At 32.5% G+C, this 57671-nt stretch carries 59 protein-coding genes (2 of these 59 cut by a window edge); 30 read left to right on the top strand and 29 right to left on the bottom strand.

Features of this window, described 5'->3' with window-relative positions:
* A protein-coding gene (locus B0A75_RS00810; RefSeq protein ID WP_317044183.1) for a DUF2752 domain-containing protein crosses the window boundary here: on the bottom strand, positions 1-54 show its 5' end (the start). It extends 201 nt beyond the left edge of the window; the window shows 54 of its 255 coding nt (coding positions 1-54); it begins with the start codon at positions 52-54; the stop codon falls past the left edge of the window.
* A 136-nt stretch (positions 55-190) separates the two neighbouring features.
* Between B0A75_RS00810 and B0A75_RS00805 the strand changes: the two genes are divergently transcribed.
* Together B0A75_RS00805 and B0A75_RS00800 are read left to right on the top strand one after the other, a co-directional pair.
* Positions 191-376 (top strand): hypothetical protein, encoded by a 186-nt coding sequence (locus B0A75_RS00805; RefSeq protein ID WP_089052391.1) that lies wholly within the window; start codon positions 191-193, stop codon positions 374-376.
* Positions 366-917, top strand: coding sequence for a Smr/MutS family protein (locus B0A75_RS00800; protein WP_089052390.1), 552 nt, complete (start codon positions 366-368; stop codon positions 915-917). The genes B0A75_RS00805 and B0A75_RS00800 overlap by 11 nt, the downstream gene beginning before the upstream one ends.
* Positions 918-1097: 180 nt before the next feature.
* On the opposite strand, the gene B0A75_RS00795 is transcribed toward B0A75_RS00800, so the two are convergent.
* A complete protein-coding gene (locus tag B0A75_RS00795; RefSeq protein ID WP_089052389.1) occupies positions 1098-2072 on the bottom strand; it encodes a hypothetical protein in 975 nt (324 codons plus the stop codon).
* A gap of 87 nt (positions 2073-2159) precedes the next feature.
* Here B0A75_RS00795 and B0A75_RS00790 point away from each other — a divergent pair, with 87 nt between their 5' ends.
* A complete protein-coding gene (locus B0A75_RS00790) occupies positions 2160-3284 on the top strand; it encodes a cysteine desulfurase family protein (protein ID WP_089052388.1) in 1125 nt (374 codons plus the stop codon).
* Positions 3285-3398: 114 nt separating this feature from the next.
* Here the strand turns inward: B0A75_RS00790 and B0A75_RS00785 are convergent, their stop codons facing one another.
* The 3 genes from B0A75_RS00785 to B0A75_RS00775 all read right to left on the bottom strand — a co-directional run bounded on the left by B0A75_RS00785 (position 3399) and on the right by B0A75_RS00775 (position 6409).
* On the bottom strand, positions 3399-3959 hold the full coding sequence (locus B0A75_RS00785) for an L-threonylcarbamoyladenylate synthase (protein WP_089052387.1): 561 nt from the start codon (positions 3957-3959) through the stop codon (positions 3399-3401).
* A gap of 100 nt (positions 3960-4059) precedes the next feature.
* Positions 4060-5211 (bottom strand): acyltransferase family protein, encoded by a 1152-nt coding sequence (locus tag B0A75_RS00780; RefSeq protein ID WP_089052386.1) that lies wholly within the window; start codon positions 5209-5211, stop codon positions 4060-4062.
* 235 nt (positions 5212-5446) lie between these two features.
* A complete protein-coding gene (locus B0A75_RS00775; RefSeq protein WP_089052385.1) occupies positions 5447-6409 on the bottom strand; it encodes a CgeB family protein in 963 nt (320 codons plus the stop codon).
* A gap of 59 nt (positions 6410-6468) precedes the next feature.
* Between B0A75_RS00775 and B0A75_RS00770 the strand changes: the two genes are divergently transcribed.
* Entirely contained in the window at positions 6469-7233 is a 765-nt protein-coding gene (locus tag B0A75_RS00770) for a lipopolysaccharide kinase InaA family protein (protein WP_089052450.1), read from the top strand.
* Here the strand turns inward: B0A75_RS00770 and B0A75_RS00765 are convergent.
* Entirely contained in the window at positions 7214-7987 is a 774-nt protein-coding gene (locus B0A75_RS00765) for a glycosyltransferase family 2 protein (RefSeq protein ID WP_089052384.1), read from the bottom strand. The two genes, B0A75_RS00770 and B0A75_RS00765, sit on opposite strands and share 20 nt — an antisense overlap.
* A gap of 19 nt (positions 7988-8006) precedes the next feature.
* The gene (locus tag B0A75_RS00760) at positions 8007-9071 is read right to left on the bottom strand and encodes a glycosyltransferase family 9 protein (RefSeq protein ID WP_089052383.1); all 1065 of its coding nucleotides are present in this window, start codon (positions 9069-9071) and stop codon (positions 8007-8009) included.
* Positions 9072-9197: 126 nt separating this feature from the next.
* On the opposite strand from B0A75_RS00760, the gene B0A75_RS00755 reads away from it, so the two are divergent.
* The 3 genes from B0A75_RS00755 (at position 9198) to B0A75_RS00745 (ending at position 11696) form a co-directional block, all read left to right on the top strand.
* Entirely contained in the window at positions 9198-9944 is a 747-nt protein-coding gene (locus B0A75_RS00755; protein WP_089052382.1) for a glycosyltransferase family 2 protein, read from the top strand.
* 274 nt (positions 9945-10218) lie between these two features.
* A complete protein-coding gene (locus tag B0A75_RS00750; RefSeq protein ID WP_089052381.1) occupies positions 10219-10932 on the top strand; it encodes a polysaccharide deacetylase family protein in 714 nt (237 codons plus the stop codon).
* A 5-nt stretch (positions 10933-10937) separates the two neighbouring features.
* The gene (locus B0A75_RS00745; protein WP_089052380.1) at positions 10938-11696 is read left to right on the top strand and encodes a glycosyltransferase family 2 protein; all 759 of its coding nucleotides are present in this window, start codon (positions 10938-10940) and stop codon (positions 11694-11696) included.
* Between the two features lie 60 nt (positions 11697-11756).
* Here B0A75_RS00745 and B0A75_RS00740 read toward each other — a convergent pair whose 3' ends face one another.
* Positions 11757-12572, bottom strand: a complete 816-nt coding sequence (locus B0A75_RS00740; protein WP_089052379.1) for a 2,3,4,5-tetrahydropyridine-2,6-dicarboxylate N-succinyltransferase — start codon at positions 12570-12572, stop codon at positions 11757-11759.
* Between the two features lie 287 nt (positions 12573-12859).
* Here B0A75_RS00740 and B0A75_RS00735 point away from each other — a divergent pair, with 287 nt between their 5' ends.
* From B0A75_RS00735 to B0A75_RS00725, 3 genes are all read left to right on the top strand, one after another.
* The gene (locus B0A75_RS00735) at positions 12860-13498 is read left to right on the top strand and encodes a PAS domain-containing protein (RefSeq protein WP_089052449.1); all 639 of its coding nucleotides are present in this window, start codon (positions 12860-12862) and stop codon (positions 13496-13498) included.
* 178 nt (positions 13499-13676) lie between these two features.
* Positions 13677-14093, top strand: coding sequence for a Holliday junction resolvase RuvX (gene ruvX / locus B0A75_RS00730; protein ID WP_089052378.1), 417 nt, complete (start codon positions 13677-13679; stop codon positions 14091-14093).
* Between the two features lie 125 nt (positions 14094-14218).
* On the top strand, positions 14219-15715 hold the full coding sequence (locus B0A75_RS00725) for a malate:quinone oxidoreductase (protein ID WP_089052377.1): 1497 nt from the start codon (positions 14219-14221) through the stop codon (positions 15713-15715).
* Between the two features lie 37 nt (positions 15716-15752).
* Here the strand turns inward: B0A75_RS00725 and B0A75_RS00720 are convergent, their stop codons facing one another.
* Positions 15753-17975, bottom strand: coding sequence for an FUSC family protein (locus B0A75_RS00720; protein WP_089052376.1), 2223 nt, complete (start codon positions 17973-17975; stop codon positions 15753-15755).
* Between the two features lie 198 nt (positions 17976-18173).
* Here B0A75_RS00720 and def point away from each other — a divergent pair, with 198 nt between their 5' ends.
* The 3 genes from def to mazG all read left to right on the top strand — a co-directional run bounded on the left by def (position 18174) and on the right by mazG (position 20186).
* Positions 18174-18764, top strand: coding sequence for a peptide deformylase (gene def / locus B0A75_RS00715; RefSeq protein WP_089052375.1), 591 nt, complete (start codon positions 18174-18176; stop codon positions 18762-18764).
* Positions 18765-18828: 64 nt separating this feature from the next.
* Entirely contained in the window at positions 18829-19314 is a 486-nt protein-coding gene (locus tag B0A75_RS00710) for a DUF5606 family protein (RefSeq protein WP_089052374.1), read from the top strand.
* A 101-nt stretch (positions 19315-19415) separates the two neighbouring features.
* Entirely contained in the window at positions 19416-20186 is a 771-nt protein-coding gene (gene mazG / locus B0A75_RS00705; protein ID WP_089052373.1) for a nucleoside triphosphate pyrophosphohydrolase, read from the top strand.
* Position 20187: 1 nt separating this feature from the next.
* On the opposite strand, the gene B0A75_RS00700 is transcribed toward mazG, so the two are convergent.
* On the bottom strand, positions 20188-20868 hold the full coding sequence (locus B0A75_RS00700) for a Crp/Fnr family transcriptional regulator (RefSeq protein WP_089052372.1): 681 nt from the start codon (positions 20866-20868) through the stop codon (positions 20188-20190).
* 203 nt (positions 20869-21071) lie between these two features.
* On the opposite strand from B0A75_RS00700, the gene B0A75_RS00695 reads away from it, so the two are divergent.
* The 8 genes from B0A75_RS00695 (at position 21072) to B0A75_RS00660 (ending at position 29694) form a co-directional block, all read left to right on the top strand.
* Complete coding sequence (locus B0A75_RS00695) at positions 21072-23459, top strand: heavy metal translocating P-type ATPase (protein ID WP_089052371.1); 2388 nt, start codon at positions 21072-21074, stop codon at positions 23457-23459.
* Between the two features lie 114 nt (positions 23460-23573).
* On the top strand, positions 23574-23765 hold the full coding sequence (ccoS, locus tag B0A75_RS00690; RefSeq protein ID WP_089052370.1) for a cbb3-type cytochrome oxidase assembly protein CcoS: 192 nt from the start codon (positions 23574-23576) through the stop codon (positions 23763-23765).
* Between the two features lie 2 nt (positions 23766-23767).
* Entirely contained in the window at positions 23768-25954 is a 2187-nt protein-coding gene (gene ccoN / locus B0A75_RS00685; RefSeq protein WP_089052369.1) for a cytochrome-c oxidase, cbb3-type subunit I, read from the top strand.
* A gap of 7 nt (positions 25955-25961) precedes the next feature.
* Entirely contained in the window at positions 25962-26150 is a 189-nt protein-coding gene (locus B0A75_RS00680) for a CcoQ/FixQ family Cbb3-type cytochrome c oxidase assembly chaperone (protein ID WP_089052368.1), read from the top strand.
* Between the two features lies 1 nt (position 26151).
* Positions 26152-27090, top strand: a complete 939-nt coding sequence (locus B0A75_RS00675; RefSeq protein WP_089052367.1) for a cbb3-type cytochrome c oxidase N-terminal domain-containing protein — start codon at positions 26152-26154, stop codon at positions 27088-27090.
* 11 nt (positions 27091-27101) lie between these two features.
* Positions 27102-28520 (top strand): cytochrome c oxidase accessory protein CcoG, encoded by a 1419-nt coding sequence (gene ccoG / locus B0A75_RS00670; RefSeq protein WP_089052366.1) that lies wholly within the window; start codon positions 27102-27104, stop codon positions 28518-28520.
* A 15-nt stretch (positions 28521-28535) separates the two neighbouring features.
* Positions 28536-28985 (top strand): FixH family protein, encoded by a 450-nt coding sequence (locus tag B0A75_RS00665; RefSeq protein WP_089052365.1) that lies wholly within the window; start codon positions 28536-28538, stop codon positions 28983-28985.
* A 7-nt stretch (positions 28986-28992) separates the two neighbouring features.
* Positions 28993-29694 (top strand): sulfite exporter TauE/SafE family protein, encoded by a 702-nt coding sequence (locus tag B0A75_RS00660; RefSeq protein WP_089052364.1) that lies wholly within the window; start codon positions 28993-28995, stop codon positions 29692-29694.
* A 39-nt stretch (positions 29695-29733) separates the two neighbouring features.
* On the opposite strand, the gene hemN is transcribed toward B0A75_RS00660, so the two are convergent.
* The 8 genes from hemN to prfB all read right to left on the bottom strand — a co-directional run bounded on the left by hemN (position 29734) and on the right by prfB (position 37567).
* On the bottom strand, positions 29734-31098 hold the full coding sequence (hemN, locus tag B0A75_RS00655; protein ID WP_089052363.1) for an oxygen-independent coproporphyrinogen III oxidase: 1365 nt from the start codon (positions 31096-31098) through the stop codon (positions 29734-29736).
* A gap of 126 nt (positions 31099-31224) precedes the next feature.
* Positions 31225-31695, bottom strand: coding sequence for a hypothetical protein (locus B0A75_RS00650; RefSeq protein ID WP_089052362.1), 471 nt, complete (start codon positions 31693-31695; stop codon positions 31225-31227).
* Between the two features lie 107 nt (positions 31696-31802).
* Positions 31803-32150: a hypothetical protein gene (locus tag B0A75_RS00645; protein WP_089052361.1), complete on the bottom strand. Its 348-nt coding sequence runs from the start codon at positions 32148-32150 to the stop codon at positions 31803-31805.
* 119 nt (positions 32151-32269) lie between these two features.
* Positions 32270-32692 (bottom strand): DoxX family protein, encoded by a 423-nt coding sequence (locus tag B0A75_RS00640; protein WP_089052360.1) that lies wholly within the window; start codon positions 32690-32692, stop codon positions 32270-32272.
* Between the two features lie 120 nt (positions 32693-32812).
* Positions 32813-34441 (bottom strand): acyl-CoA carboxylase subunit beta, encoded by a 1629-nt coding sequence (locus B0A75_RS00635; protein WP_089052359.1) that lies wholly within the window; start codon positions 34439-34441, stop codon positions 32813-32815.
* A 167-nt stretch (positions 34442-34608) separates the two neighbouring features.
* Positions 34609-35607: a UDP-3-O-(3-hydroxymyristoyl)glucosamine N-acyltransferase gene (gene lpxD / locus B0A75_RS00630; protein WP_089052358.1), complete on the bottom strand. Its 999-nt coding sequence runs from the start codon at positions 35605-35607 to the stop codon at positions 34609-34611.
* A gap of 345 nt (positions 35608-35952) precedes the next feature.
* Positions 35953-36399, bottom strand: coding sequence for a peptide-methionine (R)-S-oxide reductase MsrB (msrB, locus tag B0A75_RS00625; RefSeq protein WP_089052357.1), 447 nt, complete (start codon positions 36397-36399; stop codon positions 35953-35955).
* Between the two features lie 69 nt (positions 36400-36468).
* Positions 36469-37567 (bottom strand): peptide chain release factor 2 gene (gene prfB / locus B0A75_RS00620; RefSeq protein WP_123872295.1). Its coding sequence is split into 2 segments (ribosomal slippage): positions 36469-37503 and positions 37505-37567, totalling 1098 coding nucleotides; the frame shifts between segments, so codons are not numbered across the junction.
* 383 nt (positions 37568-37950) lie between these two features.
* Between prfB and B0A75_RS00615 the strand changes: the two genes are divergently transcribed.
* A complete protein-coding gene (locus tag B0A75_RS00615; RefSeq protein ID WP_089052355.1) occupies positions 37951-38970 on the top strand; it encodes a threonine aldolase family protein in 1020 nt (339 codons plus the stop codon).
* 176 nt (positions 38971-39146) lie between these two features.
* Here the strand turns inward: B0A75_RS00615 and B0A75_RS00610 are convergent, their stop codons facing one another.
* Positions 39147-39467 (bottom strand): YbaB/EbfC family nucleoid-associated protein, encoded by a 321-nt coding sequence (locus B0A75_RS00610; protein WP_089052354.1) that lies wholly within the window; start codon positions 39465-39467, stop codon positions 39147-39149.
* Positions 39468-39616: 149 nt separating this feature from the next.
* On the opposite strand from B0A75_RS00610, the gene B0A75_RS00605 reads away from it, so the two are divergent.
* The 3 genes from B0A75_RS00605 (at position 39617) to B0A75_RS00595 (ending at position 44080) form a co-directional block, all read left to right on the top strand.
* Complete coding sequence (locus B0A75_RS00605) at positions 39617-41677, top strand: S9 family peptidase (RefSeq protein ID WP_089052353.1); 2061 nt, start codon at positions 39617-39619, stop codon at positions 41675-41677.
* Positions 41678-41749: 72 nt separating this feature from the next.
* Positions 41750-42790: a PLP-dependent cysteine synthase family protein gene (locus B0A75_RS00600; RefSeq protein ID WP_089052352.1), complete on the top strand. Its 1041-nt coding sequence runs from the start codon at positions 41750-41752 to the stop codon at positions 42788-42790.
* Positions 42791-43165: 375 nt separating this feature from the next.
* The gene (locus tag B0A75_RS00595) at positions 43166-44080 is read left to right on the top strand and encodes a LamG-like jellyroll fold domain-containing protein (protein WP_089052351.1); all 915 of its coding nucleotides are present in this window, start codon (positions 43166-43168) and stop codon (positions 44078-44080) included.
* Positions 44081-44197: 117 nt separating this feature from the next.
* Here the strand turns inward: B0A75_RS00595 and B0A75_RS00590 are convergent, their stop codons facing one another.
* The 6 genes from B0A75_RS00590 to gcvT all read right to left on the bottom strand — a co-directional run bounded on the left by B0A75_RS00590 (position 44198) and on the right by gcvT (position 50197).
* Complete coding sequence (locus B0A75_RS00590) at positions 44198-44401, bottom strand: hypothetical protein (protein ID WP_089052350.1); 204 nt, start codon at positions 44399-44401, stop codon at positions 44198-44200.
* Between the two features lie 352 nt (positions 44402-44753).
* On the bottom strand, positions 44754-45230 hold the full coding sequence (locus tag B0A75_RS00585) for a hypothetical protein (RefSeq protein ID WP_123872293.1): 477 nt from the start codon (positions 45228-45230) through the stop codon (positions 44754-44756).
* Positions 45231-45330: 100 nt separating this feature from the next.
* Positions 45331-45777 (bottom strand): hypothetical protein, encoded by a 447-nt coding sequence (locus B0A75_RS00580; protein ID WP_123872291.1) that lies wholly within the window; start codon positions 45775-45777, stop codon positions 45331-45333.
* A 168-nt stretch (positions 45778-45945) separates the two neighbouring features.
* The gene (locus B0A75_RS00575) at positions 45946-46659 is read right to left on the bottom strand and encodes a YebC/PmpR family DNA-binding transcriptional regulator (RefSeq protein ID WP_026729302.1); all 714 of its coding nucleotides are present in this window, start codon (positions 46657-46659) and stop codon (positions 45946-45948) included.
* A 205-nt stretch (positions 46660-46864) separates the two neighbouring features.
* Positions 46865-48895 (bottom strand): S41 family peptidase, encoded by a 2031-nt coding sequence (locus tag B0A75_RS00570; protein ID WP_089052347.1) that lies wholly within the window; start codon positions 48893-48895, stop codon positions 46865-46867.
* 219 nt (positions 48896-49114) lie between these two features.
* Positions 49115-50197 (bottom strand): glycine cleavage system aminomethyltransferase GcvT, encoded by a 1083-nt coding sequence (gcvT, locus tag B0A75_RS00565; protein WP_089052346.1) that lies wholly within the window; start codon positions 50195-50197, stop codon positions 49115-49117.
* A gap of 391 nt (positions 50198-50588) precedes the next feature.
* Here gcvT and B0A75_RS00560 point away from each other — a divergent pair, with 391 nt between their 5' ends.
* The 3 genes from B0A75_RS00560 (at position 50589) to B0A75_RS00550 (ending at position 52795) form a co-directional block, all read left to right on the top strand.
* Positions 50589-51434 carry an NAD(P)H-hydrate dehydratase gene (locus B0A75_RS00560; protein ID WP_089052345.1) on the top strand — a complete coding sequence of 282 codons (846 nt, stop codon included), beginning with the start codon at positions 50589-50591 and terminating at the stop codon, positions 51432-51434.
* A 205-nt stretch (positions 51435-51639) separates the two neighbouring features.
* Entirely contained in the window at positions 51640-52422 is a 783-nt protein-coding gene (locus tag B0A75_RS00555; RefSeq protein WP_089052344.1) for a HipA family kinase, read from the top strand.
* Complete coding sequence (locus B0A75_RS00550; RefSeq protein WP_089052343.1) at positions 52412-52795, top strand: DUF3037 domain-containing protein; 384 nt, start codon at positions 52412-52414, stop codon at positions 52793-52795. Before B0A75_RS00555 ends, B0A75_RS00550 begins: the two co-directional genes overlap by 11 nt.
* Positions 52796-53110: 315 nt before the next feature.
* Here B0A75_RS00550 and B0A75_RS00545 read toward each other — a convergent pair whose 3' ends face one another.
* Together B0A75_RS00545 and B0A75_RS00540 are read right to left on the bottom strand one after the other, a co-directional pair.
* Complete coding sequence (locus tag B0A75_RS00545; protein WP_089052342.1) at positions 53111-53659, bottom strand: HutD family protein; 549 nt, start codon at positions 53657-53659, stop codon at positions 53111-53113.
* A gap of 284 nt (positions 53660-53943) precedes the next feature.
* Positions 53944-54465, bottom strand: a complete 522-nt coding sequence (locus B0A75_RS00540) for a GNAT family N-acetyltransferase (protein WP_244284320.1) — start codon at positions 54463-54465, stop codon at positions 53944-53946.
* Positions 54466-54685: 220 nt separating this feature from the next.
* Between B0A75_RS00540 and B0A75_RS00535 the strand changes: the two genes are divergently transcribed.
* Both B0A75_RS00535 and B0A75_RS00530 read left to right on the top strand, forming a co-directional pair.
* Positions 54686-55750: an endonuclease/exonuclease/phosphatase family protein gene (locus B0A75_RS00535; protein WP_089052341.1), complete on the top strand. Its 1065-nt coding sequence runs from the start codon at positions 54686-54688 to the stop codon at positions 55748-55750.
* A 267-nt stretch (positions 55751-56017) separates the two neighbouring features.
* Positions 56018-56419 carry a hypothetical protein gene (locus B0A75_RS00530; protein WP_244284319.1) on the top strand — a complete coding sequence of 134 codons (402 nt, stop codon included), beginning with the start codon at positions 56018-56020 and terminating at the stop codon, positions 56417-56419.
* 114 nt (positions 56420-56533) lie between these two features.
* Here B0A75_RS00530 and B0A75_RS20440 read toward each other — a convergent pair whose 3' ends face one another.
* Both B0A75_RS20440 and B0A75_RS00520 read right to left on the bottom strand, forming a co-directional pair.
* The gene (locus tag B0A75_RS20440) at positions 56534-56959 is read right to left on the bottom strand and encodes a hypothetical protein (protein ID WP_089052340.1); all 426 of its coding nucleotides are present in this window, start codon (positions 56957-56959) and stop codon (positions 56534-56536) included.
* Position 56960: 1 nt separating this feature from the next.
* Positions 56961-57671, bottom strand: the 3' portion of a protein-coding gene (locus tag B0A75_RS00520) for a DUF6731 family protein (protein ID WP_089052339.1). It continues 201 nt past the right edge of the window; only the last 711 of its 912 coding nucleotides appear in the window; the start codon falls outside the window, past its right edge; its stop codon occupies positions 56961-56963.

The raw sequence follows: 57671 nt of genomic DNA, 5'->3' as shown, positions 1-57671 counted from the left end.
TGATCGCTGAAAACCGCAGCCTAAACACTCAATTCCAAAGAGCGTTTTGAACATGCAGGGGATCATATATTTTTCTAAAGACACGGTGACTTTTTTTTACAATTTTACGAAAAAAATATAAGATAACATTTCAAGAGGAGGGAACTGTTACTTTAAAGTTTGCTACTTTTGAATTCTTAAACTTTAAAATATGAAAACGTTTAAAATTTTAATTATGATTCTTGCCATTTCGGTTGCGTTATATGAGCAGGTTTCGGCAGAAAAAAATATCTATATAACGGTAATTGCAATTGCAGTTTTCATGTATGGAATGATGCAGCTGAGTGCAAAAACACCAAGTAAAAACCAAGATAAAGAAGAGAAGGATGTTGACTAAAGGAGATAAGGTTTCTGTCTTAGACGAAGCCATAAACGGAACGGTAGTTTCAGTGAAAAACAATGAGGTTTTGATTGAAACTGAGGATGGATTTATGATGACATTTTTTGTCAATGAATTGCTTAAAATTCAAGAAACCAGTAATTTAATGAATTCTATTAAAAGAATAGATTTAAATGAGATTTCAAAAGAAAAAACAGAGCCAAAACCACGTAGTTTTGTCAAAGAACGCAAAGATAAACGCGAAATTTCGGCTCCAGAATTTGATTTGCATATTGAAAAGCTGGTTCCAAATAAACGCGGAATGTCGAATTATGACATCTTAACTTTGCAGACTGAAACGGCAAAAAGACACATTGAATTTGCGATCAAAAACCGCATTCCAAAAATTGTTTTTATTCACGGTGTCGGCGAAGGAATTTTAAAAGCGGAACTGGATTTTTTATTGGGTCGTTATGATGGTATAGATTTTCAAGACGCCAATTATCAAAAATATGGACTGGGTGCGACCGAAGTTTATTTTAGACAAAACAATAAATAAACAGGTTTTTAAATCTTAAATAAGCTGTTTTAAAAGCATAAAAAAACGTCCGTTTTTCATTCTGAATTTTGATTAAAATCAGTCTTGAAAAACGGACGTTTTTTGTAGGAATAAAAAAAAGAAGCAAGGACCGTTTTTGAACGTTGTCCTTGCTTCTTTTTTATTTTGTTTTTTGCTTTTTTACTTGGTGATTTTTCCTAGAAGAAAACTAGTTCCAAGTCTAAATTTACTATTTCCTTTTACTAGCGAAACGTTTGCAAGAACAATGGTATGAATAAAGTTTGGACCTGATTGTTCTGTCGTAACTTGTATTTCTGCTTTTAGATCTGCGTTTGTATTTTCACCTACCCAAGTTTCATTTACAGCAGGTAACGAAGGAGTAGTTTTTTGACAAAAATAGCCAGCAGAAATACTTCCAGTCCCGCTTAAAAAAGTTCTGTAAAAAAGCTTGTTTGTAGTTGCTCCAATTGCTCCTGTTCTTGGCTTTCCTGGAGGGGTAACTACATTATCAAGTAAACTTTGATCAAAGTTTTCGATTGTTAAAGTAAAGGACGTATTGTAATTGTAAACCGTTAAGTTGTCAGGACAAATAAATGCTTCGCCGCTGGCAGCATTTTGAAACGTTAAATTAGCTGGAGTAACTGTAGTTTTATAATCTCCAAACGGAAATTCGGCTTCAACTTGATCTCCTGCAGGTTTTGCAAAAGTGATGTTTTGAAATACAATATTGTGGTTGTAGCCATTAATTCTTGTTGCTCCGTTTACATCAGGATCAGTTGCTATTTGTGTCGTTGTAATTACAATTTTACCGGTTTTTCCTAACCATTCTTCAGTAACATTTGGAGTTCTTGGCGGTATAGCGCCGCAAATATTAGTAGTTTCTACTTTACCGTCGTAAGCTCTATATACCACACGGTATTGATTGTTGTCGATGTCGTAGATGTAAACGTTAGGATCGTTTACAATTCCATTTGCCTGCGGTAATTGAAGCAATAATGATTCTTGCGTTTTAAGTTTGTAAATTAAAGTATTAGTTGTAGGGTCACAACTTGCCGCTGTTACATTATCAAAATCGATTGTATCTACTGTAAGGTCGCCATCGTCACAGCCGTTTAACAAAAACGCCAATAATACAAGGCTTGCATATTTTTTCATCGTAAATTTTATTTGGGTCAAAAATAGTGAAAAATTTGGCAAATGATATTTAAGATTAGACAATTGATATTTCATAACTTTGCAACAATGAAAAAAGTATACCTCGATAACGCCTCAACAACTGCAATGCGTCCTGAAGTTATTCAGGAAATGACTAAAGTAATGACTGAAGATTTTGGTAATCCATCATCTACACATAGTTTTGGGCGAAATGCAAAAACAGTTTTAGAACTTTCTAGAAAAAGTATTGCTAAACATTTAAATTGTTCAGCTCAGGAAATTATTTTTACTTCGGGAGGAACTGAGGCTGATAACTGGATTTTGAGATCGGCAGTAGAAGATCTTAAGATAGAACGAATTATTACTTCAAAAATAGAACATCATGCCGTTTTGCACGCTGTTATGGCATTAGAGGAAGAATATGGTGTTCAGGTTGATTATGTGAAGATAAATGCTGATGGAAGTCTTGATTTGACGCATTTGTCTAATTTGTTAAGCGACGAGAAAAAAACAATCGTTAGTTTAATGCATGTAAACAACGAAACAGGCGCTATTTTAGACTTGGATAGAGTTGGGGTTATTTGCAAGCAATATAACGCCTTATTTCATTCAGATACGGTTCAATCAATTGGGAAAACCGAAATTGATCTGCAAAAAACTCCGGTTGATTTTATTTTAGCCAGTGCACACAAATTTCACGGGCCTAAAGGCGTTGGTTTTGCTTTTGTTCGAAAAAATTCTGGATTACAGCCTTTGTTTTTTGGGGGCGAGCAAGAAAAAGGACTTCGCGCAGGTACAGAAGCGGTACATCAAATTGCTGGAATGGCAAAAGCCTTGTCCGTTTCTTATGAGAATTTAACTGAGGAACGCGAATACATTTCTGAGCTTAAGAAATATCTTATTGAGCAGTTAGAAGCTCATTTTTCTGGTTTTAAAATTAATGGGAGAAAAGATGATTTTTATAATATCATCAATATCACGCTTCCGTTTTCTTCAGATAAAACGTCGATGCTTTTGTTTAGTTTAGATATGAAAGGAATTGCAGTTTCCAGAGGAAGCGCCTGCCAATCTGGAAGCATAAAGCCATCGCATGTTTTAAAGGAAATGCTTTCAGAAGATGATTTACAACTGCCAAATCTTAGAATTTCATTCAGTCATTACAACACAAAAGAAGATATTGATTGGCTGATTGAATCCTTGAAAGTTGTATAGAGGTACAAAGGGGCAGAGTAGCAAAGGTTCAAAGGTCTCTTTAATGTGAAAAGTCCTTCGACTTCGCTCAGGATGACATAAAAGATCTGTCTGACTGAGCGAAGTCGAAGCTTTTTATTTTCTAATCACTTTTACCTGTGAATCGTTTGTCAGTTTTATAATTGTTGAAGGTTTTCCAGCAACTTTATCGTGATATAAATTAACCACATAATCAACTCCATTGATGATTGCAGGGTTAATATCTTTAAAAGCAATTGGAGTAGGCTGCCCCGAAATATTTGCTGATGTTGAAACCAGTGGTTTTTTCATTCGCTCTAGTAATTTAAAACAAAAAGGTTCTTTTACTAATCTTACTCCAAGCGAATTATCTGCGGCAATGATATTGGCAGCAACATTTCTAGGTTCATCTAAAATTAAAGTTGTTGGTTTTTCAGATAAATCTAAAATTTGCCAAGCTACCTCTGGAATGTTTTTAAAAACATTGTACATCATTTTTTCACCATTCATTAAAACAATCATGCTTTGTGTTTCGGCACGTTGTTTCAGCTTGTATATTTTAGCAACAGCTTCAGGATTTGTAGCATCGCAGCCAATTCCCCAAACAGTATCAGTTGGGTAAAGTATAATGCCGCCTTCTTTGATTACTTCGTATGCTTTTAGTATTTCTTCGTTCATTTTGTAAAATGTAATGGGCTATTGAGATTGCAAAGGTAGCAATAAAAAAAAATAATAAATTACGCTTTTATTTCCTTGCTTTGCTCAAATATTTGATAGATTACGCTTTGTTTTTTCTTTTTGCTAAAGACATCAAAGGCAGTTCGATGTATTTAAAAGTCAGCTGACAAATCAGTATTAAAGGAAAAACAGATACAGTAATAATCGACCAAAATTCAACGTCGGTTAATGTTTTTGCTTTTTCAAAACCAACGATGTAATGAAATATAACAAACAGTAAAATACCATGAAGTAAATATAGACTGTAGGTAATTTGACCAAATTTACGCGAAAAAGCACTCGATAAAACTCCGAAAAAATTGTTTCCAGATGCGATAATCAAAAATACAATAGACGCTGCTATCAGCGGATAAGGTTTTCTGCCGCTGTTGAAAAAATAGACTGAAACAGCTAATAATAACAGTGCTAATAAGGTGTACTTTTTCTGTTTTAAAATCGTATTAAACTTTTTTGTGTTTAATATTAATGCAACACAAATTCCGCCAATAAAAGGCATAAAATGTCTTAATGACGATTTGTTTATAACCATAATTATTGCGGCGGTAATTGTAAAACCGATTAAGGCTTTGTAGTTGATTTTTATTTTAAAGAACAATGCAATAAGAGGCAATAAAAAGTAAAAAATCCATTCGTAAGGCAATGTCCAAGTAATTCCGGCATTTAGAATAAAAGTATCTTCTAAACCATTTAAGTTTGAATTTTGCTTGCTGACGTTAAAAAATATCCAGGAAAGAATGCTTTTTAAGTTTTCTAAAAATGGAACTCTAACAGTAAAATTAGTCAAGCAGGCAGCCAGAATAAAAATAATAATTACAGAGAAGAAATACATTGGAAAAAGCCTGAAAAATCTTGATTTAAGATAGTTTGACCAGTCGATTTCTCCCGTTCTATTATTTAGTAATTTGGTTGTAAATAAAAAAGCAGTAATTATAAAAAAGAAAACAACAGTGGTTTCTCCAAATTGATTGAATAAATTAGATTCTGGATCTTCCCAATTTTCAGTTTTTAAATATACCTGCCATATATAACTATGGTGTAAGAAAACAAAAAAGGCTAAATAACCTCGCAGTCCGTCAATTTCGGGATAACTAACGTCAGTTAACTTTATTTTTACTAATCGATTAATTGTTACAACAGATAATACTAAAGCAATTAAGGCGGCAATTATAATCAGAGAAAAGGTGAAATTCATTTTGTTTTACATATTGAATAACACCAAAGTTTGACAATGAAAGTGAGGTGATATTTTTATTTTTGTGCAAACATACAGAATGATTAATTAAAATTGAACGAATTACAGCCTGTTTTTTTATGTATTTAAGAGGTATAAATTGGTTAATAAAAGCATAAAATAAATGAACAGCACGGTATGAGATCGTCAAATACGTTCAGTTTTTAATAATGAAAGGCTTTAAAATGTAAAAGATTTACTTGAGATTTTTAAAAATTACATTCTCGCACCATCCTTCGATAGTATATTGATGCAAGATAGAATCTGGGATTTTTTCGTATTCGTTTTTAAAAAAATCAGCAGAAATTACAGGATTCCTTTCATCAATAATAAGGATGTTGTTAGGATTATAAAAATCGTAATTTTTGATGTCAGAGTTCGTAGTAATTAATTTTTTATCTAAACCTAAACTTTCAAAAACTCTAAAAGTTAACCCAATTTGACCAATTCTGTTAATGTCTAAAAGTACTTTTGAGCGGTTGATATAGTCGTTTACTTCAGACAATGGCATATGTTTGTTGATATAAGTAATGGTATTATCAACAGGTTTACGTTTTTTATCGTAAACAATAAATTTGAATTTTATTGTTTTAGATTTTAACTCATCAGCGATTCGAATTAAAATTGGAAGTCTTTTATCGATTGAACTAATATTGAAAACATCATACTCAAAAGGAGCATTGCTGCTTACAGAAACGTTGTTATTGTAAATCCAATTTGGAGCGAATTTTAGATTGAATTTCGCACAGTCTTCTTTTTCGAACGAAAAAACATCATCAAAACAATGTAAAACTCGTTTAATTTTTGGGCAGCGATAAATATTGTCGTTAAAAAAGCCAATAGATTTTTTAGTATATTTTTTAAATTCAAGAATACTTTTAGGATCTATAAAATCACCTTTTATTGTTAAAATAACATCTTGAATTTCCTTGTTTTCCTCTAAACGGTTTAAAATTTCTTTACCAAAATGCTGGTGTTTTAGGTTTGGTTTGTTTAAAGCCTTTAAAATAAAATTGTATGCCTTGTGTAATACAGTGGGGTATTTGTATTTGAAGGTATTAAAATCGATATGCTTAACTATATGTCCTTGTTTTTCTAGTGTTGAAGCAATATGTTTATTGAGTCCCCAATTGTCAAGACTTATTAGTGTAATACGCATTATCGATATTTTTTTTTTATTAGATGGTAAAACTAACTAAATTTGCTGAAACATTTTTTATGATCTTAAGATTAAATCGAGGGTATGAAAAATTCGAAAATGAGATTGTCGAGTTTATTCAGTTTTTTGACACCAAAGGAGAAGACTTCGTTATTGGTCAGCGTAATCAGATAAAACTTTTTGATTTTAACAATCAAAAAATAAATATCAAATCGTTTAAGGTTCCACATCTTATTAATAAAATAGCCTATAAATATTTTCGAAAATCAAAAGCAAAACGTTCATACGAATTTGCCAATAAATTATTAGAATTAGGCGTAGGAACACCAAAACCAATTGCATATGCTGAGTTTTCGTCGATTATAGGTTTAGAGAAAAGTTTTTATATCAGCGAACAGCTTCAATGCGACCTGACTTATAGAGAGCTGGTTGAAATTCCAAATTTTCCTGATCGCGAGAATATTTTAAGACAATTTACCAGATTTAGTTTTGATCTTCATGAAAAAGGAATTGAGTTTTTAGATCATTCGCCAGGAAATACTTTGATTAAAAAGAATGCTGAAGGGAATTATGATTTCTTTTTAGTGGATTTAAACAGAATGGAATTTCATAAGACAATGAGTTTTGAAATGCGCATGAAAAATTTATGCCGTTTAACTCCTCTTAAGGAAATGGTTGCGGTAATGAGTAATGAATATGCTAAATTATATTCGGAATCTGAAGAAAGGATTTTTGAGTTGTTGTGGAAAGATACTTCTGATTTTCAGGAGAAGTTTTACAGAAAAAAGCGCTTAAAGAAGAAACTTAAATTTTGGAAGAAGTAAGTTCTTGCAGTTTTTTGTAACGAATAAAAACGCTATAAGCATTTAGGTAGCAAATGGTAATGCCATTGATACCGTCGAGAAAGCCAAGACGAATTAAAAATTGGTATAAAAAAGTATAAAAAGGGTGAAAAATCATTAAAAAATAAGATGATTTTTGCCCTTTTTTTATTTTTTCATTCGCTTTCAAAATTCCATAATGATACATTTTTGACTTATAATCTTGATATGAAGTGTAAGAAAAGTGAATGATTTTGTTTTTTAAAACCGAAGTTGTGCCATTTACGATTAGTTTTTCATGAACCATTCTTTCAGAATTGTATCTGCAATCTGATTTTTTAAAAAGCCTGAAAATCTTGTCAGTCTGCCAGCCGCTGAAGTTTAACGGCTTATTCTTGAACATAAAAGTTCGATATATTAAATAAGCACTTGCAGTATTATTGCTGTTTATTGTCGAGATAATTTCAGTTTTTAATTCTGAAGTCAATCGTTCATCGGCATCAATAAATAAAACCCATGAATTTTTAGCTTGATCTAAAGCAAAATTACGTTGAGCAGTATAGTTTATAAAATGATTTTGAATCAATTTTACATTCTGAAAAGATTGGACTATAGCAATAGTTTGATCAGTGCTGTAGGAATCGATTACGATAATTTCATCAGCAAAATCAATATCTTCGAGCAGAGATTTTATATGTCGTTCCTCGTTGAGTGTAATTATTAGAACCGATAATTTTTGCTCGTTATTAATTTGCATAATGATATCCTGAGTATTCTCAGTTTTTGTACTCTTGAAAATAAGTTTCTAATTTTTCAAGCATTAAAGGCAAAGGATATTCAGCATAATATTCAAAAGTATGCTCTTTTATGTATTGTTCTGTGTGCTGCTCGTAAATTTCAGGTTTTAAATCTTTTAAATGAATAGAAGCATTTTTTGCCTCATTTTCAAATATCTGCCAAGTTTCTTTTCTAACAGAAGGTGTAAATATAGAAAACGTTGGAATTTCAAGTGCTTTTGCCATGTTTACCGCACCACCTTCATTGCCTATAAGCATTTCGCACTGAGATAGAAGCGCTAAAAAAGAACGTAGTTCAGTACAGTACAAATCAAAAGCAATGTGTTTTTTTGTTTCCTCGCTGCAATAATTATAGACTTCCTGAGCAAGATCTTTTTGATCTGGAACATAATTAAAGATGATAGAAGCATTGGTTTTGGCTACCGTAAAATCAATAATTTTTGCCATTCCTTCCAGCGGATAAGTTTTGTAAACCTCGCTTCCTAGAATTCCAAACATAATTAAGGGTTTGATGGTATCAATGTTATGACTTTTTAAAAGACTTTTGGCATCATTAATTTCAGATTCTTTTAAAAAGATTTTAGGCTTTACGTCTGTGATTTTTTCAGATATAAATGGCTTTAAAAGTAACAATCTATTCTCGATTGCAAGACCGTGTTCTGATTTTACAGCATCAAAACGCTCATAACTGTGATTGTAAAAAACGCTTGAATACCATTTATGATAGGAAACTTTATATTTTGCTCCAGAGAAAAGCGTAATTAAATTTGTTTCTAATTTGCTGTATACATCAATTACAGCATTGTATTTTTTTCTTCGAATTTGAAAAATAAATTTAAATAAGGAAGGAATTGACTTTCTAACCTTATTTGTTAATACAATAACATTGTCAATATTGGGATTTTCTTTTAGAACATCAACAGAATTAGGGTAGCACATATAATCTATAGTGGAGTCTGGATATTTTGTTTTTAGATTATTACAAATTATTGTACTCGTTAATACGTCTCCAATTCTTTTTTGCTGAATGACTAATATTTTCATTTATTTCTTTAATTCAATTTGAGGCTAAATTACAAACTATTTTATAATGTGTGCAAGCTGATCGTTAAGAATAGGATAAAACTAATGTAAAAGTTATCTTTGCATTTAAACAAATTTAATCTTAGAATGGAAATAAGTGGTTTAGTTATTACTTTCAATGAAGAGAAAAACATAGGGAAATGCATTGATGCTTTATTAAAAGTTTGTAATGAAGTAATTATTGTAGATTCTTTTAGTAAAGATCGTACAGTAGAAATTGCCAAAGAAAAAGGAGCAATAGTTATTGAGCAGGCTTTTTTGGGTGATGGCCCACAACGTACTCATGGTTTGCCATACTGTAAAAATGACTGGATTTTAAATCTTGATGCGGATGAATTTTTAGATAAAGACGCTGAAGAGTTTATTCTGAATAAAAAATATCTTGAAGGAAATTACGATGCATTTAGTTTTAGGGTAAAAAATTTCTTAGCTGATAAATTGATCAATTTTTCGGGATGGTATCCAGATCATAAAGTTCGTTTTTTCAATAAACAAACGGCGCATCCTTCTGATTCAAAAGTGCATCAAAAAATAATTACTCAAAATGAGAAAAAAGTTGCAGTTCATATCTTGCATTATGGCTGGGATTCTTTAGATCAGATAATTGCCAAAAAAAATCAATATTCTGGCTGGCATGCACAGCAATTATTTGATCAAGGAAAAAGGATAAATACATTTAAGCCAGTTCTTAATGGCGCTGTAGCGTTTATTCGATGCTACTTCTTTAAAAAAGGTATTTTTAATGGTATCGACGGGCTTACAATTGCAATGATTCAAAGCTTTTTCTCTTATATAAAATATGCAAAGCTTTTAAAACTTCAAAAAAAACAATAATTATGGGGCATCAAGATTAAAATTATTAAGAAAGAGGCCCTATAAATATTTTAACTATAATTTATTGCAGACAATTTCAATGTCTGCTTTTTTTGTTTATAAAAATCAGGTTTACAGTTATTATAAATGTACGGAATCTTCTGTAAATCAACTTAGTTTATTATTTGATTTTGTATTGTTTTACTAGTTGGTTTCTTATTTTTTGGTTAAGAAATATTTTTTTTGTGAATAATAATACTATTAATGTTAGCTTTGCGAAAAAAATCAAAAGTAAATGTCGAAGCTGCCCATTTTAATGTACCATAATGTTGATCAAGATGATGCGAAATCTTTGGATTTATGTATTTCTGTGTCAAAGTTGGAGGAGCAGTTTAAGTTTCTTTCCGATAATAATTACACAACATATCATTTTAAAGATTTAGACAATTTAAAAGAACTTCCTCCAAAAAGCATTATTATTACTTTTGATGATGTTACCGAATGCCAGCTCTTATATGCTGTGCCTTTGCTTGAAAAATACCAATTAAAAGCTTCTTTTTTTATACCTTTTACTTACGTTGGAAATTTTGATTATTGGATAGAAGGAAAAGAAAAGATAATGAGTGCCGAACAATTAAGAGGATTAGACCGTAATCTTATTGAGTTGGGGTATCATTCTTTTGAGCATAAAAAATACAGTTCGTTATCTAAAGAGGAACTGGAAGCTGATTTTATTAAATCGAATAATTTTATACTTGAAAATCAATTAGATATAAAGCCTGTTTTAGCATATCCTTTTGGGAATTATGCTAAGAAAGACGCGCAATTTGCTGTTTTTGAAAGAATAATGCGCGATAATGGTATCAAATATGGTTTGCGAATAGGGAACAGGGTGAATAAATTTCCTTTTAAAAACAACTATTTGGTAAAAAGAATAGATATAAAAGGAGAAGATAGTTTGTTGAAATTTAGATTAAAACTGAAAATAGGAAAGCTTAAGATTTTTTAGGAAATATGGAAATTAGTGGGTTAGTAATTACCTATAATGAAGAAAAGAGTATAGGTAAATGTATTGATGCTTTGTTTAGAATTTGTGATGAAGTAATTGTTATAGATTCATTAAGTGTTGATAATACGGTTAAAATTGCAGAAGAAAAAGGGGCTAAAGTTATCTCGCAAGCTTTTTTAGGCGATGGGCCTCAAAGAATTCATGGACTGCCTTATTGTAAAAACGACTGGATTTTAAATCTGGATGCTGATGAAATTTTGGCAGAAGATGCTGAGAAATTTATACTATCTAGAAAATATGAAGATCAGCATTTTGATGTTTATGCCTTTAGTCTTTATAACTATTTGGGAAATAAGTTAATAAATTTTTCTGGCTGGTATCCTGATAAAACGTCGCGTTTTTTTAATAAAAAAACTGCATCTCCATCAAAAGACAGTGTTCATCAAAAGGTTTCAGGAAACAATAAAATCCATTTAAAAGTTCACGTTCACCATTATGCATGGGAGGATTTTGATCAGCTTATCAGGAAGAAAAATTTATATTCGACTTGGCACGCGCAGCAGCTTTTTGAACAGAATAAAAAAGTTAATAGTTTTAAACCAATATTAAACGGTTTGGTAGCTTTTATAAGATGCTACTTTTTTAAAAAAGGCTTTTTGAATGGCTTGGATGGTCTTACATTTGCAATGATTCAGAGCTTTTTTTCCTATATGAAATATGCTAAGCTTTTGAAGCTTCAGGAAGCAAATAAGAAACAGAAATAGGTATAAAAAAAGGAATGAATTTTTAAAACTCATTCCTTTTTTTATTTGTAAAACTGTAAATTAAACAGCAACATCGTATTCACGAAGTGCATTGTTTAGTGAAGTTTTTAAATCTGTAGAAGGTTTACGAATACCAATGATTAAGGCACATGGAACTTGAAATTCTCCGGCAGCAAACTTTTTAGTATAACTTCCAGGAATTACTACTGAACGTGCAGGAACAAAACCTTTCATTTCAACAGGCTCATCACCAGTAACGTCGATAATTTTTGTTGAAGCAGTTAAACACACATTAGCGCCAAGAACCGCTTCTTTACCTACGTGAACTCCTTCGACAACAATACAACGAGAACCAATAAAAGCACCGTCTTCAATAATAACCGGAGCAGCTTGCAATGGTTCAAGAACACCACCAATACCAACACCACCGCTTAAGTGAACGTTTTTACCAATTTGAGCACAGCTTCCAACAGTTGCCCAAGTATCTACCATAGTTCCTTCATCTACATAAGCACCAATATTTACATAACTTGGCATTAAGATTACACCGCTCGAAATGTAAGCTCCGTAACGTGCAACAGCATTTGGTACTACACGAATTCCTTTTTCAGCATAATTTCTCTTTAGTAACATTTTGTCGTGGTATTCAAAAATACCAGACTCCCATGTTTCCATTTTTTGAATTGGGAAATACATTACAACAGCTTTTTTTACCCATTCGTTTACCTGCCATTTATCGCCAACTGGTTCAGCAACACGTAATTTTCCAGCGTCAACTAATTCGATAACTTCTCTAATAGCATCAGTTGTTGTAGTTTCTTGTAATAAAGCTCTGTTTTCCCAAGCTTGTTCAATTATAGTCTGTAAAGAATTCATAGTGTTTAATTTTTGGCAAAGATAAGGTATTTGGGCAAATGCAAAAAAGAGAAAGCCTTTTGAAGATGTTATATATTTAACTTTTTGTTTGTATTTTGATAAATAATAAAAAAGTAATAAGATAAAAATTGAAATTAAGAGCCGCTAAAAGTTTTTTTAATATCAAAATATGACAAAAATCAGATTTTGCTTTTTTTCTTCTGTCTAATTTCGCGACATAATTCCAGAGCAATTTTGTAAGGAAATTAAGCGTACAATCCAAAACAAATAATATAAGCAGAAAAATGATGAATCAAGAAAATCAACTTCAAAATCGAATTCCAGTTATAGATAAAGAGGTTACGTGGGACAAAACACAAGTAATTATGAGTAAAACAAATGCGTTTGGTATTATCGAATATGCCAATGAAGTTTTTGTTGATGTTTCTGGTTATGAAGATTACGAATTAATGGGACAGCCGCATAATATCATTCGTCACCCAGATATGCCAAAAGTCATTTTTAAAGTTTTATGGGAAAATCTTAAAGCTGGAAAAAACTTTCATGCAATTGTAAAGAATTTAGCGAGATCTGGACGTTATTACTGGGTTATTACCGATTTTGAGATTGCAAAAGATGAAAACGGAGTCATTATGAACTATTTTGGAAGAAGACAAGCCGTTCCGCAAGAAGTTATTTCACTGCATATTGAACCATTGTACAAAAAACTGCTGCAAATAGAAGCTGCAAGTGGTGTTGAATACAGTGAGAAATATTTAATTGGATTTCTAGAGGAAAAAAAGAGAACTTATGTAGAGTATATAAAAGAGTTGATATATGAGCATGAAAAAACACAATCTAAGTTTGCGAATTACGAAGAGAAAGAAAAAGAAGACGAGGAGGAAGAGGAAGAAAGAGGCTTTTTTAGAAGACTGTTTAATAGATAGATATATTTTTTTAGTTTTAAATATTTTTGGTGAGGTCCGTTCTGAGTTTTTCAGAACGGATTTTTTATTGGTAAATAATTTTGATAGGAAGGTTAAAGTTAAAAGGCTTGTAAAAGGTTATATTTGCATTTTCTTCAAAAGTTTCTTTTTTAATTATCGTTTACAAAATTTAGATAATATGCCTAGAATTCTCTCATTAGATTACGGACAAAAACGTACAGGAATTGCTGTTACTGACGAAATGCAGATTATTGCATCAGGATTAACTACAATTCCAACTCATACTTTAATTGATTTTCTAAAAGATTATTTCGCTAAAGAAAAAGTAGAAGCAGTTTTAATAGGCGAGCCAAAACAAATGAACGGCGAACCATCTCAAAGCGCATCGATAATTAAAGGTTTTGTGACTCACTTTTCAAATATTTTTCCAGAAATGAAGGTAATTCGTGTTGACGAACGATTTACTTCAAAAATGGCATTCCAGACCATGATCGACAGTGGATTGAGTAAAAAGCAAAGGCAGAATAAAGGTTTAATTGATGAGATTTCGGCAACAATTATGCTTCAGGATTATCTTTCTTCAAAGCGTTTTTAGGTTTATTTCTGATTAATTTTACATTTTTGGAAAAATTTATAATTTTCTAACTTTTATCATGTAAAAATTAGTTTTTTTTTGCGATTGAAAAAGGTACCTTTGCACTTTAAAAACAAATTACTGTTATGCCTGACAATACAATACGTTCCAATAGTGAAGTAGTGCTTATTGGAGCTGGAATTATGAGTGCAACTCTTGGATTAATTTTAAAAGAGCTGCAACCAGATATTAAAATTGAAATTTATGAAAGATTAGATGTGGCTGCTGCCGAAAGTTCCGATGCTTGGAACAATGCAGGAACCGGACATTCTGCCTTTTGTGAATTAAATTATACCCCAGAAAAGGCTGACGGAAGTATTGATCCAAAAAAAGCAATTAGTATTGCTGAATCTTTTGAAATTTCCCGCCAGTTTTGGTCTTATTTGGTACAACAAAACAAAGTACCTTCTCCAGAAAATTTTATAAAAAGTGTTCCTCATATGAGTTTTGTTTGGGGAGATAAAAATGTTGAATACCTTAAAAAGAGATTTAAAGCACTTCAAAGTAATCCTATTTTTTCTGAAATGACATTCAGTACTGATTTTAATCAGTTAAAAGAATGGATGCCATTAGTAATGGAAGGCAGAGCGGCTGATGAAAAATTAGCAGCTACTCACATGGAAATTGGTACCGATGTTAATTTTGGTGCGCTGACAAGAAGCATGTTTAATTATCTTGAAAAATTAGACGGCGTTACTTTACACTTCAATCACGAGGTTAAAAAACTAAAACAACGTGAGGATAAATCTTGGAGAATTAAAATCACAGATTTAGCAACAGGTCAAAAGCGAAAAGCATATACTAAATTTGTATTTATTGGAGCTGGTGGAGGTTCATTGCCTTTATTAGAAAAAGCAAATGTTCCTGAAGGAGCAGGTTACGGAGGATTTCCAGTAAGCGGACAATGGTTGAAATGTACAAATCCAGACGTTATTGCAAAACATCAGGCTAAAGTTTATGGAAAAGCAAGCGTGGGAGCACCGCCAATGTCAGTTCCGCATATTGATACACGTGTAATCGATGGTGAAAAAGCATTGTTGTTTGGTCCTTTTGCAGGATTCTCAACACGATTCTTGAAAAATGGTTCGTATTTAGATCTTCCATTATCGATTAAAGCAAACAACTTAATTCCTATGCTTTCTGCAGGATATCATAATATTCCTTTAACAAAATATCTAATTGAGCAAGTTCGTCAATCTCCGAAAGACAGAATGAAAGCCCTTCGTGAATATTTGCCAAGTGCTCGTTCTAAAGATTGGAAATTAGAAAAAGCGGGACAACGTGTTCAGGTTATTAAAAAAGGTGAAGATGGAGGTGGAGTCCTAGAATTTGGTACCGAAGTTATTAGTACGCACGACGGAAGTTTAGCTGTTTTGTTAGGAGCTTCTCCTGGAGCATCTACGGCAGTTGCTATTATGATTGATTTGATTGGAAGATGTTTTACAAATCAAATTAAAACACCAGAATGGGAGGCAAAAATGAAACAAATGATTCCTTCTTATGGAAAAACGCTTAATGACAAACCAGAGCTTTTAGCAGAACTTAGAAAAGAAACTGCCGAAGTTTTGAAATTGAATAATTAAAGTCAATATTTATATAAAAAACACAAATCCAGATGAATTAATCTGGATTTGTTGTTTTTAACTCCTTTGTAATTTTCAAGATTTTTTCTGCAAGATTGCTCATCCATATCAATTGCTCAATAACCATTTGGGCTTCCTGCATTTTTGCTTGACGTGTTTCCTTGTCTAGTTCATCATCAGCAGCAAGGCGAGAAAAATTTCTACGTTTAAGCTCTTCAAACTGCAGTGTGACATCTTCTTTGTCAAAAAAAGTATCTGTAATAACAGCTTCATTTCTTAAAATTGAAATGGAATGTTCTAAGTTTGAAAGAATAGTTTTTATGATATAATTAAAAGATTCTGAAGCCGAGGTTGTTTGATGTGACTGTATGTAGGTTGATAAAGAAGCTAAAGCCGATAAAAAAGAATGATTTAAAACCACTAGTTTGTTTACCAAAGGCATTGTTTTTTGTTTAGATTTTGGCTCTTGCATCATCCTTTGAAAAGAAGTCATTAAATTACCAGTCTCAACAAATGCATTCTTTCTCGCTAATTTATAAGAAGTCGGAACTTCACCTTTTTTATTGTAGAAATCTGCAATTTCTTTTAGATAATTTCTGTTTGCTCTAATCGAATTCTCAATATGAATAGGTGTATTTAAAAATTCCCAAGCCGGCCATAAAAATTGATTGGCGATAAAAGCCAAAGTAGCACCAGCAAGCGAATCGAGTATTCTAAATTGAATTACTTCAACAACATTTGGCGTCAAAATTCCGTAAATAAAAACAACGTACATCGTTACAAACGTCGCGCTTATTTTGTAGTTAATTTGAGTAAACGAAATTCCGAGAAGCATACAAATAATCGAGAAAATACTCAAAACAACATGATTTTGAATAAGCGATACGATTCCAAATGCCAAAAGCCCTCCTAAAATAGTTCCGAAAATTCTATTATAAGATCGTTCTTTAGTTAAGCCATATCCTGGGCGCATAATTACAACTATAGTTAGCAGAATCCAGTAATTATTTTGAAGATGTAATAATTGACCAAGGATAAAACCACACAAAATAGTTACTGTTAAGCGAATCGAGTGTCTGAATATTGATGACGAATAGCTTAAATTTTCAATTAAGGTTCGCAGCGGATAATATTGCGGCGTTAAGAATTTTTCTAATTCTTTGTCTTTATCTTTTAATTTATAAGACTGCATTGCCAGCGATAAAGCACGTTGAATAGTTTTAATTTTTACAACCTGATTTTTGGCATATTTCAGCATATTAGTAAGCATTAATACGCCTTCTGCAACTTCTTCTTTACCCAAGCTCTTTTCATAATCAAAAATCGCAAACTCAAGAGCATCAAGTTCATTTTTTAAATCATTTTTGTCAACATAAACAGCAATATGCTGTACGTTTTTAGAAAGTTTCTTTAAAGTTGATGCCAGCTTATACGCTACATTTTGATAAGTACGTAAAACTTCAGGGTGTTTATTGAACTTTTCATGAATCTTATTATGGTCAAAAGAAGTATACAAGGCAAGTTCTTGAATTTCTACTAAGGTTATAAAAACCAACAGCATTTTTCTATTTTGGCTTGTTGTTCCTGATGCATTTTGATTTCCAATCAGCATTTTTCTTAAATCCTCATGAATCAAATTAAGATCAACTTGTATCGCCAGCTGTTTTTCGATTATCTTTTCTCGATTTGCTTCGGGATTCCATAAATCACCTCTAAGTTTTAAGTATTTAGACGTTAGCTTTATGCCTTCTGCAATTTGAAGTTCAATATATTTATAAGGTTGTACAAAATGAAAAACTAGTGAAACTACTAAATATAAAATTCCCCCAACAAAAATAAAACCTGAGTATTGAAAAGCTTCCCATCCTTCATGTAAATGACCAAAGGATAATGAAATCGATAATAAAGCAGAAAACGAAACTAATGTTGCTCTCTGACCATACACTGAAATCATGGAGCATATAAACAATAAAAATCCTAAAAAGGGATAAAACAAATAAGGATGCGGATAGGCAAGATTTACTAATAAATTAACGCCCGAAACAATAAAGGAAGCAACAATAAGACCTTTTATTTTGTGACTTAAAGAGCTCGGAATATCACTGGGATAAGTATAAAATGCACCTAATGCAATTGTAAAACCTATTTCGAAATGTCCTAAAAAGTTTAAAATTAAAACGGGTACAACTGAGGCGATGGTTACTTTTGACGCATTTAAAAAAGAAGTACTATTTGTGAATTTCGAGATACGTTCAAGCATAAAGTGAGGTTTACTAGCAAAGGTAAGAATTGTACGAACTATTTTGGCATAATTATAGCTGAGTTTTTAGAAGCATGCAAAATATATCATAAATATAGGTTTAAAATTATTCATTGACTATTTTTTACTATTTTTGCCAGCTGAAATATAAGAACCCAATATAGGGTTTTTGTTAGATAAAACATTAAACAAAAACAAATGATTTTACCAATTGTAGGATATGGCGACCCAGTTTTAAGAAAAGTGGGAACAGCGATTACGCCAGATTATCCAAACTTAAAAGAGACATTAGCAAACATGTATGAAACCATGTATAATGCATATGGAGTTGGGCTTGCTGCACCGCAGGTTGGCCTGCCAATTCGTGTGTTTGTTATTGATACAACTCCTTTTAGTGACGATGAGGATTTATCATCAAATGAGCAGAAAGATTTGAAAGGTTTTAAAAAGACTTTTATCAATGCAAAAATCATTAAAGAAGAAGGTGAAGAGTGGAGTTTTAATGAAGGATGTTTAAGTATTCCGGATGTTCGCGAAGACGTTTATAGAAAACCAACGGTTACAATCGAATATTGCGAAGAGGATTTTGTAATGAAAACAGAAGTTTTTGATGGTTTAATTGCCAGAGTTATTCAGCATGAATACGATCATATTGAAGGTGTTTTATTTACAGATAAAATATCATCTTTGAAAAAACGTTTGATTCAGAAAAAATTGAAAAACATTACTGAAGGCAAAACATTTCAAGAATATAGAATGAAATTTGCTGCTGCTAAAAAAGGAAGATAAATGTTCTAAATAATTTAGAACATAAAAAAATATAATAAAATTCTTAATACTAATTTTAATAAACATGAATTTAGACAAAATTTTAGCCATTTCTGGGAAACCAGGTTTATATGTATTGAAAGTACAGACTCGTACAGGTTTTGTGGCAGAATCATTATTAGACGGAAAAAAAATTACTGTAAACTTAAAAAGTAATGTAAGTTTATTATCAGAAATTTCAATTTATACATACGAAGGAGAAAAACCATTGACTGAAGTAATGCAAAAAATTGCTGCTAAAGAAAATAAAGGTCAAGCTATTTCACACAAAGAAGATAACGCAACATTAAGCGCTTATTTTAAAGAAATTTTACCAGAATATGATGAAGAAAGAGTTTATCCTTCTGATATTAAAAAAGTATTAAACTGGTATAATACACTTCAAGCTAAAGGTTTGGTTACTGATTTAGCACCAGCTGCTGCAGAAGCTCCAGAAGAAACTCCAGCAGTAGAAGAGAAAGTAAAAAAAGCTCCAGCTGCTAAAAAAGCAAAAGCTCAGAAAGAAGAATAATAGTTTTTCTGAATTTAAATATATTAATCCTGTTGAGATGTTTTCTTGACAGGATTTTTTACTTTTACAATCACTTGGCTGAAACATAAAAACAAGAAAAAATGAGCAAAGAACTTCAATTAAAAGCTTTTGAAAGATTATTGATTATAATGGATGAACTTCGTGAGCAATGCCCGTGGGATAAAAAACAAACATTGCAAACGTTAAGACATTTAACGATCGAAGAAACTTACGAGTTGGGTGATGCTATTTTAGATAATGATTTGAATGAAGTAAAAAAAGAACTGGGTGATTTACTGCTTCACATTGTTTTTTATGCAAAAATAGGTTCAGAAACAAATGATTTTGATATTGCTGATGTATGTAATGAAATTTGTGATAAATTAATTCATCGCCATCCTCATATATACAGCGACACAGTTGTGAAAGATGAAGAAGAAGTAAAACAAAACTGGGAAAAGCTTAAGCTGAAAGAAGGTAAAAAATCAGTTTTAGAAGGCGTGCCAAGAAGTCTTCCTGCGTTAGTAAAAGCAAGCCGTATTCAAGATAAAGTAAAAGGTGTCGGTTTTGATTGGGAAGAACCACATCAAGTTTGGGATAAAGTTCAAGAAGAATTAGAAGAACTTCAAGTAGAAGTTAGATCTGGTGATCAAGATAAAATTGAAGCCGAATTTGGAGATGTCCTATTTTCAATGATAAATTATGCCCGCTTTTTAAATGTTAATCCAGAAGATGCTCTAGAACGCACTAATAAAAAATTCATCAAGCGCTTTCAATATTTAGAAAGTAAAGCGGGTGAATTAGGAAAACCTTTAATGGATATGACTTTAGCTGAAATGGATGTTTTTTGGAACGAAGCAAAAAAGCAATAAATTATTCTGCCATTTTTTTTAAGGCTTTAATATTTTTAAGCATAATTTTTTTTCCAACAAGCTCGATTAAGTCTAGTTTATTAAAATCAGATAATAAACGAATGCAGCTTTCAGTTGCTGTACCAATTATTCCAGCTAATTCCTCTCTTGTAAGTTGTACTTTTAAGGTTTTGTCTGTGTTTTCACCAAAACCTTCATGCAATTGAAGTAAAGTTTCTGCTAAACGCTGTTTTACCGTTTTTTGAACTAAAGCAATTTTATCATTCTCAGATTCTTTTAAATCTTCGCAGACAGACTGCATCAAATTCAAAGAGAATTGATTGTTTGTATTAAAGAAATGTATGATTTCGTTTTTAGGAATAAAGCAAACCTCCATATCTGCAACCGCTTTTGCAGTTAAGTTTGCAGGTTCGTTGCTGATCATTGAGCGCTGTCCTAATAATTCACCAGATTTTACCAGTTTTACAATCTGATCTTTTCCGTTAGCGCTTAATTTAGAAAGTTTTCCAACACCATCTTTAACACAAAATACACCATTGGTAACTTCGCCTTCTTCAAAAATAGCTTCGCCTTTTTTAATTGTATAGGTGGTTTTGCTGCTAGCCAATTTTACAACTTCATCTTTACTGAGGGCTTTTAGAGAAGAAAGCTGTCTTACGATACATTGATCACATTTACTCATGGCAAAAAAATTTAGTGCAAAATTAACCAATATTGACGTTTAATACTAGTAATATCGTTTAAAATATCTATAAAAAAGAGGATGACGTAATTTGGCAGTTTTATTTTCATTAAATTAGAATTCTATTTCATTTTAATATGATAATTGTCATAGTAAAAAGAGGGACTTATTTTGAATATTTGTTGCATTAAAAAAAACAAATTATGATTGAGCAGAGTTGTTTTCATTGCGGACTAACTATTCCTAAAAATGAAGAAATCAATTTTGATGAAAAAAAGTTTTGTTGCACCGGCTGTAAAACGGTTTACGAAATTTTCAGTTTTCATGATTTGACCTGTTATTACGATTTTCAAAAATCACCGGGAGCAACGCCGCAAGATATTCAGGGAAAATATGATTTTTTAGATAATGAAGCAATCCTTTCAAAAGTTTTAGAATTTCAGGAAGGAAATACCGCTATAGTTTCATTAAGTATTCCGCATATTCATTGCAGTTCATGTATCTGGATTCTAGAAAATCTTAACCGTCTTGAAACAGGAATAAGCACTTCGCAGGTTAATTTTCCTGAAAAAAAAGTTCGAATTACATTCAATTCAGACGTAGTTTCACTAAAATCAATAGCTTATTTATTAAGTTCAATTGGTTATGAACCTTATATAAGTTTAGAAAATTACGAAACAGGAAAAAATAATGTCGACAGAAGTTTAACATATAAGCTTGGTGTAGCCTTTTTTTGCTTCGGAAATATAATGCTTCTTTCATTTCCTGAGTATTTTGAAATAAAAGAATTTTGGCTGGATAATTATAAACCCTTTTTCAGAATCTTAATTTTTGTTCTGGCACTGCCAAGTTTCTTATATTCTGCAAGTGGTTATTATGTTTCAGCTTATAAAAGCATAAAATCAAAAATGCTTAATATAGATATTCCAATTGCTTTAGGAATCATCGTAATGTTCATTCGCAGTACTTTTGATATGGTAATGAATTACGGTCCTGGCTTTTTTGATAGTCTAACAGGGTTAGTATTCTTTATGCTGCTTGGAAAAATGTTTCAAATTAAAACGTATAGTTTTTTAAGTTTCGAACGCGATTTTAAATCTTATTTTCCTATTGCAGTTACTCGTATAAATCCAGATTTATCTGAAGAAAGTGTTCCTATTTATGATGTTTTAAAAGGAAATCGCTTGTTGATACGAAATCAAGAATTAATTCCTGTTGATGGAATTTTAATAAGCGAAAAGGCTGAAATTGACTATAGTTTTGTGACTGGAGAAGCAGATCCTATTATTAAGAAGTCTGGAGATAAAGTATTTGCCGGCGGAAAACAGATTGGAAAAGTTATTGAAATGGAAGTATTGCAATCTGTTTCACAAAGTTATTTAACGCAACTATGGAGTAATGAGATATTTCAGAAAAAAGTACTTCAAAAACATAAAACAATTACCGATGCCATAAGCCGCTATTTTACTCCCATTTTATTATTGATTGCGTTTGCAGGTTTCGGTTATTGGATTTTTATAGATGCAACTACAGCATTTAATGTTTTTACGGCGGTTTTAATTGTTGCCTGTCCTTGCGCGCTTGCATTAACTGCTCCATTTACTTTTGGTAATATACTGCGTATAATGGGGAAACAGAAAATGTACTTAAAAAATGCATTGGTTATTGAGCAGCTGGCAAAAGTTGATACTATAGTTTTTGATAAAACAGGAACTATTACGACGAATAAAAAGTCTAATATTTTATATGAAGGAAAAGAGATTTCGAAAGAAAATTATATCCTGATAAAAAATGTTCTTCGTGGTTCAAATCATCCTTTAAGCCGTATGCTGTATGATTTTTTACCTGATGAGGATCGCGTTAAAATTGACGAATTTACGGAGATAACAGGAAAAGGAATTTTGGCAGAAGTTAATAATCGAACAATAAAAATCGGGTCAGCTTCTTTTGTGGGAAATCCAGGTTTAAATGCATCAGAAATAGAACGAACCGCACTGCATATTAAGATTGACGAGTTGTATTATGGACAGTTTGTATTTCAGAATAAGTATAGGGATGGTTTGGAAAAACTTTTTGCAACACTAAGCAGAGATTATAATATTAAAGTTCTTTCAGGAGATAATGATGGAGAAAGAGCCAATCTAGAAGCTATTTTACCTAAAAACACAGAACTGGTTTTTAATCAAAAGCCCGAACAAAAGCTTGATTTTATTAAAAAACTGCAAGATTCAGGAAAGAACGTGATGATGGTTGGCGATGGACTGAATGATGCTGGCGCATTAGCACAGAGTAACGTAGGAGTGTCAGTTTCTGAAAACGTTAATGTTTTTTCGCCAGCTTGTGATGCTATTTTGGATGCAGGAGAGTTTTATCGATTAGATTATTTTTTAAAACTGTCACATAAATCGATATTAATAATCAAAATGAGTTTTGGATTGTCGCTGTTGTATAACATAGTCGGGCTCTCATTTGCTGTAACAGGAAATTTACTACCTTTAGTAGCAGCCATTATTATGCCATTGAGCACAATTACAATTGTCAGCTTTGTAACTATCATGTCTAACTATTTCAGCAAGAGTAGTTTAGAATGATTTTAAATAATTCAAAGAGTAAATTTTATAAATTTAACATTATTCTTTGATTATGATAATTATCATATTTTACACGCAGGTAACCTATTAATTTTGTTAACATAAATTTACGGTATGAGTGTTATTTATCTATTAATTTCAGTGAGTATTTTCGTAGCAATATGTTTCTTTATTGCTTTTATCGCAGCTGTCAAATCAGGACAGTATGATGACGATTATACGCCTTCGGTCAGAATTCTTTTTGACGACGAAACCAAAATTACTTCCCAAAATAATAATTCACCAATAGAAGAAAAACAAGTATAATTATGGAAATGGAACAGTTTTATTACGACAACAAAATTGTAAAAAAATTCATTTACGCCACCATCCTTTTTGGAGTAGTGGGTATGTTAGTGGGGCTGACCTTAGCGGTCATGTACCTTTTTCCCAATTTGACAGATGGGATATCGTGGCTTAGTTATGGACGTTTAAGACCATTACACACCAATGCCGTTATTTTTGCATTTGTTGGAAATGCCTTTTTTGCCGGAATGTATTATTCTATGCAGAGATTGCTTAAAGCCAGAATGTTTAGTGACTTTTTAAGTAACTTACATTTTTGGGGCTGGCAGTTAATTATCGTAGCCGCTGCAATTACATTGCCATTAGGCTATACTTCTTCAAAAGAATATGCTGAGCTTGAGTGGCCTATAGATATTGCCATAGCGCTTATTTGGGTAGTAATGGGAATCAATATGATAGGTACAATGCTGCGACGCAGGGAACGTCACTTATATGTAGCTATTTGGTTTTACTTGGCTACGTTTGTAACTGTTGCAGTTCTTCATATTTTTAACAATATTGAAATTCCGGTTTCAGCATTAAAAAGTTATTCTGTTTATGCTGGTGTACAAGATGCCTTAGTGCAATGGTGGTACGGTCACAATGCAGTTGCATTTTTCTTGACAACGCCATTTTTAGGATTAATGTATTATTTCGTGCCTAAAGTAGCAAATCGTCCAGTATACTCTTATAGATTGTCGATTATTCACTTTTGGTCTTTAATCTTTATTTACATCTGGGCTGGACCTCACCACTTATTATACTCAGCATTACCTAACTGGGCTCAAAATTTAGGTGTTGCATTCTCAGTAATGTTAATTGCTCCATCATGGGGAGGTATGATCAACGGATTGTTAACATTAAGAGGGGCTTGGGATAAAGTTCGTGAAGAACCAGTTTTAAAATTCTTTGTAGTAGCTATTACAGGTTATGGTATGGCAACTTTTGAAGGACCGATGTTATCTCTTAAAAATGTAAATGCTATTGCGCATTATACGGACTGGATCGTTGCTCACGTACACGTTGGTGCATTAGCTTGGAACGGATTTATGTCTTTTGGTATCATTTATTGGTTGATTCCTCGAATGACAAAATCAGATTTATTCTCTAAGAAATTAGCAAATTTCCATTTCTGGATTGGTACATTAGGTATTATAGTATATACAATTCCATTATATGTAGCAGGTTTTCAACAAGCTTCAATGTGGAAACAATTTAATCCAGATGGTACATTAACATATGGAAATTTCCTTGAAACAGTAACTGCAATTATGCCAATGTATTGGATGAGAGCAATTGGAGGAAGTTTATACCTAATTGGTATGTTGACTTTGGTTTACAATATCATAATGACTGTAAAAGCTGGTCAGACAATTGAAGATGAATTGGCTCAAGCTCCAGCGTTGCAAAAAATCAGCAGCGGAAGACTTAATGGGGAAAAATTCCATTCTTGGTTAGAAAGAAAACCAATTCAATTAACAATTTTGGCTACAATAGCAATTTTAATTGGAGGTATTATTCAAATTGTACCAACCATTATGGTAAAATCTAATATACCAACAATTTCAAGTGTAAAACCTTATACACCATTAGAACTTGAAGGACGTGATCTGTATATCAGAGAAGGTTGTGTAGGTTGTCACTCACAATCAGTTCGACCATTTAGAAGTGAAGTTGAGCGTTATGGAGTACAAGCAAAAGCAGGAGAGTTTGTTTATGATCATCCGTTCTTATGGGGATCAAAACGTACAGGTCCAGATTTATTAAGAGTTGGTGGTAAGTATAATGATAACTGGCACTTTAATCATATGTGGAATCCGCAAAGTACTTCTGCTGGATCGATAATGCCAGGTTACAAGTGGTTGTTTGATAATGAGCCAATGGATATTTCATTAACTCAAAAGAAAATGAAAGCAATGATTTCGCTTGGTGTACCATACACAGAAGAGGAAGTTGCAAATGCACAAAGAACTTTAAGAGAACAGGCGGTTAAAATTGAAAAAAGTTTAGAAAGCGATCCTGATTTTGTAAAAAGTTATGAAGACAGCAGGAAAAAAGCAGAAGCTAAAGGTGAAAAATTTATTCCGATGAATGAAAGAGAAATCGTTGCTTTGATTGCTTACATTCAAAGACTTGGTACTGATATTAAAGTAAAAGAAACTTCTAAATAACAGCATTATGTTTGAACAAATAAAACACAATATGGAAACGATATCGGGTATAGAAATTTACCCGATTCTTTCTCTCTTGATTTTCTTTTTCTTTTTCGTAGGATTAGGCTTTTGGGTATTCTCTTATAAAAAAGATAAAATTCAAGAAATGAGCCAAATACCTTTAGAAGATAATTTAATTTCAAAAGATAGATAAAATGAAAAAGTTTTTCCCAGTATATGTTAGAGTACCGTTGATTTTTTTCATCGTTTTCGCTTTGATGGAGTATTTTATAGATTCAGGCGATAAACCAGCGTTTATTAAATACCCAATGGTATCTGTCTTTTTGTTTGTATTTCTATTTATTTTGATTGCAATCGAAATTACGCTTAGTGCAGTAAATCGTATCATGTATCAATTAATGTCTCCTGAAGAAAAAGCAAAAGCAGAGTATGAAAGCAGTTTGAGTCTTAAGGAAAGTACTTGGTACAAAGACTTAATGCATAAACTTACTAAGACAGTGCCAATGTCTAAAGAAGCAGATTTATTACTAGATCACGATTATGACGGTATTAAAGAACTTGATAATAATTTACCGCCATGGTGGGTTTATTTATTCTACATCTGTATCATTTTTGGAGTACTTTATGTAGTTCGTTATGATGTTTTAGGAGCTGATGATCAAGAAATGGAGCTTAAAAAAGAAATGGCTCAGGCAAAAATTGATGTCGAAGAATATATGAAAACTGCTCCAGATTTGATGGATGAAAAAACAGTTGTATTGCTTACAGATGCACCTAGTTTAGATGCCGGAAAAGAGATCTTTACAACAAATTGTGCAGCTTGTCATAGAGCAGATGGTGGAGGGCAGATTGGTCCAAACTTAACAGATAATCATTGGATTTTAGGGGGAGGAATCAAAGAAATATTTCATACCATTACAAATGGAGGTCGTGACGGTAAAGGAATGATCGCTTGGAAAGGAACTCTTAAACCAAAAGAAATTCAAAAGGTTGCCAGCTACATTTTATCATTGCAGGGAAGTAATCCAAAAGACCCAAAAGAAGCTGAAGGCGAAGTCTGGGCAGGAGAAGGTGCTCCTCAAGCAGATACTGCAGCAAATACACCAAAAGATACCACAGAAGTTAAAAAATAATTTAGAATATCATGTCAAATTTACCAGACGAAGCTTTTAGAGATACCATTGGAACTATAGATGAAGGCGGTAACAGGAAATTTATATTCCCTAAGAAACCGTCTGGTAAATTTTATAACTACAGAAAAATAGTCAGTTACATTTTACTGACTATTTTAATTGTTAATCCGTTTATCAAAGTAAACGGAAACCAATTTATGATGTTCAACATACTTGAACGTCGTTTTAATATTTTCGGATTTCCCTTTTGGCCCCAGGATTTCTACCTTTTCGTTATTTCAATACTTGTCGGTGTTGTATTTGTTATTTTGTTTACAGTAGTTTTTGGACGAATTTTTTGTGGATGGATATGTCCTCAAACTATTTTTTTAGAAATGGTATTTCGCCGAATCGAGTATTGGATTGACGGAGATCGTGGTGCACAGTCTCGTTTAGCAAGGCAAGAGTGGAATGCAGAAAAAATTAGAAAAAGAGTTGTTAAATGGACTATTTTCTTTTTAATCTCTTTTGGTATAGCAAATGTATTTCTTGCGTATTTAGTTGGCTCCGATGCTTTATTTTTAATGGTTGAACAAGGACCTGTTAAACAAGCAAGCAATTTTATAGCACTTCTTATTTTTACCGGAGTTTTTTATTTCGTTTTTGTGTGGTTTCGTGAACAGGTTTGTATTATTGCCTGTCCTTACGGACGATTACAAGGTGTTTTATTAGATAATAAATCAATAAATGTTGCGTATGATTTCGTACGAGGTGAAAAAGAAAATGGAAGAGCCAAATTCAATAAAAAAGAAGACAGAGCACTGACAGGAAAAGGTGATTGTATTGATTGTCTTCAATGCGTTCATGTATGCCCAATGGGTATTGATATTAGAAACGGAACTCAGCTTGAATGCACAAATTGTACTGCTTGTATAGATGAGTGTGATCATATTATGGAAAGTGTAGGATTGCCTAAAGGACTTATTCGTTATGCTTCTGAAGATGAGATTGCTAAAAAAGAGCCTTTTAAGTTCACAGCAAGAATGAAAGGTTATACCGCTGTACTGTTTATTTTATTGAGTATTTTTGTTGGAATGCTATTTTTAAGAACAAATGTTCAAGCAGTTGTTTTACGTTTACCTGGACAGCTTTTTCAACATAAAGGAGATAAAATCAGCAATGTTTATACCTACAAGATTGTTAACAAAACAATGAAAGATTACAATGATATTCATTTTGAGTTAATCGATCAAAAAGGAGAAATTAGAAACGTAGGAAAACAACATTTTAAAGTTCCAAAAGAAGGAATTTCGCAAGGAACCTTATTTATTGAAATAAATGAAGTATTGTTAGAAAGTGACAAAACCAAAGTGAAAATTGGTGTCTATAATGGTACCGAATTACTTGAAACAACGAATACAAATTTCTTAGGACCAAGAAGTTTTAACTAAATAAAGACAAGTATCATGAAAATTAATTGGGGAACTGGAATTGTCATTGCATTTGCATTGTTTATGACATTTATATTATACTTTGTTTTCGAAGTACAATCAAATAGTAAATATGATAATGATTTGGTTGTAGAAGAGTATTACAAGCATGATACTCATTTTCAAGAAGAAATGGCAAGAATTCAAAATGCACATGATTTGCAGTATAAGCCGTCTATTAAATATAGTCAAGATGGTGTACAGGTTACCTTTCCTACGAACTTTGAAAGTAGTAAAGTAAAAGGGAATGTTTTATTATATAGACCTTCAAATAAAAAATTTGATTTTGATACTCAAATTGCTTTAACAAATTCTTCATTGTTGATTCCGCAGAAAAAATTAATAAAAGGACGTTGGGATGTTAATATGGAGTGGCAGTACGAAGGGAAAAAATACCTGACAAAAGAAGTTATCTACGTAAATTAATCATAAAATGTTATTTTCTGCTCTAATATTTGGCCTTATAAGCAGTCTGCATTGTGTTGGAATGTGCGGACCAATAGCGATGATGCTTCCAGTAGATCATAACAATGAAACTAAGAAGGCAGCGCAGATTATTACTTATCATTTAGGACGATTATCTGCTTACGCCACAATCGGATTGGTTTTTGGACTGTTAGGGAGAGGTTTTTTTCTTGCCGGAATGCAGCAAAATATGTCAATTTTTATTGGTGTTGCAATGATCTTAATCGTTCTAATTCCAGAAAAAGTATTTGCTAAATACAATTTTTCGAAACCAGTATATAAAATTATTTCAAATATAAAATCGAGCCTGGGAAGCCAGTTTAAAAAGAAAAGTTACAAGTCTCTTTTTACTATTGGTTTATTAAATGGCTTTTTACCATGCGGAATGGTTTATGTTGCCTTGTTTGGTGCAATTGCCATGCAGAGCGCAGGACTAGGTGTGTTGTATATGCTGCTGTATGGATTAGGAACTATTCCTTTAATGACAGTTGTAGTTTATATTAACTCATTACTAAAATTACCTTTTAGAAACAAAATTCAAAAAGCAATTCCTTATGTTGCAGTAATAATTGGAGCATTGTTTATTTTGAGAGGTTTAGGGTTAGGAATTCCTTATTTATCTCCTTCAAATATGAATTTGTTTGTTCAGGCAACTCCAAATTGTCATTAAAACTTTCTTCTATCAAATTTCCCTTAAGTTTGATATTTTTTAAACCGTCATTGAGAATAAATTAGTCTCAGGAGATTTTCTTTTTAAATGTAAATCAAAAGCCATACAGATATTACGAACAAATGGTCTTCCAGCTTCAGTAATTTTTAGTTTATTTTCTTCAATTACAATTAATTTGTCTTTCTCAATTTCTTCAAGATCTAATAATACTGCCGGTAATTCTTTAAAGTAAAGTGATTCGTTACTCCATGAAGTTTCAAGATCGCAAGTAAGGTTTAAGATGTGTTTTCTAATAATTAAATCTTCATCATTTAAAATATGTCCTTTTACTATTGGCAGTTGATCTTCCCTTAAAATTCGGTAATATTCTTCAAGACTTTTCGTGTTTTGAGCAAAACTATACCAGCTGTCACTGATAGATGAAACTCCTAAGCCTATCATAAGCTGCGTTTTAGATGCACTGTATCCCATAAAGTTTCGATGCATTTTTTTATTATGCGCGGCGTGAAATAAACTGTCAGAAGACAAAGCAAAGTGATCCATACCAATTTCATGATAACCGTTGGCAGAAAGCAATTGTTTTCCAGTTTCATATAATTGTCTTTTCTCAGCGTCTTTAGGCAGGTTTTCTTCATTAAAGCCACGTTGTCCGTTTCCTTTTATCCAAGGCACATGAGCATAGCTGTAAAACGCCAAACGGTCTGGTTTTAATGAATTTGTTTTTTCAACCGTATCAATAACGTCTTCAACAGTTTGAAAAGGCAGACCAAAGATAATATCGTGTCCGATAGATTTATAGCCAATTTCTTTTGCCCAAAAAGTAACTTTTGCTACATTATGAAAAGGTTGTATACGATGTATTGCTTTTTGTACTTTTTCGGCATAATCCTGAACACCAAAACTAACTCGGCGGAAGCCTAAATCATATAGTTTTTTTAATTGCTCGTAGGTAGTATTATTAGGATGTCCTTCAAAGCTAAATTCATAATTATCAGCTTTGTCGGCTAATTTAAAAATACCATTAATTAAATGTTCTAAATTTTCGGTAGAAAAAAAGGTTGGAGTACCGCCGCCTAGATGAATTTCTTTAATGAAAGGTTTTTCAGGAAGCAACTCACAGTATAATCTCCATTCTTTTAAAATTGCACTTATGTATATCTCCTCAACAGAATGATTTTTTGTAATTCTTTTGTTACAGCCGCAAAAGGTACACATGCTTTCGCAGAATGGCAGATGCAGGTACAAACTTATTCCGTTTTGTGAATTACTTTCTGAGAAGGATTTTTGAAAAGAAGACTTCCATTGTTCTACAGTAAAGGCAGACTCGTTCCAATAAGGAACAGTTGGGTAACTTGTATATCTAGGGCCTGGTACATTGTACTTCTGGGTTAGTGAAATTTTCATAAGACAAATTTATTTTCCCCCAAAGTTAGTTATTGATAAGTAGATGTAAAATGACAAATGTCATGTATCGATCAAAAAAAAGGAGACTCATAATGAGCCTCCCTTTACTGAATTAAATAACTAACATTAAATAGAATCCTGAATGATTTTAAGCCATTTTTTTGCAAACATATGATCTTGGTATACGCTTATCTGTTTAATGCGGTCATCGTCAAAATCATAGAATGGAATTGTAATTTTTTTAGAAGTTTCTTTATCCTGAAATTCAAAATCAATTTTAACAATGGTTTCTGAATTGCCTTCAGTGGTTAAAACTAACTTGCATGATGATACACTTTTTAAGTCAACAAAAATCGATTCCTGTTGGTTAGGATTGAAGTTCATTAAAATAAACTTTCGGTTTTTTTGATCTATTGTAAGTGTTTTGTTGTTTTGTGATTCCGTTAAATCAAAATCTTCGGGATGAGTTGGATTGAACTTCTTTTTTATGTCTAAAATTTTTGATTTGTTCGCTGCGCTTGATCGTGCAGAAAAATATACTGGTACGGCAACTATGATCGCAATCACAATGCCTATTATTGTAATACTTGTGTCCATTTCTTTTAAAATTTGATAAATACATGAAATTATAAACGGTTTTCCTGAACGAAAACGGTTTACGAGTGCGAGAAGAAAAAAATCTTCCTTAAAGTTTCATAAGTATACTACCAAAAAAAGTGGAAAGGGTAGAGCATTATTAAGATTTTCTTGCTCTGAGTAGAAAATTGATTGACAAAGTTTGAAGCTGGCTTTTCAATTCTATAGTGTGGAATAGCCAGTAATAAAGAATCAAACCACTTTATTACACCAGAATTGGTGTGTTTAATATTCGCGGCCAATTGATAACCTGCCTGAGGTTGAATAAATGCAGACGAATCTGGTGTTTCTTTACCGAAATTGGTATCCGTTTTTTGAGTTTCGATTTTTTGCACCACAGCGCTTTCTGCTTGAGCAGCAAAAAGTCCAATAATCAAGAGTGATATAAAAAATACAATTTTACGAATCCAATTCATGCGGGCGAAATTAGTTCATAAAATACAATAAAAGAAATTTAGAATGCTAATTACTTCTTAAAAAAAGGTTTATTAAATTATCCTCAATTTATTTTTATTAAATTGAGGATAATAAAACATTATTGTTGCATTTTAAAATAATAGTCAGCAGAGTGTTTTCCACCGCCATAAAACAAGAAAAATATGCAAAGTAACAATACAACGATTGCTAAAGCTAAGCTTTCAGAATGCATGTGTCCCATGAAATTGATAAGAACTGCTCCAAATAGTATTGGTAATTGAGCGGCGATTGCCCAGCGGGTAAGCAGCCCAAAAAAGATCATTATACCTCCAATCATATGAGCGGGGGCGATATAATGTAAAAGAAACATTCCGCCTCCGAATCGATCTATTGGAGAAATCAAATCATGCAGATATTGAACGTTCGTTACAAAAGAAACCCCTTTCATAAATAAGAAAACCCCCAATATTACACGTACTAAATCTACTGGTAAATAAGTGTGCGAGTTTGCCCACTTATTCAAGCTTTTTACATTTTCCATGATACAACGAGATTAAAAATTATATACTAAGTTACTAATTTTTAGTGATATATTTAATTTAAGTATCTGGAAATAAGTTTTTTGATATTATTTTAACACGTTTGAAAAGTAGTATGTAATTTAAACTTGAATAACTCCTAAGTTAAATGGCTTTTGAATAGGAGCGTGGTTTGCCGCTTCAATTCCCATTGAAATCCATTTACGAGTGTCCAACGGATCAATTATGGCGTCTGTCCATAATCTAGACGCAGCATAATAAGGCGAAGTTTGTTCGTCGTAACGTGCTTTTATTTTATTAAAAAGTTCAGTTTCTTTTTCTTCGTCAATAATTTCTCCTTTTGCTTTAAGTGAAGAAGCTTCAATTTGTGCTAAAACTTTTGCTGCTTGAGTACCACCCATAACCGCCAGCTCTGCACTTGGCCATGCAAAAATTAATCTTGGGTCATAAGCTTTACCGCACATGGCATAGTTTCCTGCTCCATAAGAGTTTCCTACAATTACAGTGAACTTAGGTACGACCGAATTACTTACGGCATTGACCATTTTGGCACCGTCTTTAATAATTCCGCCATGTTCAGATTTTGATCCCACCATAAAACCAGTAACATCTTGCAGAAATACCAAAGGAATTTTCTTTTGATTGCAATTGGCTATAAATCGGGTTGCTTTGTCAGCACTGTCAGAATAGATAACACCGCCAAACTGCATTTCGCCTTTTTTTGTCTTAACTACTTTTCGTTGATTAGCAACAATCCCTACAGCCCAGCCGTCAATTCTGGCGTATCCAGTAATTAATGATTGACCGTAACCATCTTTATAAGCTTCAAATTCTGAATTATCAACGAGACGATTGATTATTTCCATCATATCGTACTGCTCATTTCGGGCTTTTGGCAAAATTCCGTAGATATCATTTGGTTCTAATGCTGGTTTTTCGGCTTTGATTCGACTATAACCTGCTTTATCAAAATCACCAATTTTATCGACTATATTTTTAATTTTGTCTAGAGCATCTTTATCATCTTTAGCCTTATAATCAGTCACACCCGAAATCTCGCAATGCGTTGTTGCTCCGCCCAAAGTTTCATTATCTATTGTTTCGCCAATAGCTGCTTTTACTAAATAACTTCCAGCAAGGAAAATACTGCCCGTTTTATCTACAATTAAGGCTTCGTCACTCATAATTGGAAGATAAGCCCCGCCGGCAACACAACTGCCCATTACAGCGGCAATTTGCGTAATGCCCATACTGCTCATTTGAGCGTTATTTCTAAAAATTCGCCCAAAATGTTCTTTGTCTGGAAAAATTTCATCTTGAAGCGGCAGATAAACACCTGCACTGTCAACTAAATAAATGATGGGAAGTTTGTTTTCAATCGCAATTTCCTGCGCTCGCAGATTTTTTTTGGCAGTTATAGGAAACCATGCTCCTGCTTTTACAGTAGCATCATTTGCAACAACAATACATTGTTTGCCTTTTACATAGCCAATTTTAACAACCACGCCGGCAGAAGGACATCCGCCATGTTCTTTGTACATTCCTTCGCCTGCAAAACCGCCAACTTCAATACTATTTGAATTTTCATCCAATAAATAAGCTATTCGTTCACGAGCCGTCATTTTTCCTTCGGCATGTAATTTCTCAATGCGTTTTTCACCGCCGCCCAATTTTACTTTGGCAAATTTTTGTTTTAATTCAGAAAGGAGTAATTTATTATGATCTTCGTTTTTATTGAAGTTTAAATCCATGATATAGTATTGATTTTGTAAAATAGTGTTGGCTAATTTACAAAATCAATTGAAATAAATAGAGTATTTCGAATTTGCCTTAACTTTAATTTTAGAGGATTTTATTTTCTTAAATAAAAAAGCAGAAGCCAACCGCTTCTGCTTTTTTTATAGCTATATAAATTGTATTATTTTTTCGGATTGCAAGCTATTCTTTTTAATGTTGCCCATTGTTTTAAAGCATCACGTGCTTCAACAGCTGGATAACCCAACATTGTTTTTCCTGCTGAAACATCGCCTATAACACCAGAACCAGCACCAATAACAGCACCGTCTCCAATTGTCGTGTGATCTTTTATAGAAGCGCTTCCGCCAATAATAACTCCGTTTCCTAAAGTTACTGATCCGGCCAAACCGCTGTTTCCAGCCATAATACAAAATTTTCCTAATTTACTGTTATGTCCAATTTGAACTAAATTATCAATTTTACAGCCGTCGCCTAAAATTGTCGAGCTGAATTTCCCGCGGTCAACACAAGAGTTTGCTCCAATTTCAACGCCGTTTCCTATTATTACGTTTCCAATTTGTGGAATTTTGACTAAACCTTTTTCAGAACATGGGCGAAACCCGAAACCGTCGGCTCCAATTGTAGCATTTGGGTGAATAATACAATCGTTACCAATGTGGCAGCGCTCGCGAACTACTGACCCTGACCAAATAACAGTGTTTTTTCCGATAGTGCATTCGTCTAAAATTGTCACATTTGGATATAAAGTTGCATTTGCTCCAATTTCAACTTTTGGACCAATATAACATCCTGCTCCAATCTTAGCGCCTTCGCCAATTATTGCAGTCTCATCTACAGTTGCAGTTTTGTGAATGTTTGTGCGAAATATTGGAGTAGGAGGGGCAAAAAGATTTAGAATTTGTGACATTGCTAAATCTGCGTTTTTTACTTTAATAAAAGCACGATTTTCTCCTGGTTCGATCGAAATATCTTCATTAACAACTGCAATTGAAGCATTTGATGCTGACCAATATTTTTCATATTTTTTGTTTCCTATAAACGAAATTTCAGAAGTGGTGGCTTTTTCTAATTGCTCGGTTGCGGTTACGCTTTGTGAAGTTGTGCCATAGATTACACCATTAATTACTTCGTTAATTTCTTGAATAGAATAGGATTTCATTGATAAGTTTAATTGACTAAGGGTTTATTTTTTGCCAAATAAAATGAAATAGATTTTAATTACCTAATAAAATTTTCAAGTTTTTTGATAAAAGTTTATAATAATAGTTTAAATATTACAAAATTAACATTTTACCTATTAATTTAATGAATGTATTCTAATTTTACGTACTGCCTTTTCTTGTATTATCGATGTTTAAGCAGTTAAATATTGAAAAAAAATACGGAGATAGAAGAGAATCATTTTGTTGATAGGTAGTGACTTACATTTTTAATGTTAATTAATGTTTTAATATTTGTGCAAAAAAAAAGCGATTCCTTTTTTGAGTTAAGGAATCGCTTTTTATTAGTCTTTAATTTTAGAGAGTGAAATTGCATTAATGCAATATCTCAAGCCGCTTGGTTGTGGTCCGTCTGGAAAAACATGTCCTAAATGTGCGTCACATACATTGCAGACAACCTCAACGCGAATCATTCCGTATGATTTATCAGCATGATAAGCAATTGCATTTTCTTTTATTGGCTGTGTAAAAGAGGGCCAGCCTGTTCCTGATTCGAATTTTTCTGAAGCATCAAAAAGTAAAGTGCCACAGCATTTACATTCATAAATTCCAGGATCAAATAAACTGCAAAGCTCAGAACTAAAAGATCTCTCAGTTCCTTTTAAGCGTGTTACTTGAAACTCTTCGGGAGTTAAAAGCTGTTTCCATTCATCTTCAGTTTTTTCAACTCTTTTTTCAGGAGCTGGATTTCCTTTATTTGTAAAATGAATTACATCTGCCCATTTTATCATAATTTTTTTCTTTAAAGTTTACTGTAAACTAAAACTAACTACTAAAGACTGAGTAATGACCACTTTTGATTATTCCTCTTCTTTCTGTCCCATCATCATTAAAAATGCTTTCAAGAACGGGTCAATATTTCCGTTCATTACGCCATCTACGTCGCTTGTTTCATAACCAGTACGAACATCTTTTACTAATTTATAAGGCTGCATTACATAATTGCGTATTTGCGAACCCCATTCGATTTTCATTTTTCCAGCTTCAATATCGGCACGTTGTGCTTGTTGTTTTTTTAATTCAATTTCGTACAACTGAGAACGAAGCATTTGCATTGCACGTTGTCTGTTATCTTGCTGAGATCTTGTTTCAGAACACTGAATTTGGATTCCGGTTGGTTTGTGTACCAATTGAACTTTTGTTTCTACCTTATTTACGTTTTGTCCTCCAGCTCCACTTGAACGAGAAGTAGTAATTTCGATATCAGCAGGATTAATGTCAATTTCGATACTGTCATCAACCAGCGGATAAACATACACAGAAGCAAATGAGGTATGGCGTTTTGCATTACTGTCAAAAGGTGAAATTCTAACTAAACGATGTACACCGTTTTCTCCTTTTAAATACCCAAATGAATAATCCCCTTCAAATTCTAAAGTAACTGTTTTGATTCCAGCAACATCACCGGCTTGAAAGTTCAACTCTTTTATTTTATAGCCATAACTTTCTCCCCACATCATGTACATACGCATTAGCATTCCTGCCCAATCACAGCTTTCAGTTCCGCCAGCTCCAGCAGTGATTTGAAGAACAGCACTTAAACTGTCGCCTTCATCAGAAAGCATGTTTTTGAATTCGATGTTTTCTATATGAGATTGTGTAACGTTGTATTGTTCGTCAAGTTCATCTGCAGAAAGTTCTCCTTCTTTATAAAAATCATACGCCAGCTGCAATTCTTCTGTAAGTGAAACAGCTTTATCATAATCTTCAATCCATTTTTTCTTGTTTCGAAGATTTTTTACAATACTTTCTGCTTCTTTAGGGTTGTTCCAAAAATCAGGAGCGAAAGTTTTTTCTTCTTCGTTTGCAATTTCGATTAGCTTGGCATCAACGTCAAAGATACCTCCTCAACGCACCAAGGCGCTCCACAATACCTTTTACTTGTTCGGCTGTTGTCATAAATTAATAAGTGTTTTTTTATTTGTTTTTTGCCGTTACTACGTTTCTATAGAAAAAAAATACAACGTAATTTCGTTGTACAAAAATAAGATATAGTTTTTAGAATTTACACTAAATCATTAGGGATAATATAAAGGAAATACTATTTGTCTAAAAAAGATTGATTAATACTAATTTGGAAGATATATTTTGGTTTAGTTGAAAAAGTTTTAAAAATAACAACTTATTTTTTGAATTATTAAGACATGATTTATATGTTTTTTATAAATATTACGTTAATTTGGTTCTATAGTTATGTGGCAAGTTAAAATTTATTAAAACTTGCGATCAAAAACTAACAGTAATATGTAATTTTGCTGTCCAAAAAAAAGATATAGTTTTATATGGAAATAAATTTAATTAGCGATACCATAACTAAACCTACACAGGAGATGCTGCAGTATATGTTTAACGCTCATGTTGGCGATGATGTATACAAACAAGATCCTACGGTTATAGAATTAGAAACAAGAGTAGCTGAGTTTTTTGGTATGGAAGCTGGACTTTTTTTTCCGTCAGGAACTATGGCAAACCAAACAGCTATAAAACTGCATACGCAGCCGGGTGAGCAATTAATTGCTGATAAATATGCACACGTTTATCATTATGAAGGAGGAGGAGTTTCTTTTAACAGCGGTGTTTCCTGCTGTTTATTAGACGGTCATCGCGGTATGATAAATGCAAAACAGGTTGCGGCAGCTATAAATGATCCTGAATTTTATCACAGTCCTTTAACAAGCTTGGTTTGTGTAGAAAATACGACTAACAAAGGCGGTGGTGCTTGTTATGAATTAGAAGATCTAAGAGAAATAAAAAAAGTCTGTGATGCAAATAATTTAAAATTCCATTTAGATGGAGCTAGAATTTGGAATGCATTAGTAGCAAAAAGACAAAATCCGAAGGAATTTGGGGCGATTTTCGACACTATATCGGTTTGTTTATCAAAAGGATTAGGAGCTCCAATTGGTTCTGTTTTGCTTGGAAGTAAAGCTGATATTCATAGAGCGTTGAGAATCAGAAAGATATTAGGCGGAGGGATGCGTCAAGTTGGTTATTTGGCAGCTGCAGGATTATATGCTTTGGCAAATAATATTGAACGTCTGGCAGAAGATCATAGAAGAGCAAAAGAAATTGGAGCTATTTTGAGTACAAAATCATGGGTTGCCTCAGTAGAACCAGTAGAAACTAATATTTTGATTTTTTCTTTAGCAGAAGGATACAGCGATCAGCTTTTAATAGAAAAATTAAAACAGAAAAATATTATAATAAGCTCGCTTGGACATAATAAACTCCGAATTGTAACGCATTTAGATTATAAGGAGGTTATGCATAGCTATGTAGTGGAAATGCTTTCGAAGATTTAATTTTAAAGGTTCAAAGTGGCAAAGGCTCAAAGTGACAAAGGCATAGAGAATAACGTTAAACAAAAAAAAGACGCAACGCGTCTTTTTTTTTGTTTAAAGAATTGAAGTTTTTATACATTAAGCAAAGAAAACCTCTGTTCCTCTGAACCTTTGCCACTTTGAATCTTAAAAAAAAACTATTTAAACAAATTATCCATTCCTGGAATCATTGGCATATCCATTTTTGCAACAGCGTCCAATTCTCTTTCGTTTACGCTTGTTGCTTTTTCAATTGCCTTATTTAAAGTTACAATTAAGTAATCTTCAAGTTGTTCTTTGTCTTCTAATAGAGAATCATCTATAGAGATTGTTTTTATTTTTCTATTGGCAGTTAATGTTACTTTTAATAATCCGTCAGCGCTTTGTTCGTCAATTAAAACAGTATCTAGGCGTTTCTTTGTATCTTCAATTTTTTGCTGGGTTTCTTTAAGTTTTCCCATCATTCCCATTAAATCCATTTTTTGTTGATTTTTAAATTATTTCATACAAAATTAGTATATTGCTTTATGATTACAATAGAATATTTTATGAAAAAATTAATTCCCGTTCTATTCTGATTGTAGTATTTTTGCCTTTCCGTATTTAAAAACTAATGCTTAATTAAATAATGCAAAACGATATATTGGCTCCAAAGGCTAAAGAAATTCCAAAAACATTAAAGAAACATAAAGAATCTAGGATAGATAATTATTTTTGGCTGAACGATCGCGAGAATCCAGAAGTTATTGATTATTTGAATAAAGAGAATGAGTTTTATCAAAAAATGACCGCTCATACAAAGGATTTACAAGAGTCGTTGTATGAGGAAATGAAAGCAAGAATTAAAGAAGATGATTCATCAGTTCCTTATTTCTACAACGGATATTTTTATATTACACGATTTGAAACCGGTCAGGATTATCCAATATTTGCTAGAAAAAAGGGCAGTCTTTCTGCAGATGAAGAAATTTTATTCAACTGTAATGAACTAGCAAAGGGTCATGCTTATTTCAAATTAGGAGGCTTAAGTATAAGTCCAGATAATAAATTTGTCACTTTTGGAGTTGACATTGTTGGAAGAAGAATTTACACGATTCAGATTAAAAATCTTGAAACTGGAGAAGTGTTATCAGATAAAATCGAAAATGCAACTGGAGGATCTGTTTGGGCAAATGATAATAAGACGATTTTTTATACCAGACAAGATGAAGTTACCTTAAGAGCAGATAAAATTTTTAGACATAAACTAAATACAGATTCTAAAACAGATGTTTTAGTTTATGATGAAGTTGATGATACTTTTAATGTTTCGGTAAGTAAAGAAAAGTCAAGAAAGTACATTGTAATAAGCTCTGGAAGTACTTTAACAACTGAATATAGAATTTTAAATTCAGATAATCCTGATGGTGAATTTGAGGTTTTTCAGCCTCGTGTTCGTGGTTTAGAGTATAGTATTTCGCACTACGAAGACTCTTTTTATATTTTAACTAATAAAGATAAGGCGACTAATTTTAAATTAATGAAAACGTCTGAAAATAAAACAGGAAAGAAAAATTGGGTAGATCTTATTCCGCATCGTGAAGATGTTTTGTTAGAAGATATAGAGATCTTTAAAAACTTTCTGGTTGTAGAAGAGCGCTCAAACGGTTTAAATCACATTCGAATTATGCCTTGGGGTGAAGATGAAGATTATTATCTGCCATTTGGCAGTGAAACTTATAACGCCTATACTACAACAAATATTGATTTTGATACAGATGTTTTGCGATACAGCTATCAATCGCTTGCGACGCCGTCGTCTGTTATTGATTTTAATATGAAAACCAAAACCAAAGAGATCTTAAAAGAGCAACAGGTTTTAGGAGGAAAGTTTGATAAAGAAAATTACATCGAAGAACGTGTTTGGGCAACTGCAAGAGATGGTGTAAAAGTGCCAATTTCGATGATTTACAGAAAAGGATTGAAGAAAAACGGAAAAAATCCGCTGTTATTATACTCGTATGGTTCTTACGGAATTACAATGGATACTTATTTTTCTTCAACAAGGCTTTCTTTGTTAGACCGTGGTTTTGTTTACGCGATCGCACATATTAGAGGCGGAGAAGACTTAGGAAGACAATGGTATGAAGATGGGAAACTGTTAAAAAAGAAAAATACCTTTACAGATTTCATCGATTGCTCTAAATTTGTAATTAACGAAAATTATACATCTCCTGAACATTTATATGCTGAAGGAGGATCTGCAGGAGGACTTTTAATGGGAGTTGTTGTTAATGAAGCTCCAGAATTATACAACGGAGTTATTGCTCAGGTGCCTTTTGTAGATGTTATTACAACGATGCTGGATGACAGTATTCCGCTTACAACTGGAGAATATGATGAATGGGGAAACCCAAATAATAAAAAGTATTACGATTATATGTTATCGTACTCACCGTATGATAATGTAAAAGCGCAAAACTATCCTAATATGTATGTATCAACAGGATTGCATGATTCTCAGGTACAATATTGGGAGCCAGCTAAATGGGTGGCTAAATTGAGAGATTTAAAAACAAATAATAATTTTTTGTTTTTAGATACCAATATGGATGCTGGCCATGGTGGGGCTTCAGGACGTTTTGAGGCTTTGAGAGACTTAGCAAAGGAATTTAGTTTTTTATTAGATTTAGAAAAAATTAAAAGCTAATTAAAAATTTTTTGTTAAATTTGCAACCTATCGAGGTTATTTTAAAATACCATCTCGATTAACTATTTTTTTATGAAAGAAGAAATAAACGCTTATAATAATGTTTTAGAATTAATAGGTAATACCCCGCTTATTAAACTAAATAAAGTCACCGAAGAGTTAGAAGGAAATTTCTACGCAAAGGTAGAAGCTTTTAATCCAGGTCATTCCTCAAAAGATAGAATAGCGTTATATATTATCGAAGAAGCCGAGAAAAAGGGAATTTTATCACCAGGTGATACTATTATCGAAACTACATCAGGTAATACAGGTTTTAGTTTGGCAATGGTAAGCATTATAAAAGGTTACAATTGTATTTTGGCAGTAAGTTCAAAATCATCCAAAGATAAAATTGACATGCTGCGAAGTTTAGGTGCCAAAGTATATGTTTGCCCTGCGCACGTTTCTGCAGATGATGAAAGATCGTATTACAATGTAGCTAAACGACTTCACGAGGAAACAAAAGGATCGGTTTATATCAATCAGTATTTTAATCAATTAAATATTGATGCCCACTACAATACTACAGGTCCTGAAATTTGGGAACAAACGAAAGGAAAAATTACACATCTTATTGCTTGCAGCGGAACTGGAGGAACAATTTCTGGAACAGCAAAATTCTTAAAAGAGCAAAATCCGAATATTAGAATTTTAGGTGTTGACGCTTTTGGATCAGTATTGAAGAAATACCACGAAACAAAAGAATTTGATAATAAAGAGATTTATCCATACCGAATTGAAGGTTTAGGAAAAAATTTAATTCCATCAGCTACAGATTTTGATATTATTGATAAATTCATGAAAGTGACCGATGAGGAGAGTGCGCACTCAGCCAGAGAAATCACTAGAAAAGAAGGTTTGTTTGTAGGTTATACTTCTGGAGCAGTAATGCAGGCTATTAAACAATATGCAGAAGAAGGAGAGTTTACAAAAGACAGTAACATTATAGCGATTTTCCCAGATCATGGTTCGCGTTATATGAGTAAAGTATTTAGTGATGACTGGATGAATGAACAAGGTTTCTTTGATAGTGTTAATGAAGAAGAAGCTCAAAAAATTGAATTTGTAAAGTAGGTTAGACTGCTTTTTTAGATATTAGAACTCCATTCGTATTTGCGAATGGAGTTTTTTTTTTGGGGAACTATTTTTAGTTGATAATACGATTGGGTGTAATAATTGATTTTTGAAATTACGGATGTATTTGTTTTAAGTGAGAATACCGTATTTATACGTAAGAAATTTTTAGTTTAATTATGAGATGTTTAAAAATTTAATATAATACTATGATGTATAAATAATTCTAATTATTGATTTAAAATCATCAATTTTGGTTATTTGAACGATTATTTAGGTTAGTTGTCGGATAAATTTCAGCTCAAAAACATAATAATCTAGTTTAGCAGTGTTAAAATGACACAATGTTTTTTTTAATCCCTAAATCTACATATCATGAAAAAATTACTACTCTCATTTTTGTTTGTAAGTTATTTGAATGCGACTGCTCAAAATCCAATTCAGGAGTTTAGTTTCAATGGGACTTTAAATAATACAGCAAATACAACTTCTTTTATTGGTACAAATAATTTTGTAGCTGATAGAGCAGGAGTTGCTGCAAACGCACAAAGACTAAATGGCAAGGCTATGGAAGCTGTTATTGATAATCTGCCAATGGCAAATAATGCAAGAACAGTAAGTATTTGGGTTAAGTTTAATGATATTACTGCGGCAAATTATATTTGGGGTTACGGTACAGCTTACAATGCGCAGTATTGCGGATTATTACAGCAAGGTACCTCATCGTCAAATTCAGATTTAAGTTTAGCAGGCTGGGGTGCTACTAATGACGTTATTGTTTCAACCACCTTAAGCAAAGAAACATGGTATCAATATACTATTACGTATGATGGTACAGTTTCTAAAATTTATAGAAACGGAGAATTGTTGAAATCGTTAAGTGGTATAACACGTTCAACGAAAGGAAATATTTTTAGATTGGGAGAAGTAAATACAACAGTTGGAATTAACGCTGATATCGACGATTTAAAGATCTATGATACAGCTTTGACAGATCAACAGATTGCGGAGCTTTATAATAGCTCTAAGGCAGTCGTTACTATAGCAGCAGCGGCGGTAGCAAAGCCGGCAGTTTTAAAGTCTAAAACAAATGCAAATACAAAATCTGCAGCATCAGGTTCTATAATAACGAACAGTGATGTAAATGCAGGAACAAAAAATATTGAAGTGTTTTCGCAAGGACAGAAGGTGTTGGGTAATACCAGTTCATTGAATGTTAATGATCTTCCAGAGGGAACTTATCTGCTGAAAATTACAAATTCACCAGCCAAGAAAATTACTTCAAAATAAGGCATTACGTTATTTTTATAATAGTTAGTTAGTTTTTTATATTTTTAGTAGCACTCAGGTTTTGGAATAGTAAAAAAGCCTTCTGAATTTTCAGAAGGCTTTTTGCTTTATATAGTATTAATGCTTTTTTTTCTGCCCTGGAGCATAAGCTTTTGCACTTTTATCTCCATTCATTTTCTTTGCTTGTCCTGGTGGTATTTTTTTACCTGACGGTGCAGGTGTATACGTGTGAGTATGTGTTGAGCAGCTTATAGCGCTGATGATTACAAATAAAATAACCATTACGATTATGATATATTTAGTGTATTTAGATGTTTGCATTTTTCGTCTATCTGAGAATGGGGAATAAATATGAATTTTACTTTATTTCACTATCGTTATAACAAAAGTAGAATAGTGAAAGTTTTTTAGCTAATAACGCTTATTACTATAAATAAGATAACTAAAATTATTACAGCGAATTTTGTGTATTTTGAGGTTTGCATTGTACTTTTATTTTTAAATTAATTTCGTGTTGAGAAAAACAAATATAATAGTTTTTTTGATTATGAGTTTCTTTTTAGATATTTTGGGGATAACTGTATAATATAGAATTATCGATACTAGCAGAATGGGAATGATGTAATCAATAAAGACTTAATAATTTCTAACGCCTTTATTATTGTATTTAAACCTAGAATGAGGGCTTGCGTGTGTTTTCTCTTCTTCTTATTTTTAAATAACAAAATAGTGCTGGGAGTATTGCAATCATAAATAATGGAGTAACCCAATATTGACGCATTTCATATGAAAATGGACTATTGATGATATTATTCTCCCTTCTGTAAAGTATTTTATTCTTTACCGTTTTAATTCTCCAAATCGGAATCTGGCTTGTGTTTAAGCTTCCCCTTTCAATAATATTTATTGGAATTGCGATTCCGTTTTTTAGTTTGTCAGATTTGCAATATCCATAAAATATCCACGAAGTTTTATTGCTGCCGCTATTTGACGGAGGTATTTTTTCATTTACGACTAGTATATCTTTAGAGTAATTTTTCTCGGGATTCAACGATGCATAAAAGATTTTAGTTTTTGAGAAATCATTTATTGCTTCTATTCCAATTATTGATAATCCCAAGAATATAAGAATTAAACAAAGTGTTTTCATTAGCTAATAATATTTTATTGGTGCTGTTTTATCTGTTTGTTAGTGTTTATTTAATAATTTATTTAGTTTTCAGAATACAAAATATAATGGTTTTACTCGATTATTGATTTCTTTTAAAAATTAAATAAATTATTGAAAATAGGGCAAATAAAAAGAAAAAGGGTTCTAGAAAATATTTGAAGTCTAAACCTATAAAACTGGTAGGTTTCTGATAAAACAAATTGGCAGATGTGTATTTAGAATGATAGACAATTAGTCTATGATCTTTAAAACGATATGAGAATGTAGAAATATTGATGTTCATTGTTAATGAGGCCTTTTTATTATTAGATACTAAAAAACCATGATAGACAAAATTAGAAGATGTATTTCGTCCTACGCCGGTAGCCGGACCAGATTCTGTGATAATTAATGTGTCTTTTACAAAGCCATCTTTGCAAAATGCGATCGTATATCCAGTTTTGAGAACTGAAAAATTATGAATTATTTCTTCAATCAACATTAGTGATGCAAACACTATTATTATATAGGCAAGAGCTTTTCTCATTGTATTATTACTACATAAATGATTTGTTAGTATAGCTGTCTATCTTCTTGTTTTGTTTTTGTGCCAAACGTATGCATTAATTTTGTTTTTGTTTTACGTGTTTTCGTATTAGTAAAAAAAAACTCCAGATTTCTCCGGAGTTCAATTTTGTAATATAAAAAGAAAAGACTATTCCTCTTTCATAGTATGATAAACGTTCATTACGTCATCATCTTCTTCAATTTTTTCGATTAATTTTTCAACATCAGCGATTTGAGCTTCTGTTAATTCTTTAGTGATTTGCGGAATACGCTCAAAGCCTGATGATAAAATTTCAAGTCCTCTGTTTTCTAATTCTTTTTGCAAAGCACCAAAACTTCCAAAAGGAGCATAGATTAAGATTCCGTCTTCATCTTCAAAAACTTCTTCGGCACCAAAATCAATCAATTCAAGTTCTAATTCTTCAGCATCAAGACCGTTGTTTGCAATTCTAAAGTTACAAGTATGGTCAAACATAAACTCAACAGAGCCTTGAGTTCCCATAGTTCCGTTGCATTTGTTAAAATAACTACGAATATTAGCAACCGTTCTGTTATTGTTATCAGATGCAGTTTCAATCAAGATTGCAATTCCGTGAGGTGCATATCCTTCAAATAAAATTTCCTTATAGTTGGCAGTATCTTTATTACTTGCATTTTTTATCGCGCGCTCCACATTGTCTTTCGGCATGTTTGCGGCTTTTGCATTTTGTATAACAGCTCTTAATCTAGAATTGGCATCAGGGTTTGGACCGCCTTCTTTAACTGCCATAACGATATCTTTACCAATTCTGGTAAATGTTTTAGCCATTGCTGACCAACGTTTCATTTTTCTTCCTTTTCTAAATTCGAACGCTCTTCCCATTTCTAATTTTTAGTTTTTGTGATGCAAAAATACGGTTATTCCTTAATTTTTCCAAAATCAAAATTTAAGTTTTTTTAATTTGTTTTGAGGTTAAGGTTTCAAGTTTCAGGTTTTAGTTTTCAAGTTGGTATAATATTGCGTAAAATTTAGCACGCTATGTGTAAAACCTGAAACTTGAAACAAAAAAAACTTGAAACAAAAACTTTTATTTCGAAGAATTAAAGTCATTTATAATATTAACCGCTTCATTTAAGTATGGGTTTATTTTTAAATGATCTATTTGGTACTGATTTATTGTTTTGTCATTAGGATAGGCACTCAATAAATACTGGTTTACTGTGGAGTTGTAAACGTCCAGCGGATTATTTTCGTCATTAAAAGTATTGATTTCTTTCCATAAAGAATTTACTATTTTTTTCTGATTAAAGACTGCTTCAATCGTCATTGGCACTTCGGCTTTTGGAGTGTTTACTAATTGATCTATTTTTAGATTGATCTTTTTAATATCATTAAAATAAAAATTATCTGCCAGCCTTGTTTTACTGTTTTTGGCTAGTTTATCGATTAGAGCTCGTTTTACATACGGGCGGTATTTTAGTGTTGAAGTAATGCTGTCATTTTTAATAGCAGTTGGGAAATCACTTTCTTTTTGATAAACATCTTCATAAAACTCAGGAAGAACCACATCGGGTGTCACGCCTATGTATTGATGGCTTTTTCCTGTTACTCGGTAAAATTTATTAATCGTAATTTTTAGAAAATCAGTATTCTTTGTTTCGTCAAGCGAAAGAATTGTCTGCATAGTTGCTTTACCAAGAGTACTGCTGCCTAATAAAAGAGCACGATTATAATCTTGCATAATAGATGAGAAAAATTCACTGGCCGATGCTGTATTACTATTAACAAGTATTACAATAGGACCTTTGTAGATTACACCTTTAAAAGGATCATTTATAATAGATTTTTCTTTAGTATGATCAATAACAATCGAAAGCGGACCATAATCAACAAACATTCCAGCAAGTTTAATGGCTTCTTCCATAGAACCGCCGCCATTATCTATTAAATCTATAACTAGCCCTTTGATATTGTCTCTTTCTAATTTTATAATTTCTCTCGCTACATCATCAGCACAGCCTTTTCGACTGTTTCCGTCCAGATCAGCATAGAAACTTGGAATTTTGATGTATCCAATTTTACTGTCTTTACCAATTATAAAACTGAAAACCGAATTTTCTTCGTCTTTCATTACTTGTTTTTCGATGTAAACTTCAAAACTTTTACCTGAGTTTCTTTTAAGAGTTATGATTAAGCTTTTATTCGCTTCAGATAAAATCATAGTCGAAATAGATTCTAGTGAAGCGCAAGAAACCTGAAGTGTTTCTTTTTGATTAGAAACCGAAACGATTTGATCGCCTTTTTTTATCTGCCCAGTTTGATATGCGGGACCATTTGGGTCAAGTTCTTGTACAATAATTTCATTTTTTTCATTAAGATTTACTGTCATTCCCAATGATAAATGCTCTTTTGATAACGACGCAACAAAGCTTGATTTAGAGTCATCGCTAAAATAGGCTGTGTGCGGATCAAAATAGGTGCAGAAAAAATTATAAAGATTCTCGTTTTGATTTGTTTTGGTTTCTAACAGCGTATTAATACGGCAGATTTCATTTGATAAAATCAATTTTCTAGATTTTGCTTCTATAGATTTAAAATTAGCTTTAATAGAATCTAAATTATCGCTTGTCTCTGCAACATCATCCAGAATTTGATAGCGTATTTTTTTTCGCCATACCTTTTCTAAGTCTTCATTTTTTAAATAAAATGGAAATGATTTTTTGTAAAATCTAATGGTGTCTTTTTTGCTGTAATCAAAAGGCGCGGCTTGAATTTTTTCAAGGATATTTTTTGTTCTTTCTAATCCTGAAATGTATTTTGATGTAATGTCAGTCAAAAAACTGCAGTCGTTTTCTAGAATTAAATTATCTAAGTTTAAACGATATTTTGCTGCCATTTCATCGTATTCGCTCTTAAAAAAGATGTTTCTAGAAGGATCTAATTCATTAATTAGATTATCAAAAACAAAAACCGATAAACTGTCATCGACTGGTTTTGGACGTAGATGTTCTGATTGGATTGTTGCATTTATTTTGTTTAGTATTTCGCAGGTGTTGTCGCTATTTTGACTAAATAGAACATTGGCAGTTAACATCAATACTAATACTATTTTTTTCATAAATCGAAGATCTTCGTTTAGACTAAAATTACGTTTATTTTTTCATAAAAATTACGTTTTTTCTAAAAAATCTTACACACGAGTAAATGTTTTTACAGCCTTAAATGCATTTGAGAATAATACAGATTAAATCATTTTTTCTTGTAAATACTTTAATTTTTGGCCAAAAAAAAATGCATTACAATTTGTAATGCATTTTCTAACTATTTTAGGAAAATACTATTTCTTGTAAAAAGGCAGTTTTACCACTTTTGCAGGAACATCATTTTTTCTAATTCTAATAAAAACATCACTGTCAACAGCGCTGTTTGCAACAGTAACATATCCTAAACCAATACCTTTGTTCATAGACGGAGACATTGTTCCAGAAGTTACAATACCAATTACTTCACCTTGAGCATCAACGATTTCATAATCGTGTCTTGGCACCGCACGTTCCTGCATTTCAAAAGCTACTAATTTTTTAGTAACACCAGCTTCTTTTTGTTTTTTCAAACTTTCAGAATTGGTAAAATCTTTAGTAAACTTAGTAATCCATCCTAAACCAGCTTCAAGCGGAGAAGTTGTATCGTTAATATCGTTTCCGTACAAACAGAATCCCATTTCTAAACGTAAAGTATCACGAGCAGCAAGACCAATTGGTTTGATTCCGTAAGCTGCACCAGCTTCAAAAACTTTGTTCCAGATCGCTTCAGCATCTGCATTTTTGCAATAAATTTCAAATCCGCCAGAACCAGTATATCCAGTAGCAGAAATAATTACATCACTAAATCCTGCAAAATCACCCACTTCAAAGTGGTAATAAGGAATTGCAGCTAAATCTAATGAAGATAAAGGCTGCATTGCCTCAACCGCTTTTGGCCCTTGAATTGCCAATAAAGAATAATCGTCAGAAAGGTTTTTCATATCAACACTTAAATCATTGTGAGATGAAATCCAGTTCCAGTCTTTTTCAATATTCGAAGCATTTACAACAAGTAAATACTCTTCTTCTTTCATTTTATATACAATCAAATCATCTACAATTCCGCCTTCATTATTTGGCAGACAAGAATATTGTGCTCTTCCAATTGTCAAAGTCGAAGCATCGTTTGAAGTTACTTTTTGAATCAAAGCCAAAGCATTTGGACCAGTAAGTAAAAATTCGCCCATATGCGAAACGTCAAAAACACCTACACTGTTTCGAACAGTTTCATGTTCAGCATTTACACCTTCGTATGTAATAGGCATATTGTAACCCGCAAAAGGCAGCATTTTTGCTCCCAAACTCTCATGTATGTGCGTAAGCGCAGTATTTTTCATTGTGTTGTTTTATAAAATTGAATCGCAAATTTATTCAAAAAATATCAAATTTGAATGCTATAAATTATAAATTTCGCAATGATTAGGAGCTATTTACTGCTATCCGTTATATCTTTTACTTTTTAAAGAAAAAAGTAAAAGGATGCCGCTTCAAACGAAGTTCACTGAACTCCAATAAAAAATTAAAATATAGTGAAGTAATCAGGGCTAGGGCTGACCGTTTAAAAGAAACATTCGTGCATTCGATTTTTTATGTAACTTTAATCAAGAAACATAAAAGAATCCTTTATCCAAAGTTTTCATAATCAGCTATGTTTGTTTAAATAAGTGAAACGCTTTTATCCGCAAAGAAAAGCTATGATTGTATGTGTTTAAAATAAAAAAGCATCAAATGAAATCTCCGTATTTAATCACAAAAGAAGAAGTTTTAAGAGTCTACAAACCCGTAAATCCTCATACACATAAAGGACTTCAAGGCCATGCGGTTATTATTGCAGGAAGTTACGGAAAAATTGGAGCGGCTGTTCTGGCTTCAAAATCCTGCTTAAAATCAGGATGCGGACTCGTAACAACTTTTATCCCAAAATGCGGTTATCAGATTCTTCAAATCTCAATTCCAGAGGTGATGACAGTTACAGATGAAAACACAAATTTCATTACTAACATTCATTTGCCGTTAATTCCGCAGGCAGTTGGCATTGGACCTGGAATAGGCAAGGAGCTGGGAATGCAAAAAGCCTTATTTGAATTTTTAAGAGTAAACAAAGCGCCTTTGGTTATTGATGCGGACGCATTGAATATTTTAGCCGAAAACCTCTCTTGGCTGGAATTAGTTCCAGAAGATACAATCCTAACACCTCATCCAAAAGAATTAGAGCGTTTGATTGGAAAGTGGAATTCAGAAGCAGAGAAATTTCAAAAGACGATTGCTTTTTCAGAAAAATACAAAGTTATTGTGGTCATGAAAGGAGCGCCAACCTACATCATCAACAGAGCTTCAGTCTACGAAAACACGAGCGGAAACGCAGCGCTGGCAACCGCAGGAAGCGGCGACGTCTTAACAGGAATTCTAACAAGTCTTCTTGCACAAGGTTACGAACCCAAATATGCTTCAAAACTAGGTGTTTACCTGCACGGATTAACAGCCGATTTAGCTTTGCCAAAAACGGGTTATGAGTCTTTTACGGCTTCTACTATTATTAAGTATTTAGGAAAAGCGTTTTTGAGCTTAGCTTAACCGCAAAGAGCGCAAAGGTTTAGGCAAGGTTCGCAAAGTTTTTGTAGATATAGCTTTGTGAACTTTGCGATTTTGTAAAATCCTTATTAAATAAAATCTTAGCGTGCTTTGCGGTTAAAATAAAAATCAAAAAATCGTAAGTTTGTAATGTCAAAGATTAGAAACTTAGCAACTCAGTACCTTAGCATCTTTGAATCTTTAAAAAATGAAAAACAACTTCGATCTTAGAACGGTAAATGTTACTCGTTATATTACTCCTTTGCGTGAAGGCGGATCTTTACCCGCTTTGGCAGAAGCCGATGACGATTTTAAATACGTCTTAAAATTTAAAGGAGCCGGACACGGTGTAAAAGCTCTTATAGCCGAATTGGTAGGCGGACAAATTGCAAAAGCCTTAAAACTACAATTACCAGAATTAGTTTTCGCAAACCTAGACGAAGCTTTTGGAAGAACCGAAGGCGACGAAGAAATTCAGGATTTACTGCAAGGAAGTCAAGGATTAAACCTTGCGCTTCATTTTTTATCAGGTGCTATTACTTTTGATCCTGTTGTAACCACTGTCGATGCTAAATTGGCTTCGCAGATTGTGTGGCTGGACGCCTATATTACAAACGTCGACAGAACTTTTAAAAACACCAATATGCTGATTTGGCATAAAGAACTATGGCTTATAGATCATGGTGCGTGTTTGTATTTTCATCATTCTTGGAACAATTGGGAACAACATGCCAAAAGTCCGTTTGCATTGATAAAAGATCACGTTTTACTGCCGCAGGCTTCACTTTTAAAAGAAGTTGATGCCGAGTTTAAAGCGCTTTTAACAACAGAAATTTTAGAAGATATTGTAAATACAATTCCGCTCGAATGGCTGCAATGGGAAGATACCGACGAAACGCCCGAAGGTTTAAGAAATGTATATTTACAGTTTTTAAAAACCAGATTAGAAAATTCAGAAACCTTTGTAAATCAGGCTCAAAATGCAAGATAGTCACTTATATGAGTATGCCGTGATTCGAGTTGTACCAAAGGTAGAACGCGAAGAATTTCTGAATATCGGAATTATTTTGTTTTGTAAAAAAGCCAAATTTATCAAAGTTCTTTTTCATCTCAATAAAGAAAAAATACAAGCACTTTCTGATGATTTCGATATCGAACAATTAGAATGTAATTTGACTTCATTAGAAAAAATTACAAACGGAGCCAAAGACGGCGGACCAATTGCCGAATTTGATATTCCAGAGCGTTTTCGATGGTTAACCGCAATTAGAAGTTCAGCGATCCAAACTTCAAGACCTCATCCGGGTTTGTGCCAGGATTTGGAGAAAACGATTCAGAGATTGTTTGAAGAGTTAGTTCTTTAAGGAAGGTTCAAAGGGGAAGAGGAGCAAAGGGACAAAGGGACAAAGGTTTTATTTAATGCATTTATTCCTCAATCTTGTCATTTTGGGGAAGGAGAAATCTTCGTGAGAAGCTCGACAAAGATTGGATTTCTATTACGGAGTTACTTGCGAAGATTTCTCGTGCCTCGAAATGACAAACTGTAAGGAAACTTTATTAAAAGCCTTTGTAAGTTTACTCGAGATAGCTATCGGGATTTCGAGAAAAAAAAACTTGCGAACTTTGTGTAAACCCTTGCAAACTTTGTGGTTAAACGTTAAACCAAATACAGGATCAGATTAAAAATCTAATATTCCAAAAAGGCATTCATTAGAAAAATCAAGAATTATATTTTCCTTTTCTTGATTTTCAATGACCAATAAATCATAAGGTTCTAAAGAGTAACGCTTCTCATTAATTGTAATAACGGTTGAGTGTAAAGAAAATACAATTACTATTTGAGCATTACAATTCTGATTACGATTTGTTATTTCCAGTTTATGATGGGATATTTTTTCAGAAATCATCCAATTAAAATCAATCCCTTTTGTATAAGAAGTCACTTCATCATCCGAATTAAATTCCATGATTTCATACTTCTCGTACAATTTTTTTTCTTTGTTTACCTCAACATCCAAGCTGTTATCCAGCATAACCAAGTATCGGTGATAACCTTTAAATTTGGTGAACTCTGAAGGAACTGCGTCTATTGTAGCACTGCTTATTCTAAATACAAAATCTCTATCGGTGTAACTTGCTGTTTTCGGATATATCGTATATTCATAGGTTGATCCGCCGCTCCAAATAGAAGCTGTAACATTTTTTTTAGGGAAAAAGCGTATGTTCATTATATTAAAATTTTTAATCCGTTGGGTGAAATTATTTTAACACATAGAAACATAGATTTTGTTTACTTAAAAAAGGCGTTTCACTTATTTAAAATGCATATAGCCTTCTATGTGAAAGAAATATATTTCTTTTTGTATCCTTTTTTACACATAAAATCTATGTTTCTATGTGTTTAATATTTTTTAATAAGACTTCAAGTTTTTAAATACATAATTGATCCTGCTTTTAGAATAACTTATACTGTAAAAAAATGTGGTGTCTTTATTTCTTCGCGGTAAAAAACTTAAATCTTTTTCTCGAGGCAAATGAACTCCAAAGGTTCTTCTGAAACCTTTATATGTACGCCGCTTTCAGGAAAAGCTTCTCTTTCGCCAGTATCGACATAACCATGACGTTTGTACCAAGCGATTAGTTCATCGCGAACCGAAATAACCGTCATTATAATACTGGATAAACCAAGAGTTTTAGCATGAATTTCGGCTTCTGCCAAAAGCTTTTTCCCGATGCCGTTATTTTGAAGTTCAGGCGAAACGGTCAACATTCCTAAATACAATTGATGTCCTTTTTCGACCAATAAAACGGAACCAATAATTTTATCATTCTCCGTAAATTTCAGAATCGTATTTTTAGGATCCTGCAAAATTTCGGTCATTTCTTCTTCATCAGTTCTTTTTCCTTCCAGTAAATGCGCTTCGGTTGTCCAGCCTTTTTTAGAAGTTTCTCCTCTGTATGCTGAGTTAATTAAAGTTACTAATGCGGGAATATCTTGTAGTGCTGCTTTGGTAATCATGGTATGCGATTGCATTTTTATAAAATTGAATTGTCTCCGGCTTTATCGGGAAAAACAAAATTACAATATTGAAGATTGGCTTTAGCCAAAATACAAACGTTTTTTGATTGAAGCCATTTTTGTATTAATTTTTAACAACTTTATCTCTTGATTTGTATTATAATGTATATTTGAATTTAGCAAATCAATAATGTAGACGAGAGAAAAACTCAGTCTAAATTTTTTAAGATATTCAATGAAAAATAAAATACTATTCCTTGTTTCTTTGCTTTTTTTTGGAGCAGCAATTAGTTCTGTGTCAGCTTTTGGCGTTAAATCTTCGGCGGAAGATAATTTTAAAAGAGAGTTAAAAGTTCTGTCATTAAATACTTGGCACGAAGGAACTACAGTAAAAGGAGGATTTGATGCGATTGTAGACGTAATTCTTCAATCTGATGCAGATATTGTTTTGCTGAGTGAAATACGCAATTATAAAGAGGTATTGTTTACACCGCATATTTTAGAAGCCTTAAAAGCCAAAGGCAAGATTTTTTACGGCTCGAGCCTCAAAACAGATGCCGTTATTTTGTCTAAATTTCCTATCGAATCTACGACATCAATAAGTTCAGAATCCTTAATAAAATGTATGATTAGGTTAAACAAGAAAACTAGTGTTGCCGTATATGCCGCACATTTAGATTATACACATTATGCTTGTTATCTGCCAAGAGGTTACGATGGAGTTAATTGGAAAAAATTACCAGAACCCATTTTAGATACCGAAAAAATTCTGAAACAAAATATTGATTCGCAGCGTGACGAAGAAATTGCGCTTTTCGTAAAAGATGCTCAAATCGAGCGTAAAAAAGGAAATCTAGTGCTTTTAGGAGGTGATTTTAATGAACCTTCGCATTTAGATTGGACAGCAGCAACAAAAGATTTATACGATCATAACGGCGTTATTATACCGTGGCACAATAGTGTAGCGCTTAAAAATAACGGTTTTCTAGACGCTTACCGAGTAAAATATCCTGATCCCGTTAAAAATCCAGGATTTACTTGGCCGGCATATAATACAGATGTAGAATTGTCAAAACTATTATGGGCAAAAGATGCGGACGAAAGAGATCGTATTGATTTTATCTATTTTTATCCAAATAAAAAACTGTCGCTGACAAATACTGTAATTGTTGGTCCAACAGCAAGTATTGTAAGAGGAAAAGGAGTAGAGACTCAAGACGGAGATACATTTTTGAAACCAAATGGTATATGGCCTTCAGATCATAAAGGGGTTTTGGCTGTTTTTTCGATTGCTGATTAATTATAACTTGTAATATGTCAAAAGAGTTTGGTTAGTTAGCGCGAGCGTTTCGCTCGTGCCCGTTCCAATTTGAATTAGATATTTTATGTTTTCACGAGCGGGACGCTCGCGCTAGCTTGGAGAAAAAATAATCCCGATTTAAAAATCCTGCTGACGGATTATTTTCCCAATATTCCTGCATTCGAACATACTCAAAAACAAGCCGACAATTTTGATTTTGTAAAAACTTCTGTCGATGCCAGAAATGTTCCCGAAAACCTCATGGGGTTGCGAACACAATTTTTATCTTTTCACCATTTTAAACCGAAAGATGCACAACAAATTCTGCAAAATGCCATTGACACGAATAGTTCTATCGCCATTTTTGAAGGGCAGGAGAGAAGTGTTCCAAGTATTATTGCCATGATTCTCTCGCCGATTTCTGTTTTGCTGACAACGCCTTTTATTCGTCCATTTAAAATTGGCAGAATTATTTTTACCTACTTAATTCCAATTGTACCCATTTTGGTATTATGGGATGGAGTAGTTTCTTCTTTAAGAACCTATTCTGTTAAAGAAATGAACGAGTTGATTTCTAAATTAAACAACAAAGAAAATTTTAGTTGGGAAGTCGGAAAAGTAAAATCTGGACCTGCGAAGATTTTGTATTTGGTGGGAACAAGGAAATAACTTTTTTGCTTTATTTTGCTAGCGCGAGCGTCCCGTTCGTGCACGTTCCAATTGGCTTTTGAATTTCTTTGTGCTCACGAGCGGGACGCTCGCGCTAGCGGGATCAGAAGTTTTTTATTCCGTTGACATTATTTTTAAAAAAATTTTCATGAAATTTAAAGATATTAAAAAAGATAAAATATTTAAGAAAATTATTGGATAAATTAATATTTGATTAGCGTTAAAAAAATCCTCAAAAAGAAATGAAAATATTGAAAATAGGATAGCAATAAAACTTAAATAAATTGAATTCCTCAAAGAAGAATTTAAGGATTTCATTCCTCCAGATTTGCGAATAAATTCAATTTTTTCATTTCTTATAGAATGTAGTAAAGTTGAAATGGTTAGCAAAAAACCAATAATAATACTGAATGTAGTTATAAAAAGTTCAAAAAATTTTTGATAATTTAGTTGTTGGCAATAATGATTTGATAGATAGTAAATAGCATAAGTTACTAACAGTGAAAGAATAATATAAAATATCTTTTCAAATTTTGTCATTTTATTTTTGAAGCTTTTCTAATTCCTCTCTATGTGCTAAAAAATCACCTTCTAATTGGTCATATTTTATTTTTATCTGGAAATTCCCAATTGTTCTCGTTTTTTCAATACTTATTTTCGTAATTAATCTATTGGAAATTAAGTCAAATATATGGTTGTTATCTGAATCAACATCAACACCAGTAATTCTTAAATTTTGAACTAAAGTTTCTTTTTTGTCGGTTTTGTATAACCATTGTGCTAATTGTCTAACGTTTTCAAGTGAAAGTGTTTTTTTTCTTGAACGACCATTTGAAATAACTATTTTGGCGGAAGTGCCTTTTAAGTCTTGCATTAATTCCAAAATATTATTTGCATTTTTTTCATTTGGTTTTAAAATCCCCATATCATTGTTTGGAATAGCTAAGTCTATTTCTAATCGTGTATATTTATTAGAATTTAAAAATTTAGTATATTCATTAGGCAATACAACAAATTTAAAATGACAATTTTGTAAATCAAAATTCTTCATTATGAAATCTTCTACAGATTTTTGCGAAGTTCCAGGTTTTTTAGACTCTAATCCAATGATTCTTGTTTTTCTATCATAAATAAATGAACTATCAAAACCAAGACCATCGAATTTTCCTATTTTAAGTTTAGAGGGTTTATTTTCAATATCATTAAAAGAAGGAGGAATGTTAGTTGTTTGATTATAAACAAAAGTACCTAA

It is taken from the genome of Flavobacterium oncorhynchi, assembly GCF_002217355.1.
Classification (GTDB): domain Bacteria; phylum Bacteroidota; class Bacteroidia; order Flavobacteriales; family Flavobacteriaceae; genus Flavobacterium; species Flavobacterium oncorhynchi.
This window is presented reverse-complemented; position numbering and strand designations above follow the sequence as displayed.

Bases quoted from the DNA above. Each gene is read 5' to 3' on its own strand.
- B0A75_RS00635 (WP_089052359.1), bottom strand. From the start codon at position 34,441: ATGGATTTAAACTTCAATAAAAACGAAGATCATAATAAATTACTCCTT.
- B0A75_RS00540 (WP_244284320.1), bottom strand. From the start codon at position 54,465: ATGCAATCGCATACCATGATTACCAAAGCAGCACTACAAGATATTCCC.
- B0A75_RS00555 (WP_089052344.1), top strand. From the start codon at position 51,640: ATGAAAAACAACTTCGATCTTAGAACGGTAAATGTTACTCGTTATATT.
- B0A75_RS00740 (WP_089052379.1), bottom strand. From the start codon at position 12,572: ATGAATTCTTTACAGACTATAATTGAACAAGCTTGGGAAAACAGAGCT.
- B0A75_RS00805 (WP_089052391.1), top strand. From the start codon at position 191: ATGAAAACGTTTAAAATTTTAATTATGATTCTTGCCATTTCGGTTGCG.
- B0A75_RS00605 (WP_089052353.1), top strand. From the start codon at position 39,617: ATGCAAAACGATATATTGGCTCCAAAGGCTAAAGAAATTCCAAAAACA.
- B0A75_RS00575 (WP_026729302.1), bottom strand. From the start codon at position 46,659: ATGGGAAGAGCGTTCGAATTTAGAAAAGGAAGAAAAATGAAACGTTGG.
- B0A75_RS00615 (WP_089052355.1), top strand. From the start codon at position 37,951: ATGGAAATAAATTTAATTAGCGATACCATAACTAAACCTACACAGGAG.
- B0A75_RS00750 (WP_089052381.1), top strand. From the start codon at position 10,219: ATGTCGAAGCTGCCCATTTTAATGTACCATAATGTTGATCAAGATGAT.
- B0A75_RS00770 (WP_089052450.1), top strand. From the start codon at position 6,469: ATGATCTTAAGATTAAATCGAGGGTATGAAAAATTCGAAAATGAGATT.
- B0A75_RS00795 (WP_089052389.1), bottom strand. From the start codon at position 2,072: ATGAAAAAATATGCAAGCCTTGTATTATTGGCGTTTTTGTTAAACGGC.
- B0A75_RS00695 (WP_089052371.1), top strand. From the start codon at position 21,072: ATGATTGAGCAGAGTTGTTTTCATTGCGGACTAACTATTCCTAAAAAT.
- B0A75_RS00755 (WP_089052382.1), top strand. From the start codon at position 9,198: ATGGAAATAAGTGGTTTAGTTATTACTTTCAATGAAGAGAAAAACATA.
- B0A75_RS00580 (WP_123872291.1), bottom strand. From the start codon at position 45,777: ATGAGAAAAGCTCTTGCCTATATAATAATAGTGTTTGCATCACTAATG.
- B0A75_RS00545 (WP_089052342.1), bottom strand. From the start codon at position 53,659: ATGAACATACGCTTTTTCCCTAAAAAAAATGTTACAGCTTCTATTTGG.
- B0A75_RS00610 (WP_089052354.1), bottom strand. From the start codon at position 39,467: ATGGATTTAATGGGAATGATGGGAAAACTTAAAGAAACCCAGCAAAAA.
- msrB (WP_089052357.1), bottom strand. From the start codon at position 36,399: ATGATAAAATGGGCAGATGTAATTCATTTTACAAATAAAGGAAATCCA.
- B0A75_RS00570 (WP_089052347.1), bottom strand. From the start codon at position 48,895: ATGAAAAAAATAGTATTAGTATTGATGTTAACTGCCAATGTTCTATTT.
- B0A75_RS00550 (WP_089052343.1), top strand. From the start codon at position 52,412: ATGCAAGATAGTCACTTATATGAGTATGCCGTGATTCGAGTTGTACCA.
- lpxD (WP_089052358.1), bottom strand. From the start codon at position 35,607: ATGAAATCCTATTCTATTCAAGAAATTAACGAAGTAATTAATGGTGTA.
- B0A75_RS00790 (WP_089052388.1), top strand. From the start codon at position 2,160: ATGAAAAAAGTATACCTCGATAACGCCTCAACAACTGCAATGCGTCCT.
- hemN (WP_089052363.1), bottom strand. From the start codon at position 31,098: ATGAAAATTTCACTAACCCAGAAGTACAATGTACCAGGCCCTAGATAT.
- B0A75_RS00800 (WP_089052390.1), top strand. From the start codon at position 366: ATGTTGACTAAAGGAGATAAGGTTTCTGTCTTAGACGAAGCCATAAAC.
- B0A75_RS00600 (WP_089052352.1), top strand. From the start codon at position 41,750: ATGAAAGAAGAAATAAACGCTTATAATAATGTTTTAGAATTAATAGGT.
- B0A75_RS00680 (WP_089052368.1), top strand. From the start codon at position 25,962: ATGTTTGAACAAATAAAACACAATATGGAAACGATATCGGGTATAGAA.
- B0A75_RS00780 (WP_089052386.1), bottom strand. From the start codon at position 5,211: ATGAATTTCACCTTTTCTCTGATTATAATTGCCGCCTTAATTGCTTTA.
- B0A75_RS00650 (WP_089052362.1), bottom strand. From the start codon at position 31,695: ATGGACACAAGTATTACAATAATAGGCATTGTGATTGCGATCATAGTT.
- B0A75_RS00765 (WP_089052384.1), bottom strand. From the start codon at position 7,987: ATGCAAATTAATAACGAGCAAAAATTATCGGTTCTAATAATTACACTC.
- B0A75_RS00735 (WP_089052449.1), top strand. From the start codon at position 12,860: ATGAATCAAGAAAATCAACTTCAAAATCGAATTCCAGTTATAGATAAA.
- B0A75_RS00590 (WP_089052350.1), bottom strand. From the start codon at position 44,401: ATGCAAACATCTAAATACACTAAATATATCATAATCGTAATGGTTATT.
- ruvX (WP_089052378.1), top strand. From the start codon at position 13,677: ATGCCTAGAATTCTCTCATTAGATTACGGACAAAAACGTACAGGAATT.
- B0A75_RS00700 (WP_089052372.1), bottom strand. From the start codon at position 20,868: ATGAGTAAATGTGATCAATGTATCGTAAGACAGCTTTCTTCTCTAAAA.
- B0A75_RS00785 (WP_089052387.1), bottom strand. From the start codon at position 3,959: ATGAACGAAGAAATACTAAAAGCATACGAAGTAATCAAAGAAGGCGGC.
- B0A75_RS00535 (WP_089052341.1), top strand. From the start codon at position 54,686: ATGAAAAATAAAATACTATTCCTTGTTTCTTTGCTTTTTTTTGGAGCA.
- ccoG (WP_089052366.1), top strand. From the start codon at position 27,102: ATGTCAAATTTACCAGACGAAGCTTTTAGAGATACCATTGGAACTATA.
- B0A75_RS00660 (WP_089052364.1), top strand. From the start codon at position 28,993: ATGTTATTTTCTGCTCTAATATTTGGCCTTATAAGCAGTCTGCATTGT.
- B0A75_RS00665 (WP_089052365.1), top strand. From the start codon at position 28,536: ATGAAAATTAATTGGGGAACTGGAATTGTCATTGCATTTGCATTGTTT.
- B0A75_RS00775 (WP_089052385.1), bottom strand. From the start codon at position 6,409: ATGCGTATTACACTAATAAGTCTTGACAATTGGGGACTCAATAAACAT.
- B0A75_RS20440 (WP_089052340.1), bottom strand. From the start codon at position 56,959: ATGACAAAATTTGAAAAGATATTTTATATTATTCTTTCACTGTTAGTA.
- B0A75_RS00560 (WP_089052345.1), top strand. From the start codon at position 50,589: ATGAAATCTCCGTATTTAATCACAAAAGAAGAAGTTTTAAGAGTCTAC.
- B0A75_RS00725 (WP_089052377.1), top strand. From the start codon at position 14,219: ATGCCTGACAATACAATACGTTCCAATAGTGAAGTAGTGCTTATTGGA.
- ccoN (WP_089052369.1), top strand. From the start codon at position 23,768: ATGGAAATGGAACAGTTTTATTACGACAACAAAATTGTAAAAAAATTC.
- B0A75_RS00595 (WP_089052351.1), top strand. From the start codon at position 43,166: ATGAAAAAATTACTACTCTCATTTTTGTTTGTAAGTTATTTGAATGCG.
- B0A75_RS00720 (WP_089052376.1), bottom strand. From the start codon at position 17,975: ATGCTTGAACGTATCTCGAAATTCACAAATAGTACTTCTTTTTTAAAT.
- gcvT (WP_089052346.1), bottom strand. From the start codon at position 50,197: ATGAAAAATACTGCGCTTACGCACATACATGAGAGTTTGGGAGCAAAA.
- B0A75_RS00645 (WP_089052361.1), bottom strand. From the start codon at position 32,150: ATGAATTGGATTCGTAAAATTGTATTTTTTATATCACTCTTGATTATT.
- B0A75_RS00640 (WP_089052360.1), bottom strand. From the start codon at position 32,692: ATGGAAAATGTAAAAAGCTTGAATAAGTGGGCAAACTCGCACACTTAT.
- B0A75_RS00585 (WP_123872293.1), bottom strand. From the start codon at position 45,230: ATGAAAACACTTTGTTTAATTCTTATATTCTTGGGATTATCAATAATT.
- B0A75_RS00710 (WP_089052374.1), top strand. From the start codon at position 18,829: ATGAATTTAGACAAAATTTTAGCCATTTCTGGGAAACCAGGTTTATAT.
- mazG (WP_089052373.1), top strand. From the start codon at position 19,416: ATGAGCAAAGAACTTCAATTAAAAGCTTTTGAAAGATTATTGATTATA.
- B0A75_RS00745 (WP_089052380.1), top strand. From the start codon at position 10,938: ATGGAAATTAGTGGGTTAGTAATTACCTATAATGAAGAAAAGAGTATA.
- ccoS (WP_089052370.1), top strand. From the start codon at position 23,574: ATGAGTGTTATTTATCTATTAATTTCAGTGAGTATTTTCGTAGCAATA.
- def (WP_089052375.1), top strand. From the start codon at position 18,174: ATGATTTTACCAATTGTAGGATATGGCGACCCAGTTTTAAGAAAAGTG.
- B0A75_RS00760 (WP_089052383.1), bottom strand. From the start codon at position 9,071: ATGAAAATATTAGTCATTCAGCAAAAAAGAATTGGAGACGTATTAACG.
- B0A75_RS00675 (WP_089052367.1), top strand. From the start codon at position 26,152: ATGAAAAAGTTTTTCCCAGTATATGTTAGAGTACCGTTGATTTTTTTC.